General features: G+C 58.2%; 53 protein-coding genes and 1 other annotated feature (3 of these 54 running past the window's edge). Of the genes, 12 read left to right on the top strand and 41 right to left on the bottom strand.

What is annotated here, in order from left to right:
- Window position 1 carries a 1-nt sliver of a zinc-dependent alcohol dehydrogenase gene (locus RWV98_RS10565; protein ID WP_317860640.1) on the bottom strand. Its footprint begins 1,034 nt before the window's first position, so a 1-nt sliver of its 1,035-nt coding sequence is all that appears in the window; only part of the start codon is in view: it crosses the left edge, with 1 base visible at window position 1; its stop codon lies off the left edge, out of view.
- A protein-coding gene (locus RWV98_RS10570; protein ID WP_317860641.1) for a sugar phosphate isomerase/epimerase family protein crosses the window boundary here: on the bottom strand, window positions 1–831 show its 5' portion. 3 nt of this gene lie to the left of the window's left edge; the window shows 831 of its 834 coding nt (coding positions 1–831); it begins with the start codon at window positions 829–831; its stop codon lies off the left edge, out of view. Before RWV98_RS10570 ends, RWV98_RS10565 begins: the two co-directional genes overlap by 4 nt.
- A 128-nt stretch (window positions 832–959) precedes the next feature.
- On the bottom strand, window positions 960–2,564 hold the full coding sequence (locus tag RWV98_RS10575; protein WP_317860643.1) for a response regulator transcription factor: 1,605 nt from the start codon (window positions 2,562–2,564) through the stop codon (window positions 960–962).
- Window positions 2,539–4,329 (bottom strand): cache domain-containing sensor histidine kinase, encoded by a 1,791-nt coding sequence (locus RWV98_RS10580; RefSeq protein ID WP_317860644.1) that lies wholly within the window; start codon window positions 4,327–4,329, stop codon window positions 2,539–2,541. The genes RWV98_RS10575 and RWV98_RS10580 overlap by 26 nt, the downstream gene beginning before the upstream one ends.
- 72 nt (window positions 4,330–4,401) lie before the next feature.
- Window positions 4,402–5,109, bottom strand: a complete 708-nt coding sequence (locus RWV98_RS10585) for an ABC transporter ATP-binding protein (RefSeq protein ID WP_317865745.1) — start codon at window positions 5,107–5,109, stop codon at window positions 4,402–4,404.
- On the bottom strand, window positions 5,096–5,884 hold the full coding sequence (locus RWV98_RS10590; RefSeq protein ID WP_317860646.1) for an ABC transporter ATP-binding protein: 789 nt from the start codon (window positions 5,882–5,884) through the stop codon (window positions 5,096–5,098). The genes RWV98_RS10585 and RWV98_RS10590 overlap by 14 nt, the downstream gene beginning before the upstream one ends.
- A 1-nt stretch (window position 5,885) precedes the next feature.
- A complete protein-coding gene (locus tag RWV98_RS10595; protein WP_317860648.1) occupies window positions 5,886–6,896 on the bottom strand; it encodes a branched-chain amino acid ABC transporter permease in 1,011 nt (336 codons plus the stop codon).
- A gap of 13 nt (window positions 6,897–6,909) precedes the next feature.
- On the bottom strand, window positions 6,910–7,779 hold the full coding sequence (locus RWV98_RS10600; protein ID WP_317860649.1) for a branched-chain amino acid ABC transporter permease: 870 nt from the start codon (window positions 7,777–7,779) through the stop codon (window positions 6,910–6,912).
- Window positions 7,780–7,856: 77 nt separating this feature from the next.
- Window positions 7,857–9,041 carry an ABC transporter substrate-binding protein gene (locus tag RWV98_RS10605; protein WP_317860650.1) on the bottom strand — a complete coding sequence of 395 codons (1,185 nt, stop codon included), beginning with the start codon at window positions 9,039–9,041 and terminating at the stop codon, window positions 7,857–7,859.
- Between the two features lie 229 nt (window positions 9,042–9,270).
- Entirely contained in the window at window positions 9,271–10,194 is a 924-nt protein-coding gene (locus tag RWV98_RS10610) for a PstS family phosphate ABC transporter substrate-binding protein (RefSeq protein WP_317860652.1), read from the bottom strand.
- A 3-nt stretch (window positions 10,195–10,197) separates the two neighbouring features.
- Entirely contained in the window at window positions 10,198–11,037 is an 840-nt protein-coding gene (locus tag RWV98_RS10615; RefSeq protein WP_317860653.1) for a DUF5046 domain-containing protein, read from the bottom strand.
- Between the two features lie 126 nt (window positions 11,038–11,163).
- The gene (locus RWV98_RS10620; protein ID WP_280962485.1) at window positions 11,164–11,571 is read right to left on the bottom strand and encodes an Asp23/Gls24 family envelope stress response protein; all 408 of its coding nucleotides are present in this window, start codon (window positions 11,569–11,571) and stop codon (window positions 11,164–11,166) included.
- 67 nt (window positions 11,572–11,638) lie between these two features.
- Window positions 11,639–12,175: a SpoIIIAH-like family protein gene (locus tag RWV98_RS10625; protein WP_280962484.1), complete on the bottom strand. Its 537-nt coding sequence runs from the start codon at window positions 12,173–12,175 to the stop codon at window positions 11,639–11,641.
- A gap of 34 nt (window positions 12,176–12,209) precedes the next feature.
- Window positions 12,210–12,764, bottom strand: coding sequence for a hypothetical protein (locus RWV98_RS10630; RefSeq protein WP_280962483.1), 555 nt, complete (start codon window positions 12,762–12,764; stop codon window positions 12,210–12,212).
- Complete coding sequence (locus tag RWV98_RS10635; protein ID WP_317860654.1) at window positions 12,761–13,021, bottom strand: hypothetical protein; 261 nt, start codon at window positions 13,019–13,021, stop codon at window positions 12,761–12,763. Before RWV98_RS10635 ends, RWV98_RS10630 begins: the two co-directional genes overlap by 4 nt.
- Window positions 12,991–13,242 (bottom strand): hypothetical protein, encoded by a 252-nt coding sequence (locus RWV98_RS10640; RefSeq protein WP_317860656.1) that lies wholly within the window; start codon window positions 13,240–13,242, stop codon window positions 12,991–12,993. The genes RWV98_RS10635 and RWV98_RS10640 overlap by 31 nt, the downstream gene beginning before the upstream one ends.
- Window positions 13,239–14,336: a stage III sporulation protein AE gene (locus RWV98_RS10645; protein ID WP_280962481.1), complete on the bottom strand. Its 1,098-nt coding sequence runs from the start codon at window positions 14,334–14,336 to the stop codon at window positions 13,239–13,241. The genes RWV98_RS10640 and RWV98_RS10645 overlap by 4 nt, the downstream gene beginning before the upstream one ends.
- Window positions 14,337–14,356: 20 nt before the next feature.
- Complete coding sequence (locus RWV98_RS10650; RefSeq protein WP_280962480.1) at window positions 14,357–14,743, bottom strand: SpoIIIAC/SpoIIIAD family protein; 387 nt, start codon at window positions 14,741–14,743, stop codon at window positions 14,357–14,359.
- Between the two features lie 2 nt (window positions 14,744–14,745).
- Window positions 14,746–14,940, bottom strand: a complete 195-nt coding sequence (gene spoIIIAC, locus RWV98_RS10655; RefSeq protein ID WP_280962479.1) for a stage III sporulation protein AC — start codon at window positions 14,938–14,940, stop codon at window positions 14,746–14,748.
- A gap of 12 nt (window positions 14,941–14,952) precedes the next feature.
- Window positions 14,953–15,471, bottom strand: coding sequence for a stage III sporulation protein AB (locus RWV98_RS10660; protein ID WP_280962478.1), 519 nt, complete (start codon window positions 15,469–15,471; stop codon window positions 14,953–14,955).
- A 4-nt stretch (window positions 15,472–15,475) separates the two neighbouring features.
- Window positions 15,476–16,366: a stage III sporulation protein AB gene (locus tag RWV98_RS10665; RefSeq protein WP_317860658.1), complete on the bottom strand. Its 891-nt coding sequence runs from the start codon at window positions 16,364–16,366 to the stop codon at window positions 15,476–15,478.
- Between the two features lie 156 nt (window positions 16,367–16,522).
- Window positions 16,523–16,779, top strand: a binding site (T-box leader).
- A 91-nt stretch (window positions 16,780–16,870) separates the two neighbouring features.
- Between RWV98_RS10665 and aroF the strand changes: the two genes are divergently transcribed.
- From aroF to RWV98_RS10700, 7 genes are read left to right on the top strand one after another with little or no spacing between them, the layout of a single operon-like run.
- On the top strand, window positions 16,871–17,887 hold the full coding sequence (aroF, locus tag RWV98_RS10670; RefSeq protein WP_280962476.1) for a 3-deoxy-7-phosphoheptulonate synthase: 1,017 nt from the start codon (window positions 16,871–16,873) through the stop codon (window positions 17,885–17,887).
- A gap of 34 nt (window positions 17,888–17,921) precedes the next feature.
- Window positions 17,922–18,965 carry a 3-dehydroquinate synthase gene (gene aroB, locus RWV98_RS10675; protein ID WP_317860659.1) on the top strand — a complete coding sequence of 348 codons (1,044 nt, stop codon included), beginning with the start codon at window positions 17,922–17,924 and terminating at the stop codon, window positions 18,963–18,965.
- Window positions 18,966–18,977: 12 nt separating this feature from the next.
- Window positions 18,978–20,069: a chorismate synthase gene (gene aroC / locus RWV98_RS10680; RefSeq protein ID WP_317860660.1), complete on the top strand. Its 1,092-nt coding sequence runs from the start codon at window positions 18,978–18,980 to the stop codon at window positions 20,067–20,069.
- On the top strand, window positions 20,062–21,201 hold the full coding sequence (gene pheA / locus RWV98_RS10685; protein ID WP_317860662.1) for a prephenate dehydratase: 1,140 nt from the start codon (window positions 20,062–20,064) through the stop codon (window positions 21,199–21,201). Before aroC ends, pheA begins: the two co-directional genes overlap by 8 nt.
- 6 nt (window positions 21,202–21,207) lie before the next feature.
- Entirely contained in the window at window positions 21,208–22,479 is a 1,272-nt protein-coding gene (gene aroA, locus RWV98_RS10690; protein WP_317860664.1) for a 3-phosphoshikimate 1-carboxyvinyltransferase, read from the top strand.
- A gap of 5 nt (window positions 22,480–22,484) precedes the next feature.
- Window positions 22,485–23,870, top strand: coding sequence for a shikimate kinase (locus tag RWV98_RS10695; RefSeq protein WP_317860666.1), 1,386 nt, complete (start codon window positions 22,485–22,487; stop codon window positions 23,868–23,870).
- A 16-nt stretch (window positions 23,871–23,886) separates the two neighbouring features.
- Window positions 23,887–26,880, top strand: a complete 2,994-nt coding sequence (locus RWV98_RS10700; protein WP_317860668.1) for a phosphodiester glycosidase family protein — start codon at window positions 23,887–23,889, stop codon at window positions 26,878–26,880.
- A 103-nt stretch (window positions 26,881–26,983) separates the two neighbouring features.
- Here the strand turns inward: RWV98_RS10700 and RWV98_RS10705 are convergent, their stop codons facing one another.
- Window positions 26,984–29,794, bottom strand: a complete 2,811-nt coding sequence (locus tag RWV98_RS10705) for an S-layer homology domain-containing protein (RefSeq protein WP_317860669.1) — start codon at window positions 29,792–29,794, stop codon at window positions 26,984–26,986.
- Between the two features lie 427 nt (window positions 29,795–30,221).
- Between RWV98_RS10705 and RWV98_RS10710 the strand changes: the two genes are divergently transcribed.
- The 3 genes from RWV98_RS10710 to RWV98_RS10720 all read left to right on the top strand — a co-directional run bounded on the left by RWV98_RS10710 (window position 30,222) and on the right by RWV98_RS10720 (window position 34,997).
- On the top strand, window positions 30,222–31,952 hold the full coding sequence (locus RWV98_RS10710; RefSeq protein WP_317860670.1) for a sigma-54 interaction domain-containing protein: 1,731 nt from the start codon (window positions 30,222–30,224) through the stop codon (window positions 31,950–31,952).
- A 456-nt stretch (window positions 31,953–32,408) separates the two neighbouring features.
- Entirely contained in the window at window positions 32,409–33,323 is a 915-nt protein-coding gene (locus RWV98_RS10715) for a sugar phosphate isomerase/epimerase family protein (RefSeq protein WP_317860671.1), read from the top strand.
- A gap of 72 nt (window positions 33,324–33,395) precedes the next feature.
- Entirely contained in the window at window positions 33,396–34,997 is a 1,602-nt protein-coding gene (locus RWV98_RS10720) for a BCCT family transporter (RefSeq protein WP_317865747.1), read from the top strand.
- Between the two features lie 129 nt (window positions 34,998–35,126).
- Here the strand turns inward: RWV98_RS10720 and RWV98_RS10725 are convergent, their stop codons facing one another.
- The 13 genes from RWV98_RS10725 to RWV98_RS10785 form a co-directional block, all read right to left on the bottom strand.
- Complete coding sequence (locus RWV98_RS10725) at window positions 35,127–35,843, bottom strand: SDR family NAD(P)-dependent oxidoreductase (protein ID WP_317860673.1); 717 nt, start codon at window positions 35,841–35,843, stop codon at window positions 35,127–35,129.
- Entirely contained in the window at window positions 35,843–36,817 is a 975-nt protein-coding gene (gene pfkA / locus RWV98_RS10730; RefSeq protein WP_280962463.1) for a 6-phosphofructokinase, read from the bottom strand. Before pfkA ends, RWV98_RS10725 begins: the two co-directional genes overlap by 1 nt.
- Window positions 36,818–36,945: 128 nt before the next feature.
- Window positions 36,946–40,461, bottom strand: coding sequence for a DNA polymerase III subunit alpha (locus RWV98_RS10735; RefSeq protein WP_317860676.1), 3,516 nt, complete (start codon window positions 40,459–40,461; stop codon window positions 36,946–36,948).
- Complete coding sequence (whiA, locus tag RWV98_RS10740) at window positions 40,462–41,370, bottom strand: DNA-binding protein WhiA (protein ID WP_280962461.1); 909 nt, start codon at window positions 41,368–41,370, stop codon at window positions 40,462–40,464.
- A gap of 33 nt (window positions 41,371–41,403) precedes the next feature.
- Entirely contained in the window at window positions 41,404–42,261 is an 858-nt protein-coding gene (rapZ, locus tag RWV98_RS10745; protein WP_280962460.1) for an RNase adapter RapZ, read from the bottom strand.
- A gap of 35 nt (window positions 42,262–42,296) precedes the next feature.
- Window positions 42,297–42,794, bottom strand: coding sequence for a UDP-N-acetylenolpyruvoylglucosamine reductase (locus RWV98_RS10750; RefSeq protein ID WP_317860677.1), 498 nt, complete (start codon window positions 42,792–42,794; stop codon window positions 42,297–42,299).
- Window positions 42,775–43,212 carry an FAD-binding protein gene (locus RWV98_RS10755; protein ID WP_317860679.1) on the bottom strand — a complete coding sequence of 146 codons (438 nt, stop codon included), beginning with the start codon at window positions 43,210–43,212 and terminating at the stop codon, window positions 42,775–42,777. Before RWV98_RS10755 ends, RWV98_RS10750 begins: the two co-directional genes overlap by 20 nt.
- A gap of 173 nt (window positions 43,213–43,385) precedes the next feature.
- On the bottom strand, window positions 43,386–44,399 hold the full coding sequence (locus RWV98_RS10760; protein ID WP_317860681.1) for an NAD(P)H-dependent glycerol-3-phosphate dehydrogenase: 1,014 nt from the start codon (window positions 44,397–44,399) through the stop codon (window positions 43,386–43,388).
- The gene (gene plsY, locus RWV98_RS10765) at window positions 44,396–45,034 is read right to left on the bottom strand and encodes a glycerol-3-phosphate 1-O-acyltransferase PlsY (protein ID WP_280962457.1); all 639 of its coding nucleotides are present in this window, start codon (window positions 45,032–45,034) and stop codon (window positions 44,396–44,398) included. The genes RWV98_RS10760 and plsY overlap by 4 nt, the downstream gene beginning before the upstream one ends.
- Window positions 45,035–45,058: 24 nt before the next feature.
- Window positions 45,059–46,384 carry a ribosome biogenesis GTPase Der gene (gene der / locus RWV98_RS10770; protein WP_280962456.1) on the bottom strand — a complete coding sequence of 442 codons (1,326 nt, stop codon included), beginning with the start codon at window positions 46,382–46,384 and terminating at the stop codon, window positions 45,059–45,061.
- 127 nt (window positions 46,385–46,511) lie between these two features.
- Window positions 46,512–47,816, bottom strand: a complete 1,305-nt coding sequence (locus RWV98_RS10775; RefSeq protein WP_317860683.1) for a DUF512 domain-containing protein — start codon at window positions 47,814–47,816, stop codon at window positions 46,512–46,514.
- Between the two features lie 70 nt (window positions 47,817–47,886).
- Complete coding sequence (rpmF, locus tag RWV98_RS10780; RefSeq protein WP_280962454.1) at window positions 47,887–48,072, bottom strand: 50S ribosomal protein L32; 186 nt, start codon at window positions 48,070–48,072, stop codon at window positions 47,887–47,889.
- Window positions 48,073–48,126: 54 nt separating this feature from the next.
- A complete protein-coding gene (locus tag RWV98_RS10785) occupies window positions 48,127–48,636 on the bottom strand; it encodes a YceD family protein (protein ID WP_280962453.1) in 510 nt (169 codons plus the stop codon).
- Between the two features lie 196 nt (window positions 48,637–48,832).
- Between RWV98_RS10785 and RWV98_RS10790 the strand changes: the two genes are divergently transcribed.
- Both RWV98_RS10790 and RWV98_RS10795 read left to right on the top strand, forming a co-directional pair.
- On the top strand, window positions 48,833–49,804 hold the full coding sequence (locus RWV98_RS10790; RefSeq protein ID WP_317860686.1) for an RluA family pseudouridine synthase: 972 nt from the start codon (window positions 48,833–48,835) through the stop codon (window positions 49,802–49,804).
- A 62-nt stretch (window positions 49,805–49,866) separates the two neighbouring features.
- Complete coding sequence (locus RWV98_RS10795; protein ID WP_317860688.1) at window positions 49,867–51,978, top strand: S-layer homology domain-containing protein; 2,112 nt, start codon at window positions 49,867–49,869, stop codon at window positions 51,976–51,978.
- A 76-nt stretch (window positions 51,979–52,054) separates the two neighbouring features.
- Here the strand turns inward: RWV98_RS10795 and RWV98_RS10800 are convergent, their stop codons facing one another.
- The 6 genes from RWV98_RS10800 to RWV98_RS10825 all read right to left on the bottom strand — a co-directional run.
- Complete coding sequence (locus RWV98_RS10800) at window positions 52,055–53,860, bottom strand: polysaccharide deacetylase family protein (protein ID WP_317860690.1); 1,806 nt, start codon at window positions 53,858–53,860, stop codon at window positions 52,055–52,057.
- A gap of 77 nt (window positions 53,861–53,937) precedes the next feature.
- Window positions 53,938–54,816 carry a DegV family protein gene (locus tag RWV98_RS10805; RefSeq protein ID WP_317860692.1) on the bottom strand — a complete coding sequence of 293 codons (879 nt, stop codon included), beginning with the start codon at window positions 54,814–54,816 and terminating at the stop codon, window positions 53,938–53,940.
- A gap of 18 nt (window positions 54,817–54,834) precedes the next feature.
- Entirely contained in the window at window positions 54,835–55,023 is a 189-nt protein-coding gene (locus tag RWV98_RS10810; protein WP_280962448.1) for a hypothetical protein, read from the bottom strand.
- Window positions 55,024–55,225: 202 nt separating this feature from the next.
- Window positions 55,226–57,019 (bottom strand): putative bifunctional diguanylate cyclase/phosphodiesterase, encoded by a 1,794-nt coding sequence (locus RWV98_RS10815; RefSeq protein ID WP_317860694.1) that lies wholly within the window; start codon window positions 57,017–57,019, stop codon window positions 55,226–55,228.
- 18 nt (window positions 57,020–57,037) lie between these two features.
- Window positions 57,038–57,424 carry an HTH domain-containing protein gene (locus tag RWV98_RS10820; protein WP_317860696.1) on the bottom strand — a complete coding sequence of 129 codons (387 nt, stop codon included), beginning with the start codon at window positions 57,422–57,424 and terminating at the stop codon, window positions 57,038–57,040.
- A gap of 120 nt (window positions 57,425–57,544) precedes the next feature.
- Window positions 57,545–57,671: the final stretch of an S-layer homology domain-containing protein gene (locus RWV98_RS10825; protein WP_317860698.1), read on the bottom strand. Its footprint extends 9,113 nt past the window's final position; only the last 127 of its 9,240 coding nucleotides appear in the window; its start codon lies beyond the right edge, outside the window — the gene reads right to left on this strand; it ends in the stop codon at window positions 57,545–57,547.

Genomic DNA, 57,671 nt, shown 5'->3' on the forward strand with positions numbered 1-57,671 from the left:
TGCTGTTTCCCACGCCTTTCTTACATAGGCGACCGCCTTGCGAATGCCGTCATAACCGGTTCCGCTCGCCTCTTCGATACAGATCAGGCCGTTGAAGTCCTTTTTCTTTAAAAATGTTAAAACCTGCCCGTTGGGCGTTGCGCCGGTACCGATCACGACCGGCTGAAACATTCCCTTTTGCGCCATATCCGAAATGTGGATCGTTGCAACGTCGTCATATACCTGCTCCAGCACCTCCAGCGGATCGCCTCCGTACGCTGTGATATTGCCGGTATCGAAGTTGACGCGCACACCGCTTCCTTTAAGACTTTGGTAGATTTCCAGAAACACATCGGTGGGAAAGCTGAAATCCACATAATCCCACGCGCCCGGTTTATAGTGGTCCTCATATACCAGCGTTACGCCGAATTTTTGCGCGGTGACCGCCGCGCGCCGCAGCATTTCCACCGCCCAGCGCACGCCCTCGTCGCGTCGGGTATCCGGATGCGCCTGCCCAGCCAGCACGCGTAGATACGAAATTTGAAGCGCGGAGCAAACAGCGATATCCCCTTGCAAATATTCCAGCTCCCGCTCGCGCTGCATTGCATCCGGATGCGTAAAATCCGGATAGGTGGATGCCATGGCGATCGGTATGCCCGCCTCCGCGATCGTTTGTTTGACGCGGCCGAGGTAGGTCGGCGTGTGCTCGCGCAGCAGCATCATGCTAATATCCGCCGCGTCCAGTCCCATTTTTTTTGCTTCATCCAGCCACTCCCGCAGCGTGATCTCTCCGCTTGCCATTTTTTCAAACAGCGATACCGGCAGCACGCTCAGCCTGCAAGCTTTTTGCATATTTTCACCCGCTCCTAACATATTTCCCAACGTTTTTAACAATTTTCTTTCTATCTTTATCTTATGGGAAACGCCCGGCGGTTTCAATGCAAATAGCTTTCACTTTTTCACGAATCCATTTTATATTTTTATGGGTCGTTTGCTTCCACTTTCCGGTATTCCGAAGGAGAAACGCCGACATAGCGCTTGAAAATGGTGCTGAAATATGTGGAATTGTCATAACCGCACAGGTATGCGACCTCATAAGAGCGATAATCTCCCACGCGCAACAGATACTGCGCGCGTTTGAGCCGCGTTTCTGTCAAAAAACTGACGAACGACTGCCCTGCGTTTTGCTTGAATAGCGCGCTCAAATAGGTTGGCGAAATACCGACGGCCGACGCTACCATATCAAGCGACAACCGCGAATCGCTATAATGCTCCTGAATATACAGCTTGGCCCGCTCGACCGCGTCCTGATTGACCGATGCGTTTTGTTCCAAAAAATCGCATACCGTATCAAGGATTCGCATCAGCTCGCTCATCATACTGTCCAGTGACTGGCAAGCCATCAGCCTGCTGTACGCCGCCATCGGATCAGCTAGCACGCTCTGTACCGGGCACTGCCGCTCTGTCAGCAATCGTATCATCTCGCCGTACACAAAGCCGACCAGCATGCTGGTATAGAGATAGGAATTATGCGAGGTCTGCCGGATGCTTTCGGCGATCTCGGCCAGTCCGCTGTGAATTGTTTCTTTCTTAAAATCCGAAAGAGTACGCGTCAGCCGCTGCATATCAATCCCTTCCGGCAAAGGAGTCGAGAAATTCTGACGCAAGGCCTCGTCCGCCTGAATGTCTTGTCCCGTGCCCAGCAGAAATACGCGATCCAGACAGCGGCGCGTTTCCTCATAGGCCTGCCGGCAGCAACCGATGCCGCCCTGTACAACCGACGAGGTGATCGTCGTATACGCGGTATGCGCAACCGCGGCGCGCAACCGCCGTACATAGGAACGGATGTGGAACCGCAATTCTTCTTCCTGCTCGCTGATAAACAGCAAAAAATACCTTCCGTTGTCGTTTTCGACAATGCGCATCTCCTCATTACTCTGCGCGATCAGCACGTTTTCCAGCTCTTGCGTGAAGGAAAAGACCGTTTGCTCGTCCATATCACCGGTAAGTCGGTCAAAATCATCCATTTGCACCAGAACGCCGCCGCAAAACAGCCTATTGCCACACCAGCGCTCCGGTAGGCTCGCCACCAGCTCTTCCGCCTGCGCGCGCCCGGCCAGATACCGCCGCAGCAAGCGCTGCTGCTGTAATATCCGCTCCTCCTGCACCTGCTGGTGCAGCTGTTCCAGCTCGCTTTGTCGGCTGTATTGCGCGTCCAGCTCCTCCCGCAGGCGGGTCAGCACACCGCATAGCGCGGCAAGCTCGACCGGCTTGAGCAGGAAATCATACACGCCGAGCTGCAGGGCCGCGCGCGCATATGCAAATTCTCCATGGCCGGTCAGTATCAAGATTTTACACGCAGGCGCTTGTTCACGCAGCGCTCGGATCAAGTCAAGTCCGTCCATATTCGGCATGCGTATATCGGTTATGACCAGATCGGGCCGTTGCTTTTCGACCAGCTTAAGCGCCTGCACGCCATCCTCGGCAACCGCGTCCAGCGTAAAGCCCAGCGTTTGCCATGGTACGGCACGACTCACGCCTTCTCTGATAATTTCTTCATCATCCGCCAGCAGTACTCGATACATGGTTTTCCCCTCCCAGATCTTTTGGCAGCCGCAGCCGGACCGATGTGCCAAATCCGGCTTCGCTTACTACCGCTATTCCATATTGATCGCCCGCGAGGATGTGGATACGGTCGTTCACATTGCACATGCCATAGCTTTCCGCACGCACCTCGCCGCATCTGGCCAAGGCGTTTTGCAGCGCCCGCAGTTGATCCGCCGTCATTCCCACGCCGTCGTCCCGCACCTCCAGCATCAATATGCCTTCCTCCTCCAACACGTTGACGAACATTCTGCATTTGTGTCCGGCCGGTTTGATGCCGTGGTAAAGCGCGTTTTCCACGATCGGCTGCAACAGCAGTTTGGGCACCATGCACCCGCGCACCGCGTCGTCCAAATAAATCGTGTAATCAAAAAGCTTGCTATAGCGGATCTTTTGAATCTTCAAGTAGCTTTCTACATGCTTTACCTCGTTCTCCACCGGGATCAGATCGTCGCCGCGACTCAGTCCTATGCGAAAAAAACCGGTGAGCGCCGTGACCATTTCACTTGCACGGTCGTTCTCCCCCGCCCAGATCAGCCAGTTGATCGAGTCGAGTGTATTATACAGAAAATGTGGATTAATCTGCGCTTGCAGCGCCTTGTATTCGGCCCAGCGCAAACGCTCCTGCTCCTGTTGTACCGTCTGCAACAACCGACTGATATGGGCTGTCATATTTTTCATGCTGACGGCCAGCGCGCCGACCTCGTCCTCGCGCACGACCGCAAGCGAAGCCCCGAAGTCCCCCGTCTCCACGCGCTTGACATACCGCATCATTGCTTCGATCGGGCGCAATTCATAAGCACGCAGCAGGCGCGATACAATGATATTGATTAGGAACGCAAACAGGCCGATCCACAGCACGGTTTGCAAAATATGCCGGCTGTCCTCGCGAAGAAAATCCTTATGCACCAGTCCGGCTACCGTCCAACCGCTTGCAGGCAGACGGCTGCGCAGCACGAAAAACGACTGTCGATCGCGCACCTCTAGCTTGCTGCCAATCACCTCTTCCTGCGCCAACTCGGTCACGATGGCCTGCTGTCCTTCGTCTGGTTCCAGCGCCGTTAGTACGCTGCCGTCGCGGCGGAGCAAAAACACATTGCTGTTTTCACCAAGATCAACGGACATCATCCGTTTGATGGTTGCGAGCTTTACCTCGATCACGATAATGCCGCACGGCTGCCCGGTCTGCGGGTCGCTGAGTGAGGATAGCGCGCTGAGCACGCCGCTCCCCATATTGTCCACAATCATAGAACCGTCCGGGCAGTTCACCCATTGCGTGGCCGCGTGGTTGCGTGCCTGCCGGTACAGCTCATCGGGCAGGTCCAGCGTTTCACGCACTGAGTAGTAGCGCGATTTTGCCACGACACCGCTGTCCAACACCAGATACGCGCCGCTCACCGAGCCGTAATAAGCGCTCAGGCGTTTCAGTTGCATACCAAGGGCGGTCTGCTGCCGCTCGCGCGCCTCATCATCCGCCGCCGGGCCACGCAATAGCGCCTGCACGGTCGTATCAGCTGTAATCAGCGAGGACAGATGGGTCATATCCTCGACCATTTGATCCAAATCAAGGGCGATATTGCTCATGATCTGCGAGGATAAACGCAGCGCGCTGCCGCTCATGCGCGTATCCGATTCATGATAGATGACAAAACCGGCAGCGGCCAGCGGTATCATCATCAAAAGCGTGAAGTACAGCAGTAACCGCCTACCTAACGAATGGCTGAAAAATTTAAGCAGCCGTTCCATTGCTTCCCTCCTTCCTTCCCAAAACGACATAAGACCGGACCGCGTTTTCGCGGTTCGGTCTATGTTGCAGATCTATGTTTCTCCCAAATACATTTTGCGCACCTGATCGTTGCCCAATAGGCTTTCACCTGTGCCGGTTAGCGTGATGTGTCCGGTTTCCATCACATAGCCGCGATCGGCCACGGCCAGCGCCATGCTGGCGTTCTGCTCCACAAGCAAAATGGTCGTGCCCATTTTTTGCAGACGAGGAATGATCTCAAATATTTCATCGATAAAGATGGGCGCCAGACCCAGAGAGGGTTCATCCAGAATCAGCAGCTTAGGGTTTGATATCATGGCGCGGACCATGACCAGCATCTGCTGTTCGCCCCCGGACAGCGTGCCCGCCGTTTGCCAAACGCGCTCCTTCAAGCGTGGGAATATCTCAAATAGTCCCTCCATCTCCTCGGCGACCTTTTGCTTGTCGCGCCGTAAAAACGCGCCCATTTGAATATTTTCCAATACCGTGAGCTTAGGAAACACGTGGCGCGATTCGAGCACTTGCGCAATGCCGCGCGCCGCCACTTTGTGCGAAGGGAGTCCGTATATGCTTTGGCTGCAAAACTCGATCGTGCCGCCGCAGGGCTTTAAGATACCGGAGATGCAGCGCAAAAGCGTCGTTTTCCCTGCGCCGTTGGCCCCGATCAGGGCAACGACCTCATTTTCCGCCACTGTTAGGCTGACGCGCCGCAGCGATTGGATCGCCCCGTATTTATGTTCCAGCCCTTCAACGCTCAGCATGCTTTGCACGTTCCGCACCTCCCTTGCCCAAATACGCTTCGATCACCAGCTGATTCTTTTGAATATCTCCCGGCAGGCCCTCGGCGATTTTCGCACCGTGATCCAGCACGGTAATCTGATCGGAAAGGCTCATGGCCAGCTTCATATCGTGTTCGATCATCAATATCGTGATGCCCTGCGCGCTGATGGCACGGATGATGGCGATCAAATGATCCTTCTCCACCGCATTCATACCGGCAGAAGCTTCATCCAACATCATCAGCTTGGGGCGGCTCGCCAGACCGCGGACGATCTCCAACAGGCGCTGCTCGCCATATGGCAGATTGCAGGCCAACTCGCCCGCGCGGTGCGTTAGGCCAACGAAGTCTAAAAGCTCGTAGGCGCGTTCGGCCATTGCCCGCTCTTCATTTCGCGCCGTCCGCGTCCGCAGGATCGCCGCCGCCAGCCCCGCTTTCGTACGGCAATGCTGGCCGACGATCACGTTTTCCAGCACGTTCATGGTGGGAAATAGGCTGATGTGTTGAAACGTGCGCGCGATGCCAAGTTCGTTGATCTTATATTTTTCATTTCCGTTTATTTTCCGGCCTTCCAGAAAAACGTTTCCCTCAGTCGGCTGGTACACGCCGCTGATCACGTTAAAGCTGGTCGTTTTGCCCGAGCCGTTCGGGCCAAGCAGGCCATGTATCTCGCCCTTTTCCACGCACATATTCAGCGCGTTGATCGCTTTGAGCCCTCCAAACTGCATGGTCACATTTTCTACTTTCAGCAGTTCCATATCAGCCCGCCCCCTGTCCGTTCTCTTTGCCCCGCGCCGGCAGCTTGTTCAGTAGGTGGTAATACTTATTCCGCAGCGTGCCCGCAATACCGTTTGGCATGAAAAACAGAACAAAAATAATCAGCGCGCCGTAAATTAGCATTTGATAGGTGCCAAACTGCTGTAAAAACTCGGTAACGACGATAATCAGCAGCGAGCCGATGATCGGTCCGCAGAATGTGCCCATGCCGCCGACTAAGATCATCACCAAAAACATGCTTGACTGATCTGCCGAAAAGGATTCCGGGCTGACGAACCGTACCAGATGTGCATATAGCGCGCCGCCGACGCCCGCATAGAACGCCGCGATGGTGAACGCCATCGCCTTATAGCGCGACAGCTTCATGCCAAACGCCTCGCTCGCATCCGGGTTACACTTGATCGCCTGCATGGCGCGTCCGACACGAGAATCGACAATGCGGCGCTTGATGATGAGAAACAGCAGCGCAAGGGCCAACACAAAATACAGGTACATGGCGTTGGTCGTCAGCTTGATGCCAAACAGGCTGACCGGCGGGATTGCGCCGATGCCGTTTGCACCGCCGGTGAGTTTTGTAGGTCCGTTGAGCGCCAGTAGGCGAACGATCTCGCCAAACCCGATCGTAACGATCGCAAGGAAATGGTGCACCAATTTAGAACATGGAATTGCCAGCACATAACCGACCACAGCGGCGATGGTGGCAGCCAGCAGCATGGATAGAACCACAGGCAGTCCTGCCTTGCTTAGGATAGCGCTGAAATACGCACCGATCGCGTAAAAGCCCGCCTGCCCGAGAGATATCTGCCCCGAATAGCCAAAGAGGATATCAAAGCCGGTGTTGACGATCACATAGATGCCCAGCGTACAAAGGATCAGGTGCATATAGATCGACCCGCTGAATGCCACCGGGTACAGCGCAACGCACGCCACCACAAGGATTGCTATCGTACGCTGCACCTTGGTTTGGGACAGGGCCTTCATTATCTGATTCATATTTTACCCTCCCCTATTGATCCGCTTTGACCTTAAGAATGCCGTGCGGCATTACAAAAAGCACAAGAATCAGCACGCCGAACGAAACGATATCTTTGAAGGAAGAAGACAGATAGCCCGCCGCCATTGTTTCCACCACGCCAAAGATCAGACCGCCGATGATCGCGCCGTACATATTGCCATACCCGCCGAGTACCGCGGCTGCAAAGCCCTTGGTCGATAGAATCGCGCCCATCTTGGGATATACACCGTAGATCGGAGCGAGCAGAATGCCCGCCACCGCCGATAGCGCCGCGGCCAGCGCCCAAGCCATGCCGACGGTCACCGGCACGTTGATGCCCACCACGCCCGCGGCCATCGGATCCTGCGCGGCGGCGCGCAGGCTGGTGCCCATTCGGGTTTTGCTCATAAATAAATGCAGCAGCACCATACAAGCCAGCGTCACCGCAACGATGGCGATCTGCTGCGGGGTAATAGACACCGCCCCCAAACTCAGCGGCGCTTCGCTGAACGCAGAGGGAAAATTTTTTACATCCGTTCCCCAAATGATCATGGCAAAGTTCTTCAAAAAGATCGACAGGCCTATCGTTGCCAGCACGATATGGATCTGCTGGCTGCCGCGCCGCAGCAGCGGACTGATCATGCTTCGTTCGAGCAGCATACCGACTGCAAACATAATACCGATGGCGATGATCACCGCCAGCAGGAACGGAATACCAAAGCCAACGTATATCGTAAATGCGACATATGCGCCCAGCATAAAAATTTCGCCCTGCACAAAGCTCATGAGGCCCGACGCGCTGTAGATCAAGCTATACCCCAACCCGATCAGCGCATAGATGCAGCCAACAGCGACGCCGCCGACAAGTAACTGCAAAAACATAGCATTTCTCCTTTATCCGGGTCTAAAAACGGCCGGCTCGGATGGCGGGCCGGCCGCTTCTTCACTTGTGCGTAGGTTTATTCCGCTTCGAGATACTTGCCGTCCTCGATCTTGAAAATGCGCATCACATCGATACCCTCGCCGTTCTTTCCCTTGTACGAGAAGGTGCCCGCAAGACCAACGTAGCCGTCGATATTGTTATAGGCTTCTCGCAGCTCCGGTCCGCGGTCCGCCCCCGAGGTCTCCATAGCCAGATCGATCATCATCACACCGTCGTACGCACGATAGGCGTTGTCGGACGCGGGCGCGGCGCCGAACTCCTCAATATAGCCCTCTAGGAACTTTTTCAGGTTTTCATCTTCCGCGTCCTCCGGATCTTCATACACCAGATACTGCGCGGCAAAACACACGCCGTTCGCAGCGTCGCCTGCGACTTCCAATATCTCAGGCATGGAATAGCCCTCCGGCCCCAAAATGGTACCGGCAAAGCCGGATTGCCGCAACTGCTTGGTCACCGCGCCGGTGTCGTCGCTAAGGCACCACGTCAAAACAGCATCCGGAGAAGCGGCGTTGATCTTTGCAAATTGGCCGGTGAAATCACGGTCGCCGTTTGCCATGGTCTCGCTCGCGACAAACTCGATATCGTAATCCTGACAGGCAGCTTTGAAAGCGTCCGCGCCCGACGTGCCGTATTCATCGTTGCTGGTGAAGGTCGCGATGCGCTTGAGGCCCTGCTCGTTTGCGTACTTGGCGAGCTGCTTGCTCGCAGCATTCGCATTGGAGATCGAGCGGAAAAGATAGGTATAGCCCTGTTCCAGCCAGGTGGGCGAGGTACCGCCCGCGACGCATAGCGTCTGTGATTCCTCAATCACCGGCCCGGCCGCCTGCACATTGGCGCTGTGCAGCGAACCGAAAATCGCGTTTACTTTGTCCACCTGCACCAGCTTGGTGGCGGCCTTTACCGCTTCCTCCGGCGATGATTTGTCATCATACGGCACGATTTCTACCTGCCGCCCAAGAATGCCGCCGTTCGCGTTCAGCTCGTTCACCGCGAGCTGAGCGCCGTTCAGCGCGGCTTGACCAAGCTGTGCGGAACCGCCGGTCAGCGGGCCAAAATAACCGATCTTGATCGTATCGCCGCCCGCGGCGGATGAACCTCCCTGACCATCAGACGAATCTCCCGGGGTTTCCGAACCACCGCAGCCCGATAGCGCGCCTGCCAGCATAGCACCGCATAGCAACCAACTGAGTTTCCGTTTCATAGCGATTCTCCTTTACCTTTGGTTTTTTTGTAGCCTTTGCTTTGTTGTCTGTATCTTAACACAAAGCCTAAATGCGCTGAATCAAAATTTTTATAAATACCTTTCGCTTTTCTATGAAAGCATAAATATATATCCCGGGGCAACGGTAATATTTTCCGAAGCATGAGAAGGGAGCCGGTCAGTGTCTCAATAGACGACTGACCGGCTCCCCGGATGTCTAAAAATTCATTTATTCTTGCAGCGGCACGTACCCGGCTTGCTCCATCACGCTGCGCCCGGTATCCGACAGGATAAAGGCGCGCAGCTTTGCGGCCGGGCTGTTTGCCGGTTCATTGGCGCGCGTAACAAGATAATATTCATTGATGAGCGGATATGCGCCGGAGGCAATCGTTTCGCTGGACGGCGAAACGCCGTCCACGTCGAGCAAGCGTAAGCCATCCATACCATACATGCACGATACGTAATAATAGACCGAATAGCCTAAAGCGTTCGCGGAATTATCGTATTCGGCAATGGAATCGACCAATCCGCCCATTTCTTCCGGGCGCAGCTCGGTCGGCGCCTCAACCGGCTTTTTGTCCCGCATCAGCAGCTTCATGAACAGACTTTGGCTGCCGCTCGCCTCCGGCCGCTGAAAGGCGGCGATGGACGCCCCCGCGCCGCCCACGTCGCTCCAGTTTGTTATGGCACCGGTATAGATATCGGTCAACTGCTCCTGCGTCAGGCCGGTGACCGGATTGCCGTCGTTCACCAAAAATACGAGCGCGTCGCGCCCGATCGGCGTGATCACCAGTTCATTGCCGATTTCGTCCAGCCGCTTTTTCGTTTGCTCGCTCGCTTCGTAAACGAGCAGCAAATCGGTTTCGCCGTTCGCCAGCGCCATCCATGCCTCGGGTGTTTTGCGGCAGGTAGTCATCGCCTCCGCTTGCTCGGGAGACTCGCCGGTCGCAGCGGCGCGTATGGCCGCCATCATCGGTAAGTTTGCGGTCGAGCCATCCACGCGGGGATAATCCGTGGGCGATAGGATCGGTTCGCTCGACTGCGCCGGCTGTTCCGCCGGAGGCGTATCTGCGGCGGGCGGCTGCGGCCGGCTTTGAGACGCGCACCCCGCAAGCGTTAACAGCAGCAGGCAGGCAAGAACTCTTTTTTTCATCCGTCAATCCTCCAATCCGGTGAAAATGCTTTCCTTTGCGATCCAGTTGCCCTTCAGGTCCATGATACCGCAGGAAAACCCTCTGGTGCAGACGACGTAGTCCTCCCCAACATCGGTGATATCACGCAGACCGCGCAGCAGCACTTTGCCATCCGGCGAAAACAGATCGCAAAGCGCGCTGTCATCGCTGCCCGCGTATCCGAGGGCGAAGCACGACGCTTCGTTCACATCGCCGTAGTAACCTATATAAGCATATTCCCGCTCGGTCTCGATCGGCTTACCGTCCAAATCGTACAGCTTAATGCGACTTTCGCGTTCCACCATGATCAGGTGCTCGTTTCCTCCAAGAATATACGAATTCTCGCTCAGATGCAAAACCTCGTTCGCTTTTCCATCGTAAACACTCACGATGCCGTCCTGCCAGACGGAAAAACGCAGCCGGTCGGCCGGCGCGCCCTTATTGATCGGATAAGCGCCGTTTGACCAGCCCGAATCCAACGAACGCAGGGGGATCGAAACGCTTACAAGCGCTTTTCCCTGTCCATCCAAGATTTCCACATTGGACATGGATCCATTTTCAGCGTCCACCACTTCGGAGGTCAAAATATAGCAAAACTCGCCTTTTGCATTCTGGACGACCTCTTTCGTTTTTGCGCTCAGCGGCACCAGAACCCGCCCGTCGGACGAGACCACACAGCTTTTTTTGTAACGATCCGTTGAGCAAACAAAGTATTGCACCGGCTGATCCGGTTCCACCCGTTCATTCGCGGCGGGTGCCTGCCGCTGCGCCGCGCAGCCCGTAAGCAAGCCGAAAAGCGTAAGCACTAACCAAATTCGTTTCATCTCCGGCTCCCCTCCTTTTCTCTTTTATAGCACGATTTCCCTCTCGGCGCAACCCACAAAAGGGAAACAGCCGCTCAACCGAAAAAAGCGCCGTATGCAGCAGCATACGGCGCTTCCAGAGCAGCGTTATTTTTCTTCCACCGGTTCGGATTCGGCCGCCGCGGTGGTTTCAAAGGTGACCCCGCCGACGTGAATGTTCACCTCGGTCACGGTAAGGCCTGTCATCGATTCGACCGACGCCTTGACGTTTTCCTGTACAGCCCGCGCCACATCGCGGATATTGTGGCCGAAAAGCGCCAAAAAGCTGATCTCGATCTTGACCGTGCCCTCGTCCGACAGTTCGATGCGGACGCCCTTGGACAAATTTTTCTTACCTAAAAAGCTGACGATGTCGCTGGTCAGGCTGGAATACAGCCCGCTGACGCCTTCGGTGTCGGATGCGGAAAGCGCAGCGATGGAAGCGACGACGTCCTCCGATATCTTGATCGTGCCCTGATCGCCCGCGGTTGACCAATATTCCTTATGGTCTGCCATAAAAGCTCACTCTCCTTTAGGGGCATTATAGCACAGTTTGCCCAAAAAGCAAAGCAAAATGTGTCTGTCAGGCCGCTTCTACGATCTTAATTTGCCCTGCCGCCATATCAGTTTCGGACATTACGATATCTTTAATGACGGTGACGTCGGTCGCGGCCAGACCACCCTCGGGCGGCTCGACGACGATGTTGACGCTGTCATCCCCGATCATGACCACCGCGTCCACATAGCCCTTGGCGCGGATCAGGCTTTCCACCCGTGCCTCGGTCACCGAGTTTTCAGCCAGCACCGATATCTTGGCGGCGGCCTGTTCCTTTGCTTCCGCGTCCGCCATTTCGCTTTCCGTTGTTTCCTTCAGGATGCTGACCGCCTCGTCCCTCGCCTGTTCGCGCGTCAGGCGCGAGGATACAAAGTAGTCGTCCGACTGGGCGCTCGTCTCAGCCGATCCGCCATCTTGTGCCGCCGTGTCCGCCGCGCCGTCCGTCTGCCGCGCCACCATCAAATCCTCCGGCGCGCCGACGTGGCTCCAGTTCAGGTATACCGCAACGCACAGCATCAGCGCGATCACGCCGTACACCGCCCCGCGCTTCTTGATCTTTTTCATGCAAAATCGCCCTCCCGTGTTTCATTACTAAGACTTATGACTCCGCCGCCATTTTCAGAACTGTAACTTTGTCCGTACCCACGCCGCATATTGTCGAAACCGCCTGCGTCACCGCATAGCGTACCGCGGTGTTATCCGCGCCTTCGCACAAAACCACCGCACCGCGAAAGGTCGGCAGCAGGCTTTTGACCGTAACAGGCGTTTCGCCGTAGCTGCCATCCGATAAAACGGTCAGATCGCTTTCATAGCTCTGTCCGCTGGTACCGTTTTTGGTTTGCCGTACGTTGACCGCGTACACGGCCTCTTCCGTTTCATCGAGCGAGAGCAGCAGCGAAACGCGGCCCACTCCCTCGATCGCGCCGAGCTGATCGCTGAGCGCCTGCTGGAACTCCGCCAGGTTAAACCCCTCGCCCGCGGGTTCCGTACCGGCGGGCGGCGCTTTTACCTCCGCGGCGTCGCGGAACCAGCCGCCGGAGGCGAGCAGCAGCACGCCGGTCAGCAGCACAATGATCACCGCGCGGTACTTTTTCAGCAGCGGCAGGCATTTTTCCGCCGCCTTCCGCAGCGGCGCTAAATCAATATTCTTCATTTTTCAATCAGCTCCTGTCGGTCCGCGGGCACGCCGCTCTCCTTTAAAATCAGCTCTTGCAGCTCCGCAAGGCGGGCGGCGTCCTTTTTGCGGTAAAATACGGTCACGTGATCGGTTTGCAGCAGTCCGTCCTCATCGGTCGCCATAGTGACAAGCACCGTGCATTCGATGCCGATCTCGGACGCGCGCTGTTCCAGCGCGCTTGCCACGGCGGCGCCCATGGCGTTCAGCGTCGTCTGTCGGTTTTGCGCCTCCAATTCCGCGATCGAGACGTCCCCCCCGCCGTGTCCGCCCGCCTTGCCAGATCGGTCAGACGCAGCCCGGACAGCGGCTGTAACAGCGCAAGCGCCATCAAAAGCCCCGCCGCGATACGCACGATCTCTTTCAGCGCCGAATCCTTGGCCACCGACAGCGCCAGCGAGGACGCCGCGCCCGCCAGCGTGACGCGCAGCAGGATCGTTCTAAATAATTCCATCATACCGGCTTCACCATCGCAATGACGTAGACAAGTTCAAAATAAAGGATCATGCTGCATGTGGAAAGCATGCCGAGCAGCAGGCCGAAGCCCGTGCCGACGCCCGAGAGCAGCCCCTCCATGTTTTTGCTGCAAAGCGGTGAAAACACGGCGGCGCCGATGCGATAGAATAAGTAGCACGCGCCCGCGCGCAAAAACGGCACGATGCAGATTGCCGTGATGCACAGCATGCCGAACACGCCGACCGAATTTTTCAGCAGCGCCGCGCCGGTGAGCATGGTTTCGGTCGCGTCCGACAGGATACCGCCCACGACCGGCACCGCGCCCGACACCGCGAATTTGGCTGTTTTGAGCGCCATGCGGTCCACGCTTCCCGAAACGCCGCCCGCGATCGTGATATAGGCGATAAACAGCGTAAGGATCAGCTTTAAAGCGCCCGCCGTCAGGCTTTTGATGCCGTCCGCCAGCCCGTGCAGCAGACCGTTGCCGGTCGCCGCGTCCACAGCGGTGATGGCGAGATAAGCGCAGGCGGCGGGCACGAGCAGCGTTGTCACCAGACGGATGACCAGATCGAACACCAGCATGGTGGCGACCTGCAGCGCCGTGGCCGTTACCGCAGAGCCGCCCACCGACAGCGCCGCCGCCAGAACCGGCTGCAAGGTCGCGGAAAACACGCTGATCTGTTCGAGCGCCTGTCGGCAAAGGCTCAGCACGCCCGAAAAATCGGTAAGCAGGATCGCGCCGCAGCCGAGCGCGCCCGCCATATCGATCGCCGAATCCGCCGCGCCGCCCGCGGCCGAGGAAAAACCGCGCGCCACCGCCGTCAGCACGACCACGCCGGCCACGCGCAGCAGCCCGCGGAAGGCGCTTTGCACCGCGTTTTGCCCATCCTCCGCAAAGTTCCCAAACATGCCGGAAAGCGACGCGGTCAGATCGGTCGCGCTATCCGGCGTAATACCGTTTAAGTATTCCTGCTGCTCGGCGGGCAGCGCGTCCGCCAATCTGTCCTGCCCCACATCGGGCGTTTCCCCCACCGCGTATGCCGGAGAAAGGAACAGCAGCGCGAGCAGAACAGCGAAGCATATGTTTTTTCCCATTTCCGTTCCTTTCAGGATTTTTAGATCCATTCCTCGATCAGACTCAGCACCTGCTGCAAAAGCGGCATGCAAAGCGCGATTGCCAGCACCGAACCCGCGATCTCCAGCTTTGCCGCGAGGGCGGACTGCCCCGCGTCCCGGCTGAGCGCGCCCATCACCCGCACGACCACGGCCACGCCGACCGTTTTGATCACCGGCAGATAAAGCGTTTCACTCATACCGCCCTGCGCGAACACCTGCGTGATCTCGCGCACCGCGCCGCCCATTCCCGAGAATACGCGAAATAGGATGACCAGCCCCGCGGTGAGCGCCAGCAGGAAGGCGATGGCGGGGCTCTCCTTTTTCAGCGTCAGCGTCAGCACGATCGCGGCGAGCGCGATGCCGCACAGGGCAAGCAGATCGCCCATGTTCAAAAGCCGAACACGCTTTTCATCATCGAGAACAGCTGGCTGATCTCCTGCACGATCAGCATCAGCACGACGATGAGCCCGGCGAGCGTGGTCATCAGCGCCTGTTCCTCCCGCCCCGAGCGGGTCAGCAGCTGGCTGAGCACAGCGACTAGAATCCCCACGGCGGCGATTTTAAAAATCAGATCAACATCCATGCTTTCCTCCGCTCATATGAGCACCAGCACGAGCAGGATGCCCATCGCGATCCCACAGGTGCGGTACAGGTTCCCCTTGTTTTGCAGATCCATTGCCGCCGCGTCCCGCGCGGCGGTGAGGCGGCGCGCAACCTGCCGCAAGCCCGCGAGCTGCTCCTCCGCATGGTAGCGGCCCAGAAAATTGGCCGCGTCGCCGAGGATCTCGCACTCCTCCCGGCCAAGGCCGACCTCTGCTCCGGTCTCGCGGAAGCATTGCCGCCACAGGTAGCCGAGCGACAGGCCGCTTTGTTCGCGCATACGGCGCTGTAAGCTCATAAAAACACAGCAGACCGCCTCGTTTTCGTTTTCCGACAGCTCATTGATGATCTCGGGCAGCGTCGCCCGGCAGGCCGATATTTCGCTTTCGATCAATGAAAGGGCGAGCAGCATGGCGTCCGCCGCCGCGATCCGCCGGCCCAGCGCTTGTCTCGCGGACAGGCCCAGCGCCGCGCACGAACCGAATATCATGACCGCTCCAAGCAGCCTCAGCATTTCCTCATCCTCCTTTTAAGGGTATCGTTTGATAGCGCCTCTCCCCGCCCTCCACCGAAATGACGACCGCTTGCCGGAACAGCCCAAGACCGAGCAGCTTGCGGTAGAGCGCGCGGCGGGATAGGTCCTGTACGTCCCGTGCGTGCGCGCTGGCAAACACGGCCACGCCGCAGTGCGCGCAAAGGGATACCGCTTCCACATCCGCAGGCGCTGTGATCTCGTCGAACACCAAAAGAGCGGGCGACATGGTTTTCAGCAGCATAATGGCCGCCTGTTTTTTTCCGCATCCCTCTATCACGTCGGTGCACGAGCCGATTTGGAACTGCGGCCGGCCCCCGCTGAGCGCGGCGAGCTCGCTGCGCTCATCCGCTACCGCCACCGTCACGCCCTGATCGGACACGCGGCGCGTCAGCTCGCGCAAAAGCGTGGTCTTGCCCGCGCCCGGCGGCGAGAGCAGCAGAGTGGATACCAGCCTGTCCCCGTTTGTCAGCCGAATATCCTGTCCCACCGTGTCGATCTGCCGGGCGACGCGCAGGTTCAAGGAGGATATTTGCCGGATGCCGCGCACCTCGCGATCCTCCATGATCGCGGTGCCGCACACGCCGAGCCGGTGCCCGCCGGGCAGCGTCAAAAATCCGTTTTGCAGGCTTTCCTGATAGCTATGTACCGAATACCGCGCGGCGCGGGACAGGATGTCGCGCAGGATCTCCGGCGTGAGCGGCTCAAGCGCCGTTTCCCGCTCGCCGCCAACTGTTTTAAAAGCGGGCGGCCTGCCTGCGCGCAGGCGTATTTCCTCCACCGCGCCCGCCGCCTCGCTGCCGGTAAGCGCCGTCAACAGCGGCGGCGGCATGCATTCCAGCGCCTGCCGGAGGGCCTCGTCCTTTTTCATTTCCATTCTAATCACCTGTCTTACTCTATGCGGCGGCCTGTCCCGCTTATGACAGGTTGGGGAAAAAAGTACGTGCGAAAAACACGGCCGTCTACTTTCCATTTTCCTTCAAAAAACCATTGACAAACCGAACGGGTGAATTTATAATATCAATATATATTGCACAAAGCGATGACAGAGGAAAGTAATTATCCCAAGTGCGGCTTACAGGGAGCGTCCGGCCCGACTGAGAACGGACGCAGGCGCCGGTATGATGAAGTTCCCTCTTGAGCCGCAGCGCTGAACCGTTTTTTCAGTAGGCGCCGCCGGGTTTCCTCCGTTACTGGGATAGGATATACTTTTTGTATCCGAAAAAGTGCGGCAAGCAATTTGCCGAATGTGGGTGGTACCGCGGAAACCGTTTGTCTTTCGTCCCTCTTTGTGGATGAAAGGCTTTTTTTATGCTTTTTTGCCGCGAAAGACAAACAGAATCCCCAACCACAAACCACTTTTGCAAAGGAGAAATGAACCATGATTATCATTATGAAACCCACCGCCACCAAGGAACATGTAGAGGAGCTGTCCCGTCACATTGAGAGGATGGGCGTAAAGGCCAACCCGATCTTTGGCACGGGCACCACCGTGATCGGCCTTGTGGGCGACACCGCCGCCGTGGACCGCGACGCGTTGCTGCGCGACCCGCAGGTGGATAACATTATAAAGGTGCAGGAGCCCTTCAAACTCGCCAACCGCAAATTCCACCCGGACGATTCCAGCGTTGCCATCGGAGGGGACGTTGTCGTGGGCGGCAAAAAGATCGTCGTCATGGCGGGTCCGTGCTCGGTAGAGGGCCACGACCAGATCATCGACGTGGCGCGCCACGTCAAGGCCGACGGCGCGACCGTGCTGCGCGGCGGCGCTTGGAAGCCCCGCTCCTCCCCGTACTCGTTCCAAGGCATGAAGGCCGAAGGCCTTGATCTGCTGCACGAAGCCAGTCAGGATACGGGTCTGCCGGTCGTGACCGAGATCACCAATCCCGCCCACATCGATCTGTTCATGGAAAAGTGCGACTGCTTTCAGGTGGGCGCGCGCAACATGCAGAACTTCGAGCTGCTCAAGGAACTGGGTCAGGTGAACAAGCCCGTACTTTTAAAGCGCGGCTTTGCCAACACCATGGAAGAATTTTTGATGAGCGCCGAATACCTGATGGCGGGCGGCAATGAAAACGTCATTCTGTGCGAGCGCGGCATCCGCACCTACGAGACCTACACCCGCAACACGCTGGACATTTCGGCGGTGCCGGTGCTCAAGCGCATGAGCCACCTGCCCGTTATCGTAGACCCGAGCCACGCGGGCGGTATTTACTGGATGGTGGAGCCGCTGGCCAAGGCCGCTGTCGCCGCCGGCGCGGACGGCCTGATGATCGAGGTGCACAACGACCCGGCGCACGCTATGTCGGACGGCGCGCAGTCGCTCACCTACGATTCGTTCCACGAAACCATGCACAACCTGCGCGCCATCGCCGCCGCTGTGGGCCGCGAGATATAACCCGAACAAAACACCACGCGAAGGAGTGTTGTCAGTGTCGTATCATTTAAGCCTGACGGGTGCGAACGGCGTATCCGATATCTATATCGAAACCGGCCTTCTGGGCCGCGCGGCGTCCCTTTGCGGCGAGGCGTTCACGCCCAGCCGCGTACATATCGTGACCGATTCGGCCGTTGCGCCGCTGTACCTTGAGGCGCTTGCCAGCCAATTTTCCCTGCCGGTATCCCATACGGTCATTCCCGCGGGCGAGGAACACAAGCGCCTTGCGACCGTGGAGACCATTTACCACGACCTGCTGGCCGCCGGTATGACGCGGGGAGATCTGATCATTGCCCTTGGCGGCGGTGTGACCGGCGATATCACGGGCTTTGCCGCCGCGACCTTTTTGCGCGGCGTGCCGCTCTGCCAGATCCCAACCACGCTTTTGGCGCAGGTCGATTCCTCGGTGGGCGGCAAAACAGGCGTTGATCTGCCCGAAGGCAAAAATCTGGCGGGCGCGTTCTACCAGCCCCGGCTGGTGCTGATCGACCCCGCCGTGCTCCAAACCCTGCCCGCGAAAACCTTGGCGGACGGCATGGCCGAGGTGGTCAAATACGGCTATATCGCAAATCCCGCGATTTTGGAGATGGCCGCGCGGCCGGACTATCAAAACCAGATCGAAGCGCTTATTTACGAGTGCGTCAAGATCAAGCGCGACGTGGTCGCGATCGACGAGCACGACACCGGCCTGCGCATGATTCTGAACTTTGGCCACACGATCGGTCACGCGGCGGAAAAGCTCGGCCATTATGTCGATCTGACGCATGGGCAGGCGGTCGCCATCGGCATGGTCGCGGCCATGCGGCTTTCCGCGGCAATGGGAAACGAGGATCTATCCGCGCCGCTCGTCCGTCTGCTCACGCAGCTCGGCCTGCCGTCCGAGCTGCGATACGACCGCGAAGCGGTCTACGGAGCGCTGCTGTCCGATAAAAAGAAGTTCGGCGGCACGGTGAACTTTATTCTCGTGCGCGAACCGGGCCGGGCGGAGATCACGCCGATCGCGGCCGAAACGCTGCACGACTATATTTTGAAACTGTAAGGAGGGCGCAAAATGGGCTCCACTTGGGGAAACAGCATCAAGATCTCCATCTTCGGCGAATCGCACGGGGCCGGGATCGGCGTAACGATAGACGGGTTCCCGCCCGGCGTACCCTACGACGAAGCCTTTGTGCTGCGCGAAATGGAACGCCGCGCGCCCGGCCGCAACAAGCAGTCCACCGCGCGGCGGGAAGCCGATTTGCCCCGCGTGCTTTCGGGCATGCGAAGCGGCAAAACGACCGGCACGCCCATCTGCGCGGTGATAGAAAACACCAACCAGCATTCGGGCGACTATGCCGCGCTTGCCGACCAGCCGCGCCCCGGCCACGCCGATTATACCGGCTTTGTCCGGTACAAGGGCTTTGGCGATCCGCGCGGCGGCGGCCACTTTTCCGGGCGGCTGACCGCCCCCCTTGTTTTCGCGGGCGCGCTTTGCAAGCTGTGGCTGCGGAGCGAGGGCGTACTGGTCGGCTCGCATATCCAATCCATCGCGCAGATACAGGACATGCCGTTTGACGACGTGTCCGTGCCCGCCGAGCAGCTCGAAAAGCTGCGCCTTGCCGATTATCCGGTAAACAATCCCCGCGCGCTCACCGCCATGCTCGCCGCGATCGAGGACGCGCGTACCCAGCAGGATTCGGTCGGCGGGGTGATCGAATGCGCCGCCACCGGACTGCCCGCCGGGCTCGGCAGCCCGATGATGGACACGGTGGAAAGCCGCCTGTCCTCTATCCTATTCGCCGTGCCCGCTGTCAAGGGCGTGGAGTTCGGCGCGGGCTTCGGCTTTGCCGCCATGCGCGGCTCACACGCGAACGACCCGCTTTGCGAAGAAAACGGCGCGGTGCGCACCGAGACCAACAACAACGGCGGCGTGCTGGGCGGCATCACGAGCGGCATGCCCCTATTGGTGCGCGCCGCGATCAAGCCCACGCCGTCGATCGCCGCCGAGCAGCGCACGCTGAATCTCCGCACCGGCAAGGTGGAGCCGCTCTCCATCCACGGGCGGCACGATCCTTGCATCGTCACGCGCGCCGCGCCGGTGATCGAAGCCGCCTGCGCCGTTGCGCTGGCCGATCTATTGAGGGAGGCGAAGGGCTATGCGTGACCTGCCTGAAATCCGGGCCGATATCAACGGCGTGGATGAACAGATACGCGAGCTGTTTTTAAAACGCATGTCGCTCGCGCTCGAGGTAGCCGAAACCAAGGCCGAGACGGACGATAAGATCTTCAAACCCGACCGCGAGGCCGAAATACTCGAAAAGCGCGCGGCCGGTATGGAGGAGGAGCTGCGGCTCAAGTACGTGGCGCTGCTGCAAAGCATGATCCGCGCGAGCCGCGAGTACCAGTACAGCCAAACCCTGCGGCGCGCCCCCTCGAAATTCCCCATTGACGCCATGCCGCAGGCGCTTTCGCCGAAAACCGTCTATTACCAAGGCGTGCCGGGCGCGTATCAAGAACTTGCCGCCCGTTCGCTCTTCCCCGAGACCGAGCCGCAGCATGTGCCGACTTGGGAGCAGGTGTTTCAATCCGTGCGAGACGGCGTGGTGGACGCGGGCGTGGTGCCGGTCGAAAACACGACGGCGGGCACGGTCAGCGAGGTATACGACCTGCTGCTGCAATACGATCTTTCCATCAACCGCTCTACGATCAAAAAGATCCGCCATTGTTTGGCCGCCGTGCCGGGCGCTTCGCTTGGCGATGTCAAGCAGGTATGCTCGCACCCGCACGCGCTACCCCAATGCCACGATTTTATCGCCGAACACGGGCTGGAAGCCATCGAGGTGGCCAACACCGCGATCGCGGCGCAAAACGTCGCCGCGCGCGGGGACAAGGCGCTTGCCGCGATCTGCTCGCGTCAGGCGGCGGAGCTTTACGGGCTTTCCGTTCTGGCCGAGGGCATCAACGACCTCAAGCATAACGAGACCCGCTTTATCGCGGTAAGCCGCAACCTGACCGTGCAGCCGGAGGACAACCGCATCGAGATCGCCTTCCACATCCCGAACGTTGCCGGTTCGCTGCGCGGCGTGCTCGACATTTTTGCGGATTACGGCGTAGACATGACAGAGATCCATTCCCGCCCGATGAAGGACAGCCCGTGGTGCTATGTGTTTTACATCGATTTCACCGGCAACCTAAACGATCACGCGGTGCGGGCGATGCTGTACCAGCTGTATGAGGAACTCCCCTACATCAAAGTCATTGGCAGCTACCGGGTTGCCCAAACGACGGAGGAATAACAAGACATGCAACAGAAACCATCCGGCCCGCTGCGCGGCTGTATCACCGTGCCGGGCGATAAATCCATTTCGCACCGCGCCGTCATGCTGGGCGCGCTGGCCAGCGGCGATACCCGCATCACCGGCTTTCTGATGGGCGAGGATTGCCTTTCCACGATCGACTGCTTCCGCAAAATGGGCGTGGAGATCGAGATAAACGACACGGAGGTGGTGGTGCACGGCGTGGGCCTGCACGGCCTGTCCGAGCCGGAGGGCCCGCTCTACACCGGCAACAGCGGCACGACCACCCGGCTGATCTGCGGCATCCTCGCGGGCCAGCCGTTCACCGTGACCGTGTCGGGCGACGCCTCGATCCAGAAGCGGCCCATGGGCCGCGTGATCGGACCGCTGCGGGAAATGGGCGCGCGCATCCACGGCCGGGATGATAATTTTTGCCCGCTGACGCTTTACCCAAGCGAGCTGTACGGCATGGAATACACCCTGCCGGTCGCTTCGGCGCAGCTCAAAAGCGCCATCCTGCTCGCCGGTCTTTATGCCGAGGGGCAGACCACGGTGATCGAACCCACGCCCTCGCGCGACCATACCGAGCGCATGTTCCGCGCGCTTGGCGTGGAGATCGAAACGAACGGCAACGTCATTACCTTAGACCCACCCGAGGACCTGCACGCCATCGACATCGCGGTGCCGGGCGATATCTCCTCGGCCGCGTTTTTCCTCGCCGCAGGCGCGATCGTGCCGCGCAGCGAGCTGACCATCCGGAACGTCGGCGTCAACCCGACGCGCACGGGCGTGATCGACGTGCTGCGCGCGATGGGCGCGGATATCACGGAATCGAACCATCTGGACGGCGCGGAGCCGGTCTGCGACCTGACGGTGCGCCATAGCGCGCTGCACGGCACCGAGATCGGCGGCGCGATCATCCCCCGGCTGATCGACGAGCTGCCGGTAATCGCCGTGGCCGCCGCCTTTGCGGAGGGCACGACCGTGATTCGCGACGCGGCCGAGCTGAAGGTGAAGGAATCCAACCGCATCGCGGCCATGGTGACCGAGCTTGCAAAGGCCGGCGTCGATATCGAGGAAACGGCGGACGGCATGATTATCCGCGGCGGCCAGACCGTGCACGGCGCGGATTTTGCCACCTACGGCGACCATCGCATCGCCATGAGCCTCGCGGTGCTCGCGCTTGCGGCGGACGGCGCGAGCCGTATCGCCGATCCCGAGGTCGTCTCCATCTCCTATCCCGGCTTTTTCGATACGCTGGACCGGCTGGGAGGTTGACCGCCATGCTGCTTACCATGGAAGAGTTTCGCGCCTATCAGCCAAAGCGTGAGACCTACGCCCTGTTCGGCTGGCCGCTCGGCCATACCATGAGCCCGGAGCTGCACGCTTCCCTGTTCGCGGCTTCCGGGCGCGAAGCCGATTATATCGCGGTCGCCGTGCCGCCGGAGCAGCTGCAAGAGGCGTTTGATCTTGCGAGGCAAAAGCTCGGCGGTATCAACTGCACGATTCCGCACAAGAAAGCGATCATTCCCCTGCTGGACGATGTCGACACGGCCGCGCGCGACCTGCACTCGGTCAATACCGTCGCCTTCCGGGGCGGCAAGGCGATCGGCTATAATACCGATATTTTGGGCTTTGCCGAATCGCTTACGCGCGACAAAGTTTCCCTTTCGGGCAAAAAGGTGCTGCTGATCGGCTACGGCGGCGCGGCGTCCGTGATGGCGTACCACTGCGCGCGCGAGGGCGCGGTGCTCACGATCACGGGCCGCGATCTGGAAAAGGCGCAGGTGCTGCAGCAACAGATCGTTTCCGCCGTGCCCCGCGCCAAGGTGGCGGTGTACAGCCGCCGCCATATCCCGCGCGACGTGCAGATCGTTTTAAATTCCACGCCGGTCGGCATGTTTCCCAAGGAGGAGCAGGCGCCGCTGCACTACCTGCCGCGCAAGACCGAGTATGTGTTCGACGCGATCTATAACCCGCCGGTCACGGCCACCATGCGTCTGGCCAACCCGAAGAAAGCGAAAACGCGCGACGGGCTGTTCATGCTGGTCATGCAGGCGGCGCACGCGCAGACCATTTGGACGGGCGACGCCTTTGATCCCGCCGCGTGCGAGACCATCCTGCGCCGCTTATACGGCAAAATGGCGGTCAAGCGCCTTTCGGAAAAGCACGGCAAGCAGAACATCGTGCTGTGCGGCTTCATGGGCAGCGGTAAAACAACCATTGGGCGCAAGCTGGCAAGGCTGACCGGCCTGACCTTTATCGACGCCGATCAGTATTTAGAGGACAAGGAAGGCCGTAAAATCTCCGATATTTTCGCGGCCGAGGGCGAAGCCTACTTCCGCGACCGGGAGACCGCTTACCTCAAGGAACTGAGCCAGAAAAGCGGCATTGTCCTTTCGCTCGGCGGCGGCGCGGTGTTGCGCGAGGAAAACGTAAGAGCGGTTAAATCAACCGGCCTTCTCATCCACCTCGACACGCCGTATTACCGCATTTTGAAAAACCTTTCCTATTCGGATTCCCGCCCGCTGATCGCGGGTCCTTCGGGCCAATCCGAGACCACGCGCCTTTACCACGCGCGCAAGGGTACCTATCACCGCGTATCCGATGTTTCGGTACGCAGCCCCAAGATTTCCGAAGTACTCGAAAAAGTTGTTAAGAGCATTTGAGAAAACGAGGAGAACCATGAAACACTTTCGCAGATCCATCCGCGCGCTGTCGCTGGCGCTCGCGCTGAGCCTAACCCTGCTGAGCACGGCGAGCGCGGCGTTCTCGAGCGGCTTTTCCTATTCCTATCCGGTCGGTGAAGGGCTGACCTACACCAGAACCGAGGGCAAGAACGCCTCCGGCCTGCAAAAAGCCAATATTCTGACCTACGAGCCGAACGGCACGGTATCGCCGCTGATCGTTTACGCCGATGAGCAGCTATACGGCAGCAACGCCACCATCATGAACGCGGTGAAGTACTTGGAGAACCAAGGACAGCGCGTGATCGGCGGAACGAACGCCGACTTCTTCGTCATGTCGAGCGGCATTCCGATCGGCCTTGTCATCGACGAAGGCGAGCTGATCTCCTCCGATGCGTGGCAATACGCCGTCGGCTTTAAGGAGGACGGCTCCGCCGTCACCGGCAGGCCGACCATGGATATGAAGATCACCGGCGCGAGCGGAACGGTCTCGGTCTCCTATTTTAATAAAACGCGCACCACGGCGGGCGCGTACCTGCTGGACCATAATTACGATGATTCCACGCATTTTTCCGCGAACGGCACCAATATCATTTTGGAGCGCGTGGACGATACGCCGGTGCAGGTAAACGGTTCGGTCAAGATGAAGGTCATCAACAAGGGCACGGGCTCCACCCCGCTCACCATTACGGAAAACCAGATGGTGCTGACCAAATCGGACGGCGCCAAGGTGCCGAGCTGGGTCGATTTCCCGGTGGGCGAGGAAGTGACGCTGAACGTATATTCGGCGGATAAATCGTGGAGCGACGTGCAGTACGCCGTGGGCGGCAAGCTGCTGGTTGAAAACGGCACGGTCACCACCTCCGGCATCGACGCGGCTTCCTCCAAAACGGCGCGCAGCGCGGTCGGCGTCAAGGCGGACGGCACGGTCGTCCTGTACGAGATCGACGGCCTGCAATCCTCGCACAGCGTCGGCCTGTCCGCGGCTGAACTGGGACAGGAGATGATCGAGCTCGGCTGCGTCAGCGTCATCTGTCTGGATGGCGGCGGCTCGTCCGCCATGGCGCTGCGGCAACCCGGCACGAGCGAGGCCACGCTTTTGACCAAGCCTTCGGACGGGTCGCAGCGTTCCTGCGCCAACTATATTTTCTTTGTCAATAACGCGGTGTTTGACGGCGTAACCGCGCATGCGGTGCTCTCGCCGAGCTACCGTTATTTGATGCCCGGCGCTTCCACGTATTTTGCCGTGGGCGGCGCGGATTCGGCCTACGGACCGGCGAACGCGCCGACCGATCTTGTCTATACGGTCTCCGACTCGCTCGGCACGGTTGAAGGGCAGACCTTCACCGCCGGTATGACGACCGGCACCGCCACAATCATTGGCTCGAACGGCACCGTGGAAGGGTCCATGACTGTTTCCGTCACGGGCGACGTTAATTCCATTTCGCTGCAAAGCGACGGAAGCGAGGTCTCCTCGATCTCTTTAAAGCCCGGCAAGACCATGCAGCTGGACGGCACCGCCTATCACCAAGGCCAGAAGATGGCTTCCATCAACTCTTCCTTCACATGGTCGGTAACGGGCGGCGTGGGCACGGTGGATGAAAACGGCCTGTTCACCGCGTCCACCAACATGGCGAGCGGCACGCTCACCTGCGCCTACGGCAACACCAAGAAAACGGTGGATGTGAACGTCGGCATGGGTGACCCGCAGAAGGGCCAGAAGATCGCGGACTTTGAGTCCGCGCAGCCGTTTACCGCGACCGAGGGCGTGGCCCTTTCGGTTACCGAGGATTACACGCAGGTCGCGCGCGGCGAGAAATCGCTCATGGGCGTGTTTGACGGTACCCGGGTCGACACCGCGACGCTGTCCATTTCCGGCGTAAGCGTGAGCGGCATGAAATATCTATCGCTCTACGCGCGCTCCACCGGCACGGCGGAATCGCTTCTCGCGGTGTTCACCGGCGCGGACGGCGGCGAGCTCACCGCTCCCCTATCCGCTGCGACCACCGGCTCGTGGCAGCAGCTTAGCGCGACGATCCCCGAGGGCGCGCAGACGTTTACCGGACTGCGCATGCAGCGCTCGGGCGACGGCGCGGCAAATTCCGTTCTTTACCTCGATCAGATTATTGCGACCGACCACCACGCGATCACAAACACCGACGCGCCGAAGCTTTCCGTCAATAAGACCTCGCTCACCGTATCGGGCGGCGCCGCCGCGACGATTACCGGTTCGGCGACCATGGAAAGCGGCAAATACCCGGTGCGCGCGGAAAACATCATCGTCAAGGTGGACGGCAAGGTCAACACGGGCGCCGCCAAAATGAGCGGCTCCTCCCTGACGGTGACCACCGCCGCGCTCGCGGCCGGCACGCACACCGTGACGATCGAAGCGCAGGACGATGCGGGCAACCGCTCGCGCAAGTCGGTTACCGTGACCGCGAGCGGCGGGTCGAATCCCTTTGCCGATACGGAGGGCAATTGGGCCAAGGGCTACGCTTCCCTCCTGTATACGACCGGCGTGATGAAGGGCGAGACTGCGGGCGGCAAGAACTATTTCAATCCCGGCCGCAATCTGCGCCGCATGGAGTTCGCGGTATCGATGGCGCGCATGCTCGGCCTCGACACCTCGTACAGCGGCAAGCTGGACTTCGCGGATGACGGCGAAATTCCCTCTTGGGCGCGCGGCGCGGTATACGCCGTATCCAAGGCGGGCATCATGGGCGGCCAAAAATCGGGCGACAAGCTCTATTTCTCACCGAACGCGGATATTACCCGCGCCGAGGTCATGACTGTGATCGGCCGCAGCCTGCCGCGCGGCTACGCGGCGGCTTCCCTCGGCTATAAGGACGCTTCCTCCGTGCCCAGCTGGGCGGCCGAGCAGGTAAAAATCTGCGTTTCCGCCGGTATCATCAGCGGCTACGAGGACAACACCCTGCGGCCCAACAACAAGATCACCCGCGGCGAGATCGCCAAGGTGCTCGCGGTGCTGTAAACCGGAGCAAAATAAAGTAATATTGCATTAGAAAGAGCGCCCGGATACGCGGAATGTTGCGTATCCGGGCGCTCTTTTGTGTTTGTCTCTATGTCGGTCGCGCTTATTGGCCGTCTGTAACGGTCTCGATAAAACGGCGCAATACGGCGGCGGCCTCGGCGCGTGTGGCGGTACCCTGCGGGTCGAACTTACCGCCCGGCTTACCTTGCATGATGCCTGCCCGCTGCATCTCCGTTATCGCCTGCCGCGCCCATGCGCTGATAAGCGAGGCGTCGGCGTATGCGGTTTCGTCCTGTACTGCGGAAACGGTGTAGTCCATTTTCCCGGCGTATCCATCAAGCATCACCGCGAGCTGCTCGCGTGTGACCGGCTCGTCCGGCCGGAACAGACCATCGCTCCCGCCCCGAACAATGCCTTGAGCCGCCGCCCACCGCACCGCGTCCGTGTAGTAAGCGTTCGCGGACACATCGGCAAAAGCCTTGCCCGCGGAATCGCTTTGCGGCGAACCCGCGAGCCGGTAAAGCGCCGTCACGAACATGCCGCGCGTGATGGTTCCCTCCGGTGTGAAAACAGTCTTGCCGGTTCCAATCAATAGGCCTTGGCTTGCCACGAACAGGATATCGTCCTCGGCCCAGTGGCCCTTGATATCGGTGAATTCCGGATAGTCTGTGATGCCGAACACGGTAAAGTGATTCGTTTGCCCCAGTACAGCCTTGGCGTTTCCGTCATATTGGGAGCCGGCCAGATGCCGCACCGTCCCGTCCGTCTCTACCCAGGCCATGCGCAGGTCGGTGCTGCGCTCTCCGCTTTGCGGGGTATAGGGCAGCGCGATGTCCACATTGCCGCCAAAGGACGAAATAAGCTTGCCGCCGCTCGTCGCGGTGAGATCGTAGGCCGGGCGGTCCCGGAGCGCTTCCGGCAGGCTTTCGGCCTTGGTCGCGTCGATGGTCACGTCGCCGGACGCGGCGTCATAAATGGTTTGCAGGGCCGCCAAATCAATGGTCAGCGAGATTTGCGGCGTGCGGATGGAAAGGTACCGCACCCCGGCGTCCACCAGCTTGCCGTAGGCCGTCTTGGAAAGTGTCAGCGGCAGGGTGTGAAACACGGTTTTAAGTCCGGTAAGATCGATGGACACGGCGATGCCGTTCTCCTGCGCGCCGTCCTTCTTGGCCTGCGCAAGCGCTTTGTCAATGGCGTTTTGAATGTCCCGGTCGGTGATCGTCACCCGTACTTTACCAGCCTGATCCACCCGGGCGGTGGGCGTCACCTCCCCCACTGTGGGTGGGTTGGGATCGTCTGCGGTAGGCGTTCCGGTAACGGCTGACACCTTGGCGCCGCTTGTTCCCGAACTGCCGCCGGTGACCGGAGGCACATCGCGCTGATTGATCAGAATGCTGAGCTGTTTGCTCGCGGAGCCGACAGCGTTTGTAACCGTCACGGTGAAGAGGAACGTACCGCTCTCCTCCGGCATACCGGAGAGCGCGCCGGTAGCCGGGTCAAGGCGCAATCCGTTAGGCAGACGGTTTCCTTCTTCGTTGCTGACGCTCCAGTGGAGCGGCGCGCCGCCGGTTGCCGACAGCAGTGTCTGATAGCCCGCATAGAGCATGCCGCTCTTCACTTTTTGATCGGGCACCGTGGGATAGGCCGGCGGTTGTTCGGACACTTCAAACTCCGCTATGATCGCAAGCGGCTCGGTCACGGTATATGTATCGCTGGACGCAAACGGCTGGCCGTTTACCGTAAGCGAGGCCAGAGCGTATCCCTCATCCGGCGTAGCGGTGATCCTAATTTGGGCATTCGGAGCCACCAGCTTATCAGCGGCGATCGGTGCGCCGTTAATACCGATCACGGTGAGCGTTCCGCCGGCAGGGTCCGTATCATAGGTGAGCTGGATCTTCTCCAAAATCCGGATTTTCAAATCAGTCTTTACTTGCTCCACGGTCAGCGTGCGCGTGTTTGGATCATACTGCTTCGGCAGCTCCGCCCCCGTGAGATCCGCAGCGTTCCACACATGGATGTTCCCTTCTGTAACAGCGTATCCCTCCTGTGGCTGGAGCACAACGGTAAGCGTTCCGCCATAAGGAACTTGGGATGGCAATTCTGACGCGGACACATGCTCCGGCAGGCTGTACGAGACTTTTAGGGAATCCGGTAATTTCTTTGTAAGCGTCCACGTTCGGAGTCCGCTTTGTGCTGCATATGACATAAAATATCCTTCGGGCGGATCTTCCATGATAAAATCATCTTCCAGCACATAAGGACCCGTCTTGATCAGCGGCGTCGCGGTATCCCATGTCTCCCCCGCCCCAAGAGGCGCCAACTCAACCAGCCGCTCTCCGGAGGACATCGTCGATCCGTCTAGGCCGCTCAGATCGAGCGTCTGGCCATTGTGGACGCGGATTGTTCCCTGTCCAAAAAACGCATCGGTCTGAAAAGGACCGGCCACCTCAAGTATCGATCTTTGATCGATATTGATCCCGCCGGAAATCGTGCAGTTATTGACCACTAATTCAGCGCCAGCCTGAACCAAAACCGCTTTATACGTTGAGCCGCCGCCTTTTACTTGGCCGGTTCCTTTGGCGTCCAGCAACGACAAGCGGTAGTCACCCGTTACATAGATCGCATAACTTGTATCACGCGCCAATTCATATCCGTTCAAATCCAGTGTTGCGCTATTCTTAAATACTGTAATAGAGGACTGTAATTGTACATCTCTCAACAGTTTCACATGTCCCGTTGCAGGGTCAATTTCCGCGCTGCCAGCACCGCCCTTCTGATTGATACTGTTTAACAAAGTATTGTTTCCCGCCTGATCCGGATCGTCCACCGCCGTTGCCTTTACCGGAAAGAAACTAAACAGCAGACATATGACGAGCAGATAAGCCGACGCTCGCTTGATTCGTTTTTGTATCATACTTTTATCCTCCTTCTTGTTTGTAGACGGAGGAACAGAGCCCTTTGAACAGCTCTAGAAGAGCTGTTCAAAGGGGGTATACCCCCTTGCTTCCACATAATTACTTTTTCTTGCATTCGTACTACGGCTTCTCTACCCTCCTTCGTTCCGGAAACACCGCTTGCTCAGAAAAACATAAAGCATCGGCTGCCCGCGCACGATGGGCATCCGATGTTTTCATAATTATATCATAACGCTTCGACCAAAAGCGCGAAAATCAAGAAAATTTGATTTTCGACGGGACATACCCCCCCGGGGCAGGGGGCCTCCTTTTCTGCGCTTTCTTATTTTGCCCCCTGCACAATCTTCTGTACGTTTGCCGATCTTATGATATAATAATGTAATTCCAAACGAACGGCCCGTAATGATCATGGATAAGGAGGCAGTGATGGTATATCTTGAAGCGATGTGTTTTCTCTCTCAATTTGGCTTAGGTGCGGTTCTCATTTCAAACGACGAGATTATTCTGGAGAGCAACGAAGCGGCAGACTGTCTCCTTGCTGGCAAGGGAGCACTAAAGGGACGAACGCTTTCCGAAATTCTTCCCGATATGACCCGTCAGCTGCCGGGCACATATATCAATATTGCATTTTCCAAATATCTGACCCTCTGCCCTACACCCGTGGGGGTGGACCTGCCCGCGCACACGCGGCTTATCTGTTTTCGTGACGCGGCCAGCGAGGTATCTCACCGCATGCTGGGCACCATTGTGAACCTGATCCGGGAGCCGATCTTGTTGTGCGATGAAAAAAAGCGGATCATGCTGGTCAATGACGCGCTGATGCGAATGGAATCACTGGTGCCTGAAAACGTCGTCGGCAAGGATATCAACGAGGCGTATACCTGTATCGACGGCAATGAGTTGACCGTTCCCGTGGTGATCGCGGACAAAAAGCCCATTGAGGACCGGCGGCAAGCCTATACGACCTTGCATGGCAAACGGCTGGATATCATGTGCAACAGCTACCCGATTTTTGAGGAAGGCGCGATCTTAGGCGTGTTTTGCATGACGGCGGACGTTTCACGTATTGAGGTATTGAGCCAACAAATCATTGATCTGCAAGAAGGTCTGCTCAAAAAGCATCCGGCCGCGAAAAAGCCGCAAAAAAGCGGCTTAAGCGCAAAATTTCATTTTGACGATATTATTTGCCAGAGCGCTCTCATGAAAGAAATGATAGAGCGGTGCAAAATGATTGCCCGGTCTGATTCTTCGGTCATGCTCTACGGTGAGACCGGGACCGGTAAAGAGCTGGTGGCGCAGAGCATTCACAACGCGAGCAACCGGGCCGACGGACCTTTTTTAGCCATCAACTGCGCCGCCATACCGGAAAACCTGCTGGAATCCATGCTGTTTGGCACCGAAAAAGGGGCCTATACCGGAGCGGAACGCCGCCCCGGTCTGTTTGAACAGGCCAATGGCGGAACGCTGCTGCTGGATGAACTGAATTCCATGAGCATGACGCTGCAAGCCAAGCTGCTGCGCGTGCTGCAGGACGGCGTGGTGCGCCGCGTGGGCGGGACGGAGGAAAAGCACGTTGATGTGCGGGTGCTGTCCAACATCAATGTGCCGCCTTATCAGGCGATCGCGGAAAACGCGCTCCGTCAGGATGTGTTCTATCGCCTTGGCGTGGTCAACATCAGCATCCCTGCGCTGCGCCGGCGCAAGGAGGATATCCCGATCCTGATCCGTTCCTTTTTTCAGCAAATGAACAAAAAGCTGTATAAAAGCGTGTCCGACGTGGACGAAGAGGTGCTCGCCATCTTTTGCGCCTACAACTGGCCGGGCAATGTACGGGAGTTGCAGCACTGCATCGAGCACGCCATGAACCTGCTCCCCTATGAGGAAACGGTGATCCGGAAAGAGTACCTGCCCGAGCATATCCAAAGCGTATGCGGCTATCAGCGGTTGGCCCTGCAAACCGCGGACGATGGTATGCTGGAACAGGTTCTTTCCAATGTGGAACGCTGCATTTTAACCAGCGCCATACAAAGGAATAAGGGGAATATCTCACGGGCCGCCCGCCAACTGGGCATCAGCCGCCAGAACCTGCAACATAGAATGAAGCGCAACGGACTGGTCTTGGAGGACATCCTCAGCGCCAAACCGCGGGCGGATTAACGCAAATATATTTGCTCTGCAAATATATTTTCACGCGCCGAGCCGCTTTTGAAAATCCTAGGTTTGAAGCATTTCGATCAATAGGCGATTGTAGATATCATAAAAAGTAAGGCTATTTCATTTTTTCTTCTGTTTTGAAAAGCGCAACCATATTTGCACCTATTTCCATCTTACAGGTGCAAATATGGTTGCGCTTTTATCTGTTCTGCAAGGCCGGTCATCATGTCCAGCAAGCCGCTTTCAGCGGTTTCTATCTGATTTGCACAATTTAAAATATCAAAAACCATAGCGAAGCAGACTTTTTTTATGCAACCCGCTGAAATATGAAAACCGTGATGAGAAAAGCGTCGCTGGCACGGAATATTGCTTTTTATCTTTATATCAAGCTGACCGCATACGGGCGGCCCACAAAACAAATGTCCCGCCGGGGCAGAAATCATTTTAGGAGGTAAGACCATGTACAACGATCGAAAAATGAAGCTGGGTATGCACACTTACACCCTGCACCTGAACGGCTTAGGTCAAAACTGGGGGTTTGTGGGCGAGCAACGCGAACAAAGAATCAACATTTTTCAGCTCATGGATCTGGCTGTAGAGTGGAAGCTGGACGGCCTGCATGTGACGAACTGCGATCTGGTCGATCACGATCCTGAAAACTTGGCTAGGATCAAGCAAGCCGCCGAGGATCACGGCCTATACATGGAATTCAACTGCTCACTGGATGAGGAGTTCGATCCCCGCCTAAACGAAACCTTCGAGAGCGCCTGTCTGGTCGCGGAGGCGATCGGCGCGGATCTGGTCAAGTTCAGCTTGGATATCCGTCGCCCCACGCCGCTATACGGCAGTTGTATGCATCCCGCCGTGATGCGGCAGCTCTGCGACGTCGTCGATCAGATCAAAGAGGCGTTGCTCGAATATGAACGCACCGGCATTCGTTTGGCGATCGAGAACCACACCGAGACCTTCGCCGATGAGATCGTTTGGGTGATCGAGCAGCTCCATCATCCTCTGGTCGGCGCCTGTGTGGATACCATTAACTCGGTTTCTGTTTTGGAGAACCCACAATACGCTGTTGAGCGTTTGGCGCCTTACGCGTTCAACTGCCACTTCTGTGATAACAAGCTGGTGCGGGACGATCAGGGCGCGCATTTTCTAGGCGTCGCGCTGGGACAGGGCGATATCGACTGTAAAAAGACGCTGCAAACGCTCAAGGATCTCTCCCCCGCTTTCTTCGACCGCATCACCTTTGAAGTCGAATATCCCAGCGCCGGAGAACCGCTGGATATCGCGCAGGAAAAGGAGGTCCAGTTCTGCATCGACAGCATCCGGTATTTGCGCGAGGAGCTGGGCTTGGGCCAAAGCGGACGGTAAGGAACAGGAGGTGAAACGCCCATATAGGGGGAGCTGAAATAACATGAAAAAAAGTTCAAGATCAACTCGATCATCTTTTACCCGGGCGCGGGCATTTTGCTAGCCCTCATCCTCTATGGCTTCTTGTTCAACGAATCCTTCGTCCATATCATGACCGGCCTGTATAACGCCGTTACCGATTCCACCGGCTGGTTCATGATGCTCATCACGGCGCTCATTCTGATCCTGTGCTTTGTCGTTTGCCTGACGCCGGTAGGCAGCAAAAAGGTGGGCGGCCCGGACGCTAAGATCAAGCACGGCATGTTTTCTTGGTGCGCCATGGTCACCTGCGCCGGTACCGCCACCGCCGTGGTGTTCTATGCCGTGGGCGAACCGATCGGCTATTTCCACAATCCGCCCGCATGGTGGAACATGGCGCCCGAAACCATGGACACCGCGGTACGCGCGCTATCCCAATCGGTGTTTCATTGGAGCTTTATCTATTATGCCATGTACGCCTTCTGGGGTTTCATCTGCGGCTATATGGTGATGAACCACAAGCTGCCGCCGCGCCCCTCCTCGGCGCTGTATCCGATCATCAAGGACAAAGCCTTCGGGCCAATCGGCAAGGTATTTGACGTGATCGCCCTGCTGGGGCTGGTCGGCGGCATGGTCACCTCCCTTGGCCTCGGCGTGCAGCAGTTCGCTTCCGGCCTGAACTATGTGTTTGGCATTTCCCCCTCCAACCTTGTTTATATCATTACCCTTGTGGTGGTCATCTGTTCCTTTACCATGTCCTCGCTTCGCGGGGTAAAAAAGGGCATGGCCATCATCAGCAATGCAAACGCGTGGATTTATCTGGTCGTGATCGCGTTCTTATTTATCGCCGGACCGACGGTGTTTGAATGCAAGATCATGACGCAGGTGATCGGCGAGGTATTCACCAGATTCATCCCCAACATCACGGCAACGGATTCATTTAACGTGGGAAACGGCTGGATCTCCAACAACACCGTGTTTTACGTCGCGTGGATCATGGCCTATGCGCCGCTGATGGGCGTTTTTCAGGGCAAGGTCGCCGTGGGCTACACTTGGCGGCGCTTCCTGCTGGTCAACGTGCTCGGCCCCGGGGTTTTCAACCTGATCTGGTTTGTCGCGTTCGGCGGGAACGCCATCTTTCTGGACGCGTTTCGAGGCGCGAATCTGGGCGAAGAAATCGCCGCCAGCGGCATACCGATTGCAAACTATGCGCTGCTCAAACACATGCCGCTCAGCGGAATCATGATCCCCTTGGTCGTTGCGGCGCTATTTTTCGGCTTCATCACCCTCGCCGACGCCATGACCGGCACGTTGGCCAAAATGACCATCAAAACCTCGCGCAAGCAGGAAGACGAGGAAGCGCCGATGGCCATGAAGATCATCTGGGGCGCGCTGGTCGGCGTGGATACCTTTTTGTGCTTGTTCTGCCTCGGCGCGGTAGGCACCGGCGCGCTGCAGTTTATGTCCGTTATCTTCGGCCTGCCCATCTTCATCGTCACGCTTTGCGTCATCTGCGGGCTTGGTAAAATGTGCAGCGGAAAGCTGGACCAAGAAATTGAGGACTTACCGCCGGAGCATAAGGCGGCCCTGTACGAAGGGCGCGTATTCAAACGCAGACCGACGGACGCGGCGCGGGAAGATCCCGCGAGCAAGTAAGCTTTCAGGTCCCGCAGCAAAAATTGCCCATACATACCTCTATATACCCCGCCGAAGGGCCGGGAATCTAAGATAGATTCCCGGCCCTTCGGTCGCTTGTAGGTTGTTTTTCTATGTATTCCGCCTGCTTCAAAATCCGCCGGTCACGCCGATGGTCTGGCCGGTGATGAAGGAGGCGCTGTCCGAACAGAGGAACAGGATGGTCTGCGCGACCTCCTCCGCCGTGCCCATGCGGCCAAGGGGCGTTTGCTCCGCGAGGGTGCGGATGGTATCCTCCGTGTGGGCGGCGTTCATCTCGGTATCGATCACGCCGGGCGCGACGCAGTTGACGCGAATACCGCTCGGCCCCAATTCCGCGGCAAGCGAGCGCGAAAGGCCGATCAGCGCGGCCTTGCTCGCCGCATAGTGGCTTTCGCAGGAAGCGCCCTCGATGCCCCAGACAGAGGACACGGTGACGATGCTGCCGCGCTTTTTATGGATCAGATCGGGCAGCACCGCGCGGATGAAATGCACCGCGCCCATGAGATTGACGCCGAGCATACGATCCCAATCGTCATTTGTCAGGTCGCAAAACATTTTTTGTTGGGCGATGCCCGCGTTGCACACCAGTGCATCCAGCGGGCCGAGGCAAACGCGCGCTTCCGCGACGCAGCGCTCTGCTTCATCCCGGTGGGAAACATCGCCCGCGAGCGCGACGGCGTGCGGAAACTCCTCGAGCAGCGACGCTGCCGCCGCGCGGTTTTCGCGGTAGGTAAAGGCCACGCGCCAGCCGGCGCGCGCAAATGCCTTGACGGCGGCGCGGCCTATGCCGCGCGTGCCGCCGGTAATGAGTACGCTTCCAGCCATCAGATCGCGACCGTCTGCTGGGCAAGGAACAGATCCTGTTCCAGATCCTTCTGCCGCGCAAGTCCTTCCTCGATATCCAGATCGGTCACGCGGTTGTCGTCAAACACGATGACGCGGTTGGTCTTGCCCGCCTCAAGCGCCATAACGGCCTCGTATCCCATGCGGGTGGCCATGACGCGGTCGCGCGCCGTGGGCGAGCCGCCGCGCTGGATATGACCCAGAATGGTCACGCGCGTATCGATACCGGTCGATTCGTGGATACGGTCGGCCACCTCCTGCGCGGAACCGTAGCCCTCCGCCACGATGATAATGTGGTGGTTACGGCCCTTGATACGTCCGACACGCATTTTTTCGACCAGTTCGGTGTCGAAGTCGATCTCACGCTCGGGCAGCAGGATGGCGGTAGCGCCGACCGCGCAGCCGACGTGCAGCGCCAGATGGCCCGCGCGGCGGCCCATGACCTCGACGACCGAGCAGCGTTCATGAGACTGCATGGTATCGCGCAGCTTATCGATGCATTCGATCGCGGTGTTGCACGCGGTATCGAAGCCAATAGTGTAATCGGTGCAGACGATATCGTTATCGATCGTGCCGGGCACGCCGATGCAGGGCACGCCCATGCGGGAAAGCGCCTGCGCGCCGCGGAAGGTGCCGTCGCCGCCGCAGCAGATCAGGCCGTCTATCCCGAGGTATTTACAGGTATCCGCCGCCTTTTGCAGCCCTTCGTCGGTCATCATTTCCTTGCAGCGCGCCGTATACAGCATGGTGCCGCCCTTGCGGATGATGCCGTCCACGCTGCGGGAACCCATTTCAATAATGTCTCCGTTGATCAGGCCGCTGTAGCCGCGACGCACGCCGAGCACCGAGATGTCATGCGCCGAAGCGGTACGGACGACCGCACGGATCAATGCGTTCATACCGGGCGCGTCACCGCCGCTTGTGAGTACGCCGATCCGGCGAATTTGCTTGTCCATAAAGGAGCCTCCCCTGTCCGAAATCATTCAAAACTAATATTTGTGATTATTATATCATCTTTGCCCCGCATGAGTAAAGGGCTATTGTTCCCCGGCAGCCATTTCTTAGCAAGCCGCGGCAGCCTTTCTTACTTCATCGCTACGTTTTCTTCGCCGATGACGGCGCGCAGCTCGGTTAGCAGCGGGATACCTGCCGCGCACCAGAGCGTGCGGGGCGCCAGCATCCGCTTTCCCGTATCCGCCGGACAGAACACCACCGGCGTTTCGCCCGCGTGGCCGGCCAAAATACTTTTGATTCGGCCGCATGCGTCGCACGCCATGTCCGGCACGCGGATATACAGCTTCTGCGGCGCTTTTTGCGCTGCCTGCCGCGGTGTGAATACCGATTCCTGCGGCTTTTCACGCGAATGCGTGGAATCCACCGCCTCGACCGTCAAGGGTTGCGCTTCGTTGAGCAGCACCTTGGGCGCTTCGTCTTCGCGCGCGTCGATCTTGCCGGTGAGCAATACGGCGCTATCCTCCGTCAAATACGAACCGCACTGTTGGAGCGAACGCGGAAACACGACCAACTCGATCGCGGCCGATTCGTCCTCCGCCATGACATAGGCCATCATGGAGCCGTTACGCGTCGATTTCAGCCGAACCGAAGTGATGACGCAGGCCAGACGCACGGTCATACCGTCCTTATAGACCGGGGCCTCGACCTCGCCCGACAGATCGTCGATGATGGCGCGGATGGAGGCGGCGTTTGCCGCCCGCGCCAGATCGCCGTATTCGTCCATCGGGTGGCCGGATAGATAAAGGCCCGTGGTCTCCTTTTCCATGGCGAGCAGCTCGCGCTTGGATGCCTCCTGAATATCGGGCAGGGCGATTTCGCTGTCCTGCACCGATTCGTTGCCCATGCCGAACAAATCCATCTGCCCTTCGATATTGCGCTTGCGCGCCTGCGAGACCGCGTCCAGCACTAAGTTGGCGATTTGCAGCAGTTGGCTGCGGCGATAGCCTAAAGAATCGAACGCGCCGGCTTTTATCAGGCTTTCCACCGCGCGGCGGTTTAATTCACGGTCGAACATACGCTCGCAGAATTGCTGGAACGAGAGAAACAGGCCGTGCTGCTCCCGCTCGGCCACAAGCTGCTTCATAAAACCGCGTCCCACTCCCTTGACGGCGGCCAGACCAAAACGGATATTGTCACCCGAAACGGAAAATCCGTCAAAGGATTCGTTCACATCGGGCGGCAGCACCGCGATACCCATTTCCCGCGTGGAAGCGATGTATTCAGAGATCTTTTCCGACCAATCGAGCACCGAAGTTAAAAGCGCCGCCATATATTCGCGCGGATAATGACACTTGAGGTAGGCCGTGCGGTACGATACCACCGCGTAGCACACCGCGTGCGCCTTATTGAACGCATAGTTGGCGAAATCCATGATCTCGTCGAAAATCGAGGCGGCTACGCTTTCGGGCACGCCGCGCTTGACCGCGCCGTCGATGCCCTCCTCCTCGCTGCCGCTTATAAAGGTGACGCGCTCCTTGGCGAGCTCCTTCATCTTTTTCTTGCTCATCGCGCGGCGCACCATATCCGCCTTGCCGAGCGAATAGCCCGCGAGCTGGCGGAACACTTCCATAACCTGTTCCTGATACACCATGCAGCCGTAGGTGACCTTTAGGATAGGTTCCAGCATCGGGTGCTTGTACACGACTTTTTCCGGATGGTGCTTGCATTCGATGTAGCGCGGAATAGACTGCATCGGTCCCGGGCGGTAGAGCGCCACGACCGCGGTGATATCTTCGATCGATTGCGGACGCAGGCCTGTTACAACGTTGGTGATGCCCGCGCTTTCCAGCTGGAACACACCCATGGTCGAACCGTGAGCCAGCATGGCATAGGTCTCCTCATCCTCGGTGGAGGCCTTCTCCATGGAAAACTCCGGCGTGTGGCGGCGTATCATTTTCTCCGCGTCCGCGATGACGGTCAGGTTACGCAGGCCCAAAAAGTCCATCTTGAGCAAGCCGAGCTCTTCCAGCGTGGTCATGGAGAACTGGGTGACCATCTGCTCGTCGTTTCTGGCGAGCGGCACATAGGTATCCACCGGGTCCTTGGTGATGACCACGCCCGCCGCATGGGTGGAAGCGTGCCGCGGCATGCCTTCCAGCGCCTGCGCGGTGTCGATCAGCTCGCGCACGGTCGGATTTTCGTCGTGCATCTTTTTTAGTTCTTTATTAACGCGGAGCGCCTTTTCAATCGTGATGTGCAGTTCGTTCGGCACCTGCTTGGCAACGGCGTCCACTTCGTTATAAGGTATGTTGAGCGCGCGGCCCACGTCGCGGATCGCGCCGCGCGCGGCCATTGTGCCGAAGGTGACAATCTGCGCCACGCGATCCTTGCCGTATTTATTAGTGACATACTCGATGACCTCGGGCCGGCGGACATAGCAGAAGTCCACGTCGATATCGGGCATGGACACGCGTTCGGGATTTAAAAAACGTTCAAAATAAAGCGAATAGTGGATGGGGTCCAGATCGGTAATGGCGAGGCAGTAGGACACGATCGACCCCGCGGCCGAGCCGCGCCCGGGGCCGACCGGAATGCCGTTTCGCTTGGCATAGCCGATAAAATCCGAAACGATCAGAAAGTAATCGACAAAGCCCATTTGCGCGATCATATCGATCTCGTATTGCAGGCGCTCGCGCACCGTGCCGTCGTCCTCCGGGTAACGCTCCGCAAAGCCTTCGTCGCATAGCTTTTGCAGGTACTGGAGCGCCGTATAGCCTTCCGGCACGTCGAATTCGGGCAGGTGGTATTTGCCGAATTCAAAATCCACATGGCAGCGCTCCGCGATCTTGACGGTGTTCGCGAGCGCCTCCGGATGCTCGGGAAACAGGGCGGCCATTTCGTCCGCGTCCTTGATGTAAAACTCCTCGGTCTCAAACTTCATGCGGGTCGGGTCGTCCACCGTCTTACCCATCTGGATGCTCATCAGCACATCCTGCAGCTTGGCGTCCTTTCGGGTGAGATAGTGCGCGTCGTTCGTGGCGACCAGCCCCAGTTCGAGTTCCTCCGCCAGCTTAAACAGACCGGCGTTGACGCGGCTTTGCGCTTCGATGCCGTGGTCCTGAATTTCCAGATAAAAATGCTCGCGGTCAAAGATCGTGAGAAACTTTTCACACAGCTCGTAAGCGCCGTCGATGTCGCCGTCCGACAGCGCGCGCGGGATCGCGCCCGCGAGGCAGGCCGAAAGGCAGATCAGCCCCTCGCTGTGCTCGCGCAGCAGCTCCATATCGATACGGGGCTTCATATAGAAGCCCTCGGAAAAACCAAGGCTTACCATATGGATCAGGTTGCGGTAGCCCGTCATATTTTCGCACAGCAGAATCAGGTGGCTGTGCCACTCGCTGCCGACATAGCTCCGTTCCAGCCGAGAGCGCGGGGCGACATACACCTCGCACCCGATGACCGGATGGATGCCCTTGGCTTTACAAGCCTTATAAAAATCGATCACGCCGTACATCACGCCGTGGTCGGTCAAGGCGACCGAGGTCTGCCCCAAATCGGCCACGCGGTCGACGAGCTGCTCGATGCGGCACGCGCCGTCCAGCAGGCTATACTCACTATGGACATGCAGATGGGCAAAGGGTTCCATTTATGCTTCCTCCCTGAGCGTACACTCCAGCGCGCGTTCGGTGATTTTCTTCAGGCGGTGGCTAAGGCCGGGCTTGGAGATGGGCGGATCGAACCGCGCGGCAAGCTCGGACAGGCTGTCAGCCGGATACTGAAGCCGCAGCCGCACGGTCTCGCGCAGGTTTTCCGGAAAAAAGGTATCTCCGTGGCTGTTCAGCGCCGCTGTGATCGCCGCCACCTGCCGGGCGGACGCGCCGGTCGTCTTCATCAGGTTGGCGGTCTCGCAGTTTACCTGACGGTTGATCGTGTTGCGCAGGTTTTTTTCCACCTTTGCTTCCATCAGCTCCATGGCGGATTGCGGCGCGCCGATCGTCGTCAAAAAATCCTCCACGCTCGCGCCGTCCTTGAAATACAGCACATGCACGCTCCTTCGCTCGGTCTGCTTGGGAAACAGGTGCAGATCGAGCAGCAGGCTCATCTGCTCGCCCGCAAGGCTTGCATGCGAGGTGGTCAGCTCCAAATGGCTTTTTTTATCCGGCCCGGCCACCGTACCCGCCATCAAAAACGCGCCGCGCAGAAACGCGGCCAGACAGCAATCGCTTTCCAACACATTGCGGTTTAAGTGATAGGCCACATGGTTTTTGATATCATACCCAAGCGTTTCAAAGATACGCCCGATTATCTCCGGATCGGTCAGAATGAACTGTTGTTTCTTGCCTGCTTGCACCGGCTCCGCCTCGATGGAAAAGGCGCGATCGAGCAGCGCGCGGATGCGGCGCGCGACTTCCCGGTTCTCGGTCGACAGACGAATCAGCTTATGTGAAAAAACGGAGGCGTTGAGCAGCATGCCGTATGCCTCCGCGCGGATACAGCAGGCGCGCTGCATCGGCGCGCGGCACGCCTCTGTTTTGACGAAAGCGGAAAAGGACATTGGGTGTTTCTCCTTCTATATGCGAAAAAGCGATTAGCGCTGATAGTCCCGGTGCATGGTGACGACCCCGTAATCCCTGCCCCGGATATGGTTGCTGAGCGCTTCGGCGATCGCGACCGAGCGGTGCTTGCCGCCCGTGCAGCCGATGCCGATCACCACGCTGGTTTTGCCTTCCGACACATAACGCGGCAGCAAAAAGTCGATCAGGCTGGTCAGGTGGCTCATCAGAGCGTCCGCCGTGCCGCCTTGAAACACATAATCGCGTACATCGGGATCGGTGCCGTTTTTTTCGCGCAAGCTCATTTCATAATAGGGGTTGGGCAGAAAGCGTACATCAAACACCAGATCGGATTCAGCCGGAATGCCGTATTTAAAGCCGAAGGACTGCACGATGACCTCAAGCGCGCCCATATTGTCCGCCCCGGAAAAGAGCGAGAGCAGGCGTTCGCGCAGGCCCGCAGCCGACAAATTCGTGGTATCCACGACAAAATCCGCACGATTGCGCAGCACGGAAAGCATTTCGCGCTCTTTTTCTATCGCCGCGGTCATGCTGATGCCCTTATCCATCAGCGGATGCTTGCGCCGGGTCTCCTTGAAGCGGCGGATCAGCATCTGCGTGTCGGTATCCAGAAACAGGATGCGATATTCGCAGCCCATGTCGCGGATAGAATCGAGCGAATCAAAAAGCTGCTGAAAATCGCCGCCCGTGCGCACATCGGTCACGAGCGCGACCCGCTCATACCGCTCGGTCGCGGCAAGGCATATCTCCGCAAAACGCGGAATGAGCGCGATCGGCAGGTTATCCACGCAGTAATAACCCAGATCCTCCAGCGAGGCCGCCGCGCGGCTCTTACCCGCGCCCGACATACCCGAAACGATTAAAAAATACATTTGTTTTGCCCTTTCCTTTTCCCTGCGGTTTTTCGCTATCCGATAATGCGAACCTCGCATTCCAGCTGCACGCCGAACGCCTCCCGCACACGGTTTTGTACGGTTTCGATCAGCTTTAGCATATCCGCGCAGGTCGCGCCGCCGCGGTTGATCAAAAAGCCCGCGTGTTTTTCCGACACCTGCGCCGCGCCGACCGACAGGCCTTTCAGGCCGCATTGCTCAATCAGCTGTCCGGCAAAATGCCCCTCGGGCCGCTTGAACGTGCTGCCTGCGGAGGGGTAATTGAGCGGCTGCTTCTCCCGCCGCCGCTGCGCCAGATCGTTCATTTTCAGCAGAATCGCCGCGGGGTCGCCCTCGGCCAGCTCCAGCTCGGCGCGGACGATCGTCCACTCCGGATGGTCGCGGAAAATACTTTTGCGATAGCCAAAGGCATTTTCCGGCCCTTCCGCCATACAGAGGTTGCCCTCGCCGTCCAGATATTCGGTGCGGCGCACGATGAGCGCCATCTGCCCGTCATACGCGCCGGCATTCATAAATACCGCGCCCCCCAAGCTGCCTAGGTATGCCCCCGGCGAACTCCGCGCCGGTCAGGCCCTCGCGCTGGGCGCGCCGCGCGATCGCGGAAAGCAGCGCGCCCGCGCCCGCCGTGATCCGCCCCCGCGTACCGACCGCGATATGATCCATCTCCGAGGTGCAAACGACCGCGCCGCGCACGCCCGCGTCCGACACCAGCATATTGGAACCGTTGCCGACCATCAAATAAGGCGTTTCGGTTTGCCGCAGGCAACGCAGCGCGTTTTGCAGCGCGCCCACGGTTTTGGGCTGTATAAACACATCCGCCGGGCCGCCGATCGCAAAGGTCGTGTGGCGGCTCATCGGCTCGTTTTCATATATTTCAATATCGCTTTCCGCCTCTTGCAGCAAAGCGATCAGTTCTTGCGTTGTTACCATACTCTCCTCCAACACCTTCAGGAAAACTCATATAGAATAGTATACCAAATTTACGCCCTTTGTGCAAAAAATATTTCTGACCCGGCGCACGGTTCCGGTCGAAAAATGCATAGAAAAGCGCCCGGATACCGATCCGGGCGCTTTTCAGAGTACCATCAAACAAAGTTCGTCTTTTATTTCAGCCACAGCTCTTCGTGCTCGCCGCGCCGCGGGCGCGCGAGAAGCTGACGGATGGCGTCCTTAGCGGCAACATCGCGGTACAAAACGCCGTACATCGACTCAACGATCGGCATGGAAACGCCCTGCTTCTGCGCCAGCATATAACCGGCTTCGGTCGCGTAATAGCCCTCTACCGTCGCACCGACCTCTTCCATGGCCTGCTTCGCGGTCTTGCCCTGACCGATCAGGATGCCCGCGCGGCGGTTGCGCGAATGCATCGAGCAGCAGGTAACGATCAAATCGCCCACGCCAGAAAGACCCGCAAAGGTCTCCTGCCGCGCGCCGAGACGCACGCCCAGACGCGCGATCTCGGTCAGGCCGCGGGTCATAAACGCAGCCTTGGAGTTGTCGCCAAGGCCCAAGCCGTCCGAAATGCCGGCGCCCAGCGCGATGATGTTTTTGAACGCGCCGCCCAGCTCCGCGCCGACCAGATCAGCGGAGGTGTACACGCGGAAAAAGCTGTCGTTCATAAAGGCGGCCTGCGTCAGCTCCGCCGCGGCGCGGCTGTGCGAGGCGGCTACGATAGCGGTCGGCACGTTGCGCGCGACCTCCTCCGCATGGGTCGGCCCGGTCAGCGCGACGACGGGGTTCTTGCCTCCCATGGCGCGGTCGATGGTCTCGGAAAAGCGGCAGTAGCCGTTTTTCGCGTCCAATCCCTTGCCCACGTTGACGATGACCGTGCCCGCCGGTACGATGTCCGCGAGCTGCTCCGCCGTTCCCGCGACCGCAAAGCTCGGCACCGCGAGCACGATCAGATCGGCGCGGGCGGCGCCCGAAAGGTCGGTCGTCAATTCGATATTTTCCGGCAAACGAACGCCGGGCAGCAGCTTTTCATTGGCGCGCTTTTCGCGCAGCAGGTCGCACTCCTCCTGCAAATAGGTCCACGAGGTGACCTCGTGCCCATTGCCGCTGAGCAGCATGGCCAAAGCCATGCCCCAGCCGCCCGTTCCAAGTACAAATACCTTCATTGCTTGCTCTCCTCCTCCGGCGCGTTTTCTATCGCCTTTTTGCTGTGAAAGGAAAACCTATTTTCATTTCCATGCAGCATCCGTCCGACATTGGCGCGGTGCATGAAGATGACCGCGACGGCCATGCCAAACGCGATGCCCACCAGTACGGGATCACGGTAAAAAATGAACATGGTGATCGGAAAGCTGGCCGCGCCCAAGATCGAGCCGAGCGAGATCCACCGCGTAAAAAGCACGGCGATCAAGAAGCAGGCCAGCGCGATCAAGAAGATGCGCCAATCGAACAGCGCCAGCATCGTCGCGCCGACCAGCACGCCCTTGCCGCCCCGAAAACCGAAATAAACCGGGAACATATGGCCCAATATGACGAAAACACCCGCGAGCAGCTTGCCGAGATTGCCCGCCGCCAACGCGCCGATCGCCACGGCGGCCGCGCCCTTGGCGATATCGCCCAGCAGTACAAGCAGCGTTTTCCCCGCCCCCATGGTGCGGTACGCGTTGGTAAGGCCCGCATTGCCCGAACCATAATCGCGGATATCCTTGTGCAGCGTCATTTTGCATACGATGATCGCAAAGCTCAAAGAACCCAGCAAATAGGCGCTCACCGCGATGATCCCAAATTGCAGCATGGTCATACTGTCGTCACTCCGTTTTCTGTCTTATTCCTTATCGCCGCGCTGCCGCACGACCATGCGCACCGGCGTACCGGTTAGTCCAAACACCTCGCGGATCTGGTTTTCCAGATAGCGCTGGTAGGAAAAATGGAACAGCCGCGCATCGTTGCAGAAGCAGACGAAGGTAGGCGGGCATACGCCTGCCTGCGTCATATAATAAATCTTCAGGCGGCGGCCCTTGTCGGTCGGCGGCTGAACGCGGGCGGTGGCTTCAGCCAAGATCGCGTTGAGCTGGCCGGTCGGTATGCGCATATGGTTCTGCTCATACGTTTCGCAGATCAGCGAAAAAAGCTTTTCCACGCGCTGGCCGGACAGCGCGGAGATAAACAGCACCGGCGCGTAGGGCATATAGGCCAGCCCTTCGCGCACCTGCAAGGTATATTCCTTCATGGTGCTCCCGTCCTTTTCGACGAGATCCCACTTGTTCACCACGATGATGCACGCCTTACCCGCGTTATGCGCCTCGCCGGCCACCTTGGTGTCCTGCTCGGTCACGCCTTCGGTCGCGTCGATCATGATGACGCACACGTCGCTTCGCTCAATCGCGAGAAGCGAGCGCATAACGGAGTACTTTTCTATTTTTTCCTCCACCTTGCTTTTGCGGCGAATGCCGGCGGTATCGACAAAGGTGAATTTGCCATATGCATTATCGAGCTGCGCGTCCACGCTGTCGCGCGTGGTACCGGCAATATCCGAAACGATCACGCGCTCTTCGCCGAGCACACGGTTCAAAAGGCTGGACTTGCCGACGTTCGGCTTGCCGATCAGCGCCACGCGGATGCGGCCTTGGTCCTCTTCCGCTTCGTCCGCGGGCGGAAAATACTCGTAAGCCGCGTCCAGCAGCTCGCCCATGCCGTAGCCGTGCAGCGCGGAAATGCCGTACGGCTCGCCAAGGCCGAGATTGTAAAATTCGTAAAACTCAGGCTCGGGCTGACCGGGCTTGTCACACTTGTTGACAGCCAGCACGATCGGCTTGCCCGACCGCTGCAGCAAGGCGGCCACGTCCTGATCGGCCGCCGTGATGCCGGTGCGCAGGTCGGTGATCAGGATGATCACATCCGCGTTCGAGATGGCGGTTTCGGCCTGATAGCGCATAAACTGCAATATTTCATTATCGTTCGACGGTTCGATACCGCCTGTGTCGACCACGGTAAAATCGCGGCCGCGCCAATCGCTATCCGCATACAGCCGGTCGCGTGTCACGCCGGGCGTATCCTCCACGATGGAAAGCCGCTTGCCCGCCAAACGGTTGAACAGTTGACTTTTGCCCACGTTCGGCCGTCCGACGATCGCGACGATCGGTTTTGACATTGTAAAACCCCCTTTAACTAATTAGCAATGAGAAATTAGTAATTAGTAATTTTGGCGCCGGCTATGCCGGCCATATGATCTGTCGCGCCTTGCGCGATCCATTCATTCCTAACTTCTAACTACTGATTTATTGAAAGATTTTTTCCAAAAGGTCCGCGCCGTCGATCTCAACGGGTACGAGCGGCACGCCGATGGCTTCCGACACCTGCCGGGGCGTTAGATCGTCCAGAAACACGTCGCCGCCGTCGCGCAGCATATTGGCTGAAATCAGCACACGCTCGCCAAGATCGTTTCGGTTTTTCAGTTGTGCGATCAAATCCTGCCCCGTTATCAGACCCGCGACCGATACGCTGTGCCCAAAAAAATCGTTCTGAATCGCGCAAACATTTCCTCTTAAATTATCGCATGCGGCGGCGGCTTCGTCAAGCAGCTTTGCAAGCGAGGGCGCGGCCGCCGTACCGGTCGCTATGGTGAAGGGGCGGGCGGAACGGCCCTTGTAGTCCGGCAACGCCAGACGGAATTCCTCGGCAAACAGCGGCAGCATGCCGATGCCGTTTTCAAACTGGGTAAAATCTTCGTAATAGTCCGCGTCCGGCAGCTTGCGCCGCGCTTTCAGGTACAGCTCATCCCCGCACCAGACAAGGCGCGTGCCGATCTCCCGCAGGCAATCCGCCGCAAAGGGTTCTACGATATCGAGAACTTCCCCCGCGCTTTCCGCCGTGGTCTCCCGCAGCGGATACAGGCCCTCGCGGTGGCGCGTCTGTCCAAACGGAACGACCGAGACACTGCTCACCGCCGGATATAAAGTCCGCAGATCGCGAAGCGAACGCCGCAGTTCTTCCCCGTCGTTAAGACCCGCACACACCACAAGCTGGCAATTCATCGTAATGCCGCCCGCCGCAAAGCGCTCCATGATCTTCAGCGCCTCGCCCGCGCGCGGATTGCGCAGCATTTCGACCCGGAGCGCGGGGTTTGTCGTCTGCACCGAGATATTGACCGGTGAGATGCGCATGCGCAAAATGCGGTCGACATCGTCCTCGGACAGATTGGTAAGTGAAATATAATTGCCCATCAGAAAGGACATGCGCGCATCGTCATCTTTGACATAAAGCGTTTCCCGCATACCTCTCGGCAGCTGATCGATAAAGCAAAAAACACAGCTGTTGGAGCAGCGCTTCATGCCATCCATCAAATAATGCTCGAAATTCAGACCGAGCGGCTCCCCTTCGCGCTTTTGCACCGACACGTCGCGGATGGTTTGTCCATCCGCCGCCAGCACGCGCAGGGTAAGCGCTGCGTCGTAGCTGTAAAATTTATAATCCAGCACATCGCGGATCGGCGTGCCGCCGATATCGAGCAGGGTCTCCCCCACGCGAAGCCCGGCCCGTTCCGCCGGACTGCCCGCGTCTATTTGCGTGATCCGTGACGCCATACGGCACACCTCCATCCATAAAAAAACGGAGAAAGCACATCCGCCTTCTCCATTTTCATTCTGTCTAGCCTTACGCTTCCTTGACGGCGACGACCTCGCGGCCGTTGTAATAGCCGCAAGCCTTGCACATTCTGTGGCTCAGCTTCATCTCGCCGCACTTGGGGCACTTGCTCATGCCGGGCAGAGAGAGCTTCCAGTGAGAATTACGGCGCTTGTCGCGACGGGCTTTCGAGATCTTTCTCTTCGGTACTGCCATGGTGGATACACCTCCTACTTTATCTTCTATGATTCTTTTTGACTAATGAAACGTTTACTCGTCCTCTTTCGGATCGAGCAGCGCGCGCAGCGCGGCAAATCGAGGATCGATCTGCTGGCTTTCGCAGTTGCAGGTCACCTTGTTGCGGTCCGCGCCGCAATGCGGACAGAGGCCTTTGCAGTCCTCCTTGCAGAGGTATGTCATTTCGACCTGCAAAATCAACTCGGGCACTAGGATATCCGCCGGATCCACGGTGTCGGTCGTGAGCACTAAGACTTCGTCGTCCTCCTCGGCCTCGGGATCGGTGGTAAGGATCACGTCGGCTTCAGCCGTCAAGAGAACCTCGAGCGGCTCCAGACAACGCGCACAGCAAGTCGAATAGATCGTCTTGATCGTTCCCGTCAATCGGATAACGCCCCGCTCGTTGGACACTTCGCCGCTGAGCGTTACCGGACTTTGGAACGGATATGCGCCGTAAAGCTTTTCCTCGCGCAGAGAGATCGTTTCCGAAAACGGTATGGAAGCGACGGCTGCGCCGGTAAGTTTTCTTAAATCAATCTTCATGTCAACCTCACATGGTACATGGAATAGTATACTATACCGCGCTCCCATTTGTCAACCAAAAATTGCGCAAAACGCGGCTTTTTCTGTCCATTCCCTCCCTTTCCCACAGACGGCGCGAATACCTGCCGCGGCATTTGCTTTTTTGATCAAATCCGCTATACTAAAAGGAAGAGAATAACCGGGAAAGGACCCTGCTATGAAAGAGTACAGTATCGCGAAAAACGACAGCGGCCAGCGCCTGAACAAATTTCTTGAAAAAGCGGTGCCGCGGCTTGGCGGCGGCCAGATGCATAAATACCTGCGCCTCAAGCGCATCAAGGTGAACGGCAAGCGGGCCGAGGCTTCGCTCCGCTTGTCCGAGGGCGACCTTGTACAGCTCTATCTCAACGATGCGTATTTCTCCCCCGTGCGGGAGGACGAGGCGTTCCGGCTGATCTCGTCCCCCAAACTCACGGTGATTTATGAGGATGCAAACATTTTACTTGCCGACAAGGCACCCGGCATGGTCGTCCACGCCGACGAGTCCGGCGACGCCGATACGCTGATCGCGCACATTCAGGCCTATCTGGTGCAGACAGGCGCGTGGGACCCGGCGGACGCCGCGTCCTTCTCGCCCGCCCTATGCAACCGAATCGACCGCAATACCGGCGGCATTGTCGTCGCCGCAAAAACCGCCGAAGCGCTGCGTATATTAAATGAAAAGATCAAGGCACACGAATTGATCAAAAAATATCTGCTGATCGTGCACGGCGCGCCGACGCCGCCCAGCGGTCAGATCGAGAACTTTCTGCGCCGCGATGAAAAGCGCAAGCAGGTCACGTTGCATAGCGCCCGGGTGCCGGGCAGCAAAACGGCGATCACCCGCTACCGCACGCTGGCAAAAAACGGCGGGCTTTCCCTTGTCGAATGCGAACTGCTGACCGGCCGCACGCACCAGATACGCGCCCACATGGCCTCCATCGGCTGTCCGCTGCTGGGCGACGGTAAATACGGGTCAAACGAACAAAACCGGCCGTACCATGAAAAGGGACAGGCGCTTTACGCCTACTCCCTCACCTTTCGCTTCGGGGACGGCGCGGGCGCGCTCTCCTATTTAAACGGCAAAACCTTCCGGGTCAAGGACATTCCCTTTGTGCGAAAATATTTCCCCGGCTTCCAGCTTTCTTAGGAACACGAAGCATAGGCGCTTCGTCTAAAACAATAGGGAACCTATTAAAGGAGGGAAACATTATGAAAAAGGCGATCTCTATCATTTTATCTGCATGCTTGCTTTTCGGCTCCGCCTTCGCGGCCGAAGCGCCGCAGTCCGACCAGCTCGCCAAGGTGACAAAGCTGGTTAAGGCGCAGATCGACGTCGGTGACCAGTACACCGATTTCAAGGGCTATCAGTCGAGTGAAATGGGCCTAACCTATTGGTCGCTCAGCTGGTCGGGGGACGGCGAATCCCTTGAGGTGCAGGCCGGCGAGGACGGCACGATCTATTCCTATTGGCAAAGAGGGCGAAACAGCGCCTACCGGGACGACTACGCGCCCAAGCTGCCCAAATCAACCCGCGGCGAGGCGCTTGCCGCGGCGGACGCCTTTGTATCCCGCTTGATGCGCGAGAAGGAGGGCTATGTATTTGAAAATGATAACGACGACATTTCGATCTATAACACCGATTCCTGTAGCTTTTCCGGACAGATGACCTATGACGGCGTGCCCACGCCCGTGACCCTGCGCGTGCACGTTTCACTGCCCGATCTGACGGTGACCTCTTATTCCCGCAACGAGGAGCCGCGCATCGGCGCCATTCCCTCCAAAACGCCCGCCGTGACCAAGGAAGCGGCGGCGGCAAAGCTGCGCGCCACAAACGAGCTGCGGCTGGAATACGTGCTGGAAGAAGGCGAAACGCAGGCGGTCTTGCGCTACGTACCGCAGGCTGCAAACGATTTTTATGTGGACGCGCAGACCGGCGCGCTCGTCGATCTGGATCAACTGTACACAAAGGCACGTGACAAAGGCTATGGCGGCGCATACGCCGGTTCCAGTGCGGACGCCGCCGCGGAAAACGGTCTCTCCGCGTATGAACAGGACGCCATCGCGGCGCTGGAAGGCGTGCTGGGTACGGATGCGCTGGATGCGAAGCTGCGCGCCATGCCCGAACTCGGCCTGAACGGCTACAAGCTGTCCGGCGCACAGTACAGTCAGGTGGATGACGAGACCGGCGCGGTCATGTGCCGCCTGCAATATGTAAAAAACGGCACAGACCCCGCGCTGTTTAAATCGGCCGAGGTCGACGCGCGCACCGGCGCGCTGCAATACCTTTCCACCCATGGCGGCGAGGAGATCAAAAACGCTGCCACCACTTATGTGGGCGACGCTGGAAACGCCAAAGCGGCCGCGTTCCTAAAGCGCTATTTTGCCGATCAGGCGGAGCAAACCGCCCTGTACGATACGCTGGATTTCAGCAACCGCTATGTACGCTACACCTATGCGGAGCAGGCCAATGGTCACCCCTACCCCGGCAACGCCTTTACCGTAGGCATTGACCGGCAGAGCGGCTTCGTCGATTCCTTCTACTATACTTGGGACGATAGCGTGACCTTTGACCGTGCGGATGGACTAATCACCGCCGAAAAAGCGCTGGACGCGTACTTCGGCGCGCAGACGGTCACCCTGCAATATGTGGCCGTGCCCAAGGAACTTATCCCTTCCATGCCGGACTACCCGAAATATGCCGATTATTATGCGGCCGGCGGCCGTTACCTGCTTGAATGGAAGCTCGGCTATACCGCCATATTCGACACGTACTGCCGCGGCGTGGACGCCAAAACCGGCGAAACGCTGTTCCCCACCTCCTCTTGGAACAGCGCGATCTCCTATTCCGATGTTACCGAGGCCTCTCACCCACAGGCCATGACGCTAGCAGAACTGGGCGTCGGCTACCGCGAAGACACGCTGCAGCCGGGCAAAGCGCTGACCCAGCGCGATCTGCTCGTTCTGCTCCTCAGCGCAAACGGCATGTACTATGAGGAGGACACCGACTCTTTGTACGAAGCCGCTTACTCCCACGGTATGCTCACCCGGAGCGAGCGCGCCCCGGATCAGCTCGTGAGCCGCGCGCAGTTGGTCAAAATACTGATCGACGGCACCGGCTTTGGCAAGACCGCCGGCTTGACCGGCATTTACCGCACCTCGTTCACGGATGACGCCGCGATTCCCAGCCAATATTACGGTTATGTCGCCACCGCGCAGGGCATGGGCCTAATCCGCGGCGACGAGCACGGCCGCTTTAACCCGAATGAAACCGCGACGCGGGGGCAGGCCGTCATCGTTCTTTACAACTTCATGGCGCGTTAAACGTCCAAGCCGCGATGCAGCGGCGTTTTGACAAGCTGAACCCGGCAGTCGGTGACTGCCGGGTTCAGCTTTTGTTTTACGTGAATTCAGCCGGAGAATAGGTGCCGTCCTGAATACTTTGCGCCGTGGCGTCGGACAGGTTGTTGTAAACCACGCCCGGTTCCAGCGTAATGCCCTTGATCGCCGCCAGCTCGGATATCGTTACAAACGCATAGGTCTTATCCGTTCGGCTTTGCAGATCGTCGATCGCGGCCAGACAGCCTTCGACCGAGGTGGTGTAAAGGTCGTGCATCAGCACGATATCGCCGTCGCCCGCGGTATTGACAATGGCGCTACGCACGCTTTCTTTATCGCGTATACGCCAGTCCTCGGTATCAACGCTCCAGTTGACGATCGGCACGCCGATCGCCTTCATCTGTTCCTTCACGGTTGCGTTGACGCCGCCGCCGACCGGGCGCATGACCGTGGGCCGGTGGCCGGTCTTCTCTTCGATCAGCTTGCTGTTGGATTCCACCTGATCGTATACGCTTTCCGCGTCCAAACCGGAAAGCTTGTCGCCGGGGTGGGTCATCGTATGGTTGCCCAGCTCGTGCCCCTCTTCCAGCAAGCGGTTCATCGTCCCGTCGTAGCCCTTGATGCGTTCGCCCACCATGAAGAACGTGGCGTGCGCGCCGCGCTCCTTCAGGCCGTCGAGCAGATGGGCGGTCAGCCCTTCCGGATATCCGTCCAGCGGGCCGGTCGGGCCGTCGTCAAAGGAAAGCGCGATATAAACATCCGCCTCCGGAATATTGCCGCCGACAGATTGGGTCAGTTCGCTCTGCATGGAATCCAAATAGGCCTTTTGGCTGTCATAGCCGTCCAGCGGGGATTTTGTAAAAGCAAGGGTACCGTTGCCGTCATTCAGATCGCTGTAATGCTCGCCGATCAGCGCGGCAAACAGCTGCGCCGAAACATAAAAGCGGCCGCTGTCCGGATCGGTGTGCGCCGTTAAGTTATCGCCTTTAACGCGCTTGCCGTCCACCTTGGCCTTGCCGTTGTCCTCCACAGTGGATTCACGGCCCAAGACGTTCACCGTCCATCGGTTCTTGTCATCCTTGGATGCCTCGCCGCCCATGGCCGTTACCGCACCTTCCAACGGCACGAATTTTGTCCCGTCATTCTCCATGACCGCGCAGCCGCGCTTGCCCAGAGAATCGGTCATCGACTTTGCTTCGCCGCTGAGCAGCAGCTTATCGGAATCGACGCGCAGCAGCACGCTGCCGTCCACTACCTGTTGACGCGACGGGCCAAGCTTCGGAAGGGCTTCCTCCGCGATCTTCGTGAGCTTTTCATCATCCAACTCCTTTTTGGATTTGGAAACGACGATCAGATCGCCCTTGGTCGCGTCGAGCGTGCCGGTCTTCCAAGAAAGCGCCTCGCAGATCTCGCGCACCGGCACATAGGTCGTACCGTCCACAATGGCGGGCGCGGTTGCCATCGTGCGCGTTTCATCATTAAAGCGCAGCGTTTTGCTGCCAACAGTCACGCGGACCGTATCTTTTTTGTGTGTGATCGAGGCGGTTTTGCTCACCTGCTCCCAGCCCGGCTCCAAGCCTAGGCTTTCGCACATTGCCTTAAGCGGTACAACGGCTGTGCCGCTGTCATCCACAAACGGCGCGGCGCCGCCCATATCCTTTATTTCGCCGCCCACATACGCCTTGGAATTATAAACCTGAAATACCACCTGATTTTTGCTGCCGCCGAATATTGCGCCGGTCACGCCCTTTACCAGCCGGAACCCAACGGGCACCGCGATCACGATCAGTAAAATCAGCGCGATCAACACGCCGTAATGGCTGTTGCGTCTTCGGCGGCGGCGATACCGCCTCGCTTGATAAGGCATTGCTGTTCATTCCTTCCTGCCTATCCTGTTATTGATTTGTCATATCATATGATACTACGAATGATGCTAGAATTGGGTTACAATTCGACAAAAAGCTCGTCTGCAAGCAGTTGAACGCCGATTCCGAGCAGATGTGGGCCAACATACACCCCTAATGTGCAGTCGATCTCGCCCTCCATAAAATTTTCATGGTCCGGCAGGGCGCGCTGCGCCATGGAACGTATCTCTTTCAGCTCGCCCGGCGAATCGCCATGCGCCACGGCAAGGTTAAAACGCGCGCCGCGCGGCACCAGCGCCGTGGCCATTTGCACCATTTTCTCCATGGCGAATTTCCGACCGCGCACCTTGGACACGCTGACCAGTTCGCCGTCCGGAGCAAAAGAAATAATCGGCTTGATCTGCAGCAGCGTTCCGGCCACCGCGGCGATTTTACCGATGCGGCCGCCCTTTTGCAGATATTCCAGCGTATCCACGCAGAAAAAGACATGGGTATCCGCCATCAGGCGCGGCAGCGCGCGGGTCAGCGCATGCCAGCTCCACCCTTCCTCGATCCAGCGCGCGGCCTGCAGAACCGTCATGCCTGTGCCAAGGGAACCGCTCAGCGTATCGAACGCTGCGACCTCCAGCCCGGGCGTATTTTCCCCGATCACGCGTACCAAATTATGCGTGCCGCTTAATCCGCTGGAAAAATTGATGGCCAGCACTTTGGTATATCCGGCGTCCCGGATACGGATAAAGGCGTTTTCCACGGCTTCGCCGCTCGGCAGCGTGGTTTTGGGCAGCTCGGTCTTTAAGCGGCGGTATACCTCGTCCGGTGTGATATCAACATTATCGGAAAATTCGCCATCGGAAAAAATCAGTTTAAGTGGAACAACGTAGATATCATACCTTTTGATCAGATGCGCGGGGATGTCCGCGCAGGAATCGGTCAGCAATGCGATCTTTTGTTGGTTCATAAACCTCTCCCGCTTTTCTTAAAGATCTTCTCCGGCGCTCCAGTTGACGGAATGGGGCGTTCTAACAGGCTTTCGCTGATCGGGCGGCGCGACCTTGACGCCGAAAAAATCATACCACTCGCCGCAAGCGTCGCACTGCCACGCGGTGGCGTCGGTCTCGTCCATGATATAGATCTCGTTGCCGCATTCGCAGGTTAAAATAGTCATTGCCGGTTCTCCTTTGCTATATTGACATTAGTATAACACAATGCGTACAGAAAGTCGAACCGAATCGGCATTTTTCACAGTTCGGTCATACTTTTTTGAAAATGAAAACTCCCGTCATACCACGCTTTCGCGTGTATTTCGGGAGCTTTTGATGGAGCGATTGACGATAATGATACGAATGGCTTTATTGGAACCTGTTTGCTCACTGCCTCTGTTTGAGCAGTAGCTTTTCAAACGCTTTCACCGGGATGGGTTTGGAGAAAAAGAAGCCCTGTCCGATATCGCAGCCAATGCTTTTGACGTAGTCCAGCTGGGCTTTGGTCTCTATGCCTTCGCACACGGTTTGCATTTGAGTTTCGTGCGCCATCTCCACCACCTTTTTCAGCACCACGCGGCTGCGGGCGTTCGTCTCAAAATCCTGCAACAGGCTTCTATCCAGCTTGAGCACGTCCGCGGACAGCATGCTCAATACGTTCAGCGAGGCGTAGCCTGTTCCAAAGTCGTCTATGGCGAGCCGCACGCCGCGTTCATGCAGCCGGCGCGAAAGCGCGTACATCTCCGTATCGTTCTCTACAAACGCGCTTTCTGTTAATTCCACTACGATTCGACCGTGCGGCACCTGCCACTTGTCCAGCACCGCGCAGAATTTTTCCACGTAGTGCGCTTCACACAGATGCCGACGGGATTGGTTGGAGCATATCTCCACCGGCGGGAGACCCTGCTTGGCCCAGCCGTGCATCTCTTTGCAAAGCTGCTCCAAGAGATAAAAGTCCAGATCCCGGATGAACCGGTTTTCCTCAAACAGCGGAATGAACTCGTCCGGCCCAATGATTTCTTCCTCCGCCGTCACCCAACGAACCAGCGCCTCCCCGGCCGTCACCTGTCCGGTCTTTAAGTCCACCTGCGGCTGGATGTATAGCTTGAATTCTCCGTTTTTCAGCGCGTCCGAGGCGCGCTCCATCAGATCGTTCCTTCGGAACAGCTGCGTTTCCAGTGCATCGTTATAATACGCATACCTGCTCGCGCCCTCCTCGCGCGGAGCGCTTTGCAGCGCGATCAGCGCCTTGTCCAGCATCTGCCGCACACCGCGCCGGCTTTTGGCTGGTATCGGATACACCCCCGCCGCAAAGGTCACATGGATGCGAAGCTCCTGCTGCATCGCTTCATCCAGCAGGCAATCGCGTATCTCTTCTATGCGCTGCTCCAGATCTTTTGTGGCCGAGTAGGTCAGCAGCATGGCAAAGTGATCCTTTTCCAGACGCGCGCACAGCTCGCCTTCCACGCATTTGTCCTGTATGTTCTGCGCAACGCTCCGCAAAACATTATCCCCCACATCAAAACCGTGCAGTTGGTTGATATAGCGGAAATGGTTCACCCCGAACGTCAGCACCGCAAACCGTTTTTCACTCGGCTTTGCCAGCGCCTCCCGACACCTGCTTTCAAAGCCCGGGCGGTTCAGCAGGCCCGTCAGGCCGTCCTGCTCCTGCAACTTTCGGCCTTGCTGCTCCAGCATCTGACGCAGGGACCGCTCTATCTCCATATAGTCCCGCCGCGCCTTTTCCACGTTGAACCCGGTTTCCCCGGCCTGCTCTTCAAACGGCATAGAATGATGGAACTGTACCACCTTCCAGCCGTCACGCTCCCGCCGGAACACGCCGGAAAAGCGCACCGGCTTACGGAACGCCACTCCACCGGTAAGATCGGACTGCACGGTAAGGGTAATGATACCGCCCGCGATATCCGGCCCCAGCTGTTCGATATGATACTGCTCGTCCGATATCACCCAGCCGCCCTGATACGTTTGTCGCTCCCGCGCAAAAAGCTCTATCAGCGACCGGCGGTCGTAGCCGATTTCCACACGCCCGGCGCCTACCCAGCTGATCCGTTCGGAAATTAAAGAAAGCAAGCTAGTATAGTCGCGCTCTACAAAATATGCCTTTATCAGCCGCTTTGCCAGACCTTCTATTTCGTCCCGGCTATCCTGCATCGTTTTCATGTCATTTCAGCCCTTTTCCTATGCGCTCTTTCCCTCTTTGCTCCTCGCCCGTCTCAGTTCCTTTTGCAGCTTGCGAATCTGCGCCTGCTGTTCACGGATCACATTCAGCAGCAGCTTGCGGGGCGTGCGGTCGTTATTGATCTCCTTCCATTTCCCCAGCTGGCCCGCCTCATACGCCCGCCGCCAGTGATAGGAAGCCCGTTCCACGCGCTTATACCCCAGCATTTCCACGGAGAAGCCCGCGTCTGTAAAGATCTTCGTCGGTCCTTCTCCCGCCATGTACCGCTCGATAAAATGCTCTTTAAACGCGTTGGTATACTGTATCTCACGCGGCGATACCGAAAAAACGTTTGGGTTTTGCTCCAATGTTTCCACTTCGTCCTGTGTAAATAACCGTTTACCCATACTGCCCACCTCTCTATCCAGAGAATTATATTTTTAATCTCCCGCTCCAAACCCACCTTATAAACAGATGGGCTTGGAGCGGGAGGGGACGAAAGTCCCCTCCCCCAATGCCTTTGGGTTTTATAGGCTGACGTAACGCATCAGCATGGCCGCCACTTCGGCGCGGGTGGCGTTGCCCTTGGGATCGAGCAGCCCGCCGCCCTTGCCGGTAATGATGCCCTTACCGGATGCCCAGCGCAGCGCATCC

Source organism: Agathobaculum sp. NTUH-O15-33 (genome assembly GCF_033193315.1).
GTDB classification, from domain to species: domain Bacteria; phylum Bacillota; class Clostridia; order Oscillospirales; family Butyricicoccaceae; genus Agathobaculum; species Agathobaculum faecihominis_A.

What these genes read in the sequence shown, in the direction of transcription:
- whiA (WP_280962461.1), bottom strand. Translation starts at nt 41,370, where the DNA reads ATGTCCTTTTCCGCTTTCGTCAAAACAGAGGCGTGCCGCGCGCCGATG.
- plsY (WP_280962457.1), bottom strand. Translation starts at nt 45,034, where the DNA reads ATGACCATGCTGCAATTTGGGATCATCGCGGTGAGCGCCTATTTGCTG.
- RWV98_RS10795 (WP_317860688.1), top strand. Translation starts at nt 49,867, where the DNA reads ATGAAAAAGGCGATCTCTATCATTTTATCTGCATGCTTGCTTTTCGGC.
- RWV98_RS10820 (WP_317860696.1), bottom strand. Translation starts at nt 57,424, where the DNA reads ATGGGTAAACGGTTATTTACACAGGACGAAGTGGAAACATTGGAGCAA.
- RWV98_RS10810 (WP_280962448.1), bottom strand. Translation starts at nt 55,023, where the DNA reads ATGACTATTTTAACCTGCGAATGCGGCAACGAGATCTATATCATGGAC.
- RWV98_RS10700 (WP_317860668.1), top strand. Translation starts at nt 23,887, where the DNA reads ATGAAACACTTTCGCAGATCCATCCGCGCGCTGTCGCTGGCGCTCGCG.
- RWV98_RS10695 (WP_317860666.1), top strand. Translation starts at nt 22,485, where the DNA reads ATGCTGCTTACCATGGAAGAGTTTCGCGCCTATCAGCCAAAGCGTGAG.
- RWV98_RS10600 (WP_317860649.1), bottom strand. Translation starts at nt 7,779, where the DNA reads ATGTTTTTGCAGTTACTTGTCGGCGGCGTCGCTGTTGGCTGCATCTAT.
- pfkA (WP_280962463.1), bottom strand. Translation starts at nt 36,817, where the DNA reads ATGGACAAGCAAATTCGCCGGATCGGCGTACTCACAAGCGGCGGTGAC.
- RWV98_RS10800 (WP_317860690.1), bottom strand. Translation starts at nt 53,860, where the DNA reads ATGCCTTATCAAGCGAGGCGGTATCGCCGCCGCCGAAGACGCAACAGC.
- RWV98_RS10620 (WP_280962485.1), bottom strand. Translation starts at nt 11,571, where the DNA reads ATGGCAGACCATAAGGAATATTGGTCAACCGCGGGCGATCAGGGCACG.
- RWV98_RS10790 (WP_317860686.1), top strand. Translation starts at nt 48,833, where the DNA reads ATGAAAGAGTACAGTATCGCGAAAAACGACAGCGGCCAGCGCCTGAAC.
- spoIIIAC (WP_280962479.1), bottom strand. Translation starts at nt 14,940, where the DNA reads ATGGATGTTGATCTGATTTTTAAAATCGCCGCCGTGGGGATTCTAGTC.
- RWV98_RS10610 (WP_317860652.1), bottom strand. Translation starts at nt 10,194, where the DNA reads ATGAAAAAAAGAGTTCTTGCCTGCCTGCTGCTGTTAACGCTTGCGGGG.
- RWV98_RS10575 (WP_317860643.1), bottom strand. Translation starts at nt 2,564, where the DNA reads ATGTATCGAGTACTGCTGGCGGATGATGAAGAAATTATCAGAGAAGGC.
- RWV98_RS10715 (WP_317860671.1), top strand. Translation starts at nt 32,409, where the DNA reads ATGTACAACGATCGAAAAATGAAGCTGGGTATGCACACTTACACCCTG.
- RWV98_RS10605 (WP_317860650.1), bottom strand. Translation starts at nt 9,041, where the DNA reads ATGAAACGGAAACTCAGTTGGTTGCTATGCGGTGCTATGCTGGCAGGC.
- RWV98_RS10760 (WP_317860681.1), bottom strand. Translation starts at nt 44,399, where the DNA reads ATGAAGGTATTTGTACTTGGAACGGGCGGCTGGGGCATGGCTTTGGCC.
- RWV98_RS10735 (WP_317860676.1), bottom strand. Translation starts at nt 40,461, where the DNA reads ATGGAACCCTTTGCCCATCTGCATGTCCATAGTGAGTATAGCCTGCTG.
- RWV98_RS10665 (WP_317860658.1), bottom strand. Translation starts at nt 16,366, where the DNA reads ATGGAAATGAAAAAGGACGAGGCCCTCCGGCAGGCGCTGGAATGCATG.
- RWV98_RS10595 (WP_317860648.1), bottom strand. Translation starts at nt 6,896, where the DNA reads ATGAATCAGATAATGAAGGCCCTGTCCCAAACCAAGGTGCAGCGTACG.
- RWV98_RS10645 (WP_280962481.1), bottom strand. Translation starts at nt 14,336, where the DNA reads ATGGGAAAAAACATATGCTTCGCTGTTCTGCTCGCGCTGCTGTTCCTT.
- der (WP_280962456.1), bottom strand. Translation starts at nt 46,384, where the DNA reads ATGTCAAAACCGATCGTCGCGATCGTCGGACGGCCGAACGTGGGCAAA.
- RWV98_RS10775 (WP_317860683.1), bottom strand. Translation starts at nt 47,816, where the DNA reads ATGGCGTCACGGATCACGCAAATAGACGCGGGCAGTCCGGCGGAACGG.
- RWV98_RS10705 (WP_317860669.1), bottom strand. Translation starts at nt 29,794, where the DNA reads ATGATACAAAAACGAATCAAGCGAGCGTCGGCTTATCTGCTCGTCATA.
- rapZ (WP_280962460.1), bottom strand. Translation starts at nt 42,261, where the DNA reads ATGTATTTTTTAATCGTTTCGGGTATGTCGGGCGCGGGTAAGAGCCGC.
- RWV98_RS10580 (WP_317860644.1), bottom strand. Translation starts at nt 4,329, where the DNA reads ATGGAACGGCTGCTTAAATTTTTCAGCCATTCGTTAGGTAGGCGGTTA.
- RWV98_RS10630 (WP_280962483.1), bottom strand. Translation starts at nt 12,764, where the DNA reads ATGAAGAATATTGATTTAGCGCCGCTGCGGAAGGCGGCGGAAAAATGC.
- RWV98_RS10710 (WP_317860670.1), top strand. Translation starts at nt 30,222, where the DNA reads ATGGTATATCTTGAAGCGATGTGTTTTCTCTCTCAATTTGGCTTAGGT.
- RWV98_RS10805 (WP_317860692.1), bottom strand. Translation starts at nt 54,816, where the DNA reads ATGAACCAACAAAAGATCGCATTGCTGACCGATTCCTGCGCGGACATC.
- RWV98_RS10640 (WP_317860656.1), bottom strand. Translation starts at nt 13,242, where the DNA reads ATGATGGAATTATTTAGAACGATCCTGCTGCGCGTCACGCTGGCGGGC.
- RWV98_RS10750 (WP_317860677.1), bottom strand. Translation starts at nt 42,794, where the DNA reads ATGAATGCCGGCGCGTATGACGGGCAGATGGCGCTCATCGTGCGCCGC.
- aroA (WP_317860664.1), top strand. Translation starts at nt 21,208, where the DNA reads ATGCAACAGAAACCATCCGGCCCGCTGCGCGGCTGTATCACCGTGCCG.
- RWV98_RS10785 (WP_280962453.1), bottom strand. Translation starts at nt 48,636, where the DNA reads ATGAAGATTGATTTAAGAAAACTTACCGGCGCAGCCGTCGCTTCCATA.
- RWV98_RS10755 (WP_317860679.1), bottom strand. Translation starts at nt 43,212, where the DNA reads ATGGTAACAACGCAAGAACTGATCGCTTTGCTGCAAGAGGCGGAAAGC.
- RWV98_RS10585 (WP_317865745.1), bottom strand. Translation starts at nt 5,109, where the DNA reads ATGCTGAGCGTTGAAGGGCTGGAACATAAATACGGGGCGATCCAATCG.
- aroC (WP_317860660.1), top strand. Translation starts at nt 18,978, where the DNA reads ATGGGCTCCACTTGGGGAAACAGCATCAAGATCTCCATCTTCGGCGAA.
- RWV98_RS10615 (WP_317860653.1), bottom strand. Translation starts at nt 11,037, where the DNA reads ATGAAACGAATTTGGTTAGTGCTTACGCTTTTCGGCTTGCTTACGGGC.
- RWV98_RS10660 (WP_280962478.1), bottom strand. Translation starts at nt 15,471, where the DNA reads ATGCTGAGGCTGCTTGGAGCGGTCATGATATTCGGTTCGTGCGCGGCG.
- aroF (WP_280962476.1), top strand. Translation starts at nt 16,871, where the DNA reads ATGATTATCATTATGAAACCCACCGCCACCAAGGAACATGTAGAGGAG.
- RWV98_RS10625 (WP_280962484.1), bottom strand. Translation starts at nt 12,175, where the DNA reads ATGAAAAAGATCAAGAAGCGCGGGGCGGTGTACGGCGTGATCGCGCTG.
- pheA (WP_317860662.1), top strand. Translation starts at nt 20,062, where the DNA reads ATGCGTGACCTGCCTGAAATCCGGGCCGATATCAACGGCGTGGATGAA.
- RWV98_RS10815 (WP_317860694.1), bottom strand. Translation starts at nt 57,019, where the DNA reads ATGAAAACGATGCAGGATAGCCGGGACGAAATAGAAGGTCTGGCAAAG.
- RWV98_RS10725 (WP_317860673.1), bottom strand. Translation starts at nt 35,843, where the DNA reads ATGGCTGGAAGCGTACTCATTACCGGCGGCACGCGCGGCATAGGCCGC.
- RWV98_RS10590 (WP_317860646.1), bottom strand. Translation starts at nt 5,884, where the DNA reads ATGGAACTGCTGAAAGTAGAAAATGTGACCATGCAGTTTGGAGGGCTC.
- RWV98_RS10650 (WP_280962480.1), bottom strand. Translation starts at nt 14,743, where the DNA reads ATGGGCGATCTGCTTGCCCTGTGCGGCATCGCGCTCGCCGCGATCGTG.
- rpmF (WP_280962454.1), bottom strand. Translation starts at nt 48,072, where the DNA reads ATGGCAGTACCGAAGAGAAAGATCTCGAAAGCCCGTCGCGACAAGCGC.